The 40,916-nt window shown below is 60.7% G+C and carries 35 protein-coding genes, 1 tRNA gene and 1 pseudogene; 15 read left to right on the top strand and 22 right to left on the bottom strand.

The window, feature by feature from the left end:
- Nucleotides 1-70: 70 nt before the first annotated feature.
- The 7 genes from B2J89_RS12930 to B2J89_RS12900 form a co-directional block, all read right to left on the bottom strand.
- A complete protein-coding gene (locus B2J89_RS12930; protein WP_169168799.1) occupies nt 71-1,336 on the bottom strand; it encodes an IS256 family transposase in 1,266 nt (421 codons plus the stop codon).
- 27 nt (nt 1,337-1,363) lie between these two features.
- On the bottom strand, nt 1,364-2,218 hold the full coding sequence (locus B2J89_RS12925; RefSeq protein ID WP_169169500.1) for a plasmid recombination protein: 855 nt from the start codon (nt 2,216-2,218) through the stop codon (nt 1,364-1,366).
- Entirely contained in the window at nt 2,211-2,531 is a 321-nt protein-coding gene (locus tag B2J89_RS12920; protein ID WP_169169499.1) for a hypothetical protein, read from the bottom strand. The genes B2J89_RS12925 and B2J89_RS12920 overlap by 8 nt, the downstream gene beginning before the upstream one ends.
- Nucleotides 2,528-2,881 (bottom strand): hypothetical protein, encoded by a 354-nt coding sequence (locus B2J89_RS12915; protein WP_169169498.1) that lies wholly within the window; start codon nt 2,879-2,881, stop codon nt 2,528-2,530. The genes B2J89_RS12920 and B2J89_RS12915 overlap by 4 nt, the downstream gene beginning before the upstream one ends.
- 79 nt (nt 2,882-2,960) lie before the next feature.
- Entirely contained in the window at nt 2,961-3,212 is a 252-nt protein-coding gene (locus B2J89_RS12910) for a hypothetical protein (protein WP_169169497.1), read from the bottom strand.
- Nucleotides 3,213-3,322: 110 nt separating this feature from the next.
- The gene (locus B2J89_RS12905; protein ID WP_169169496.1) at nt 3,323-3,979 is read right to left on the bottom strand and encodes a hypothetical protein; all 657 of its coding nucleotides are present in this window, start codon (nt 3,977-3,979) and stop codon (nt 3,323-3,325) included.
- 110 nt (nt 3,980-4,089) lie between these two features.
- Nucleotides 4,090-5,424: an integrase family protein gene (locus B2J89_RS12900; protein ID WP_169169495.1), complete on the bottom strand. Its 1,335-nt coding sequence runs from the start codon at nt 5,422-5,424 to the stop codon at nt 4,090-4,092.
- 490 nt (nt 5,425-5,914) lie between these two features.
- Here B2J89_RS12900 and B2J89_RS12895 point away from each other — a divergent pair.
- Nucleotides 5,915-5,991, top strand: a tRNA-Arg gene (locus B2J89_RS12895).
- Nucleotides 5,992-6,066: 75 nt separating this feature from the next.
- Entirely contained in the window at nt 6,067-6,624 is a 558-nt protein-coding gene (greB, locus tag B2J89_RS12890) for a transcription elongation factor GreB (RefSeq protein ID WP_169169494.1), read from the top strand.
- A 7-nt stretch (nt 6,625-6,631) separates the two neighbouring features.
- On the opposite strand, the gene B2J89_RS12885 is transcribed toward greB, so the two are convergent.
- From B2J89_RS12885 to B2J89_RS12870, 4 genes are all read right to left on the bottom strand, one after another.
- Nucleotides 6,632-8,893: a bifunctional (p)ppGpp synthetase/guanosine-3',5'-bis(diphosphate) 3'-pyrophosphohydrolase gene (locus tag B2J89_RS12885; protein ID WP_169169493.1), complete on the bottom strand. Its 2,262-nt coding sequence runs from the start codon at nt 8,891-8,893 to the stop codon at nt 6,632-6,634.
- A gap of 94 nt (nt 8,894-8,987) precedes the next feature.
- Entirely contained in the window at nt 8,988-9,191 is a 204-nt protein-coding gene (gene rpoZ / locus B2J89_RS12880) for a DNA-directed RNA polymerase subunit omega (RefSeq protein WP_169169492.1), read from the bottom strand.
- 16 nt (nt 9,192-9,207) lie between these two features.
- Nucleotides 9,208-9,828 (bottom strand): guanylate kinase, encoded by a 621-nt coding sequence (gmk, locus tag B2J89_RS12875; RefSeq protein WP_169169491.1) that lies wholly within the window; start codon nt 9,826-9,828, stop codon nt 9,208-9,210.
- Nucleotides 9,829-9,864: 36 nt separating this feature from the next.
- Nucleotides 9,865-10,782 (bottom strand): YicC/YloC family endoribonuclease, encoded by a 918-nt coding sequence (locus B2J89_RS12870; protein ID WP_169169490.1) that lies wholly within the window; start codon nt 10,780-10,782, stop codon nt 9,865-9,867.
- A 74-nt stretch (nt 10,783-10,856) separates the two neighbouring features.
- On the opposite strand from B2J89_RS12870, the gene B2J89_RS12865 reads away from it, so the two are divergent.
- The 5 genes from B2J89_RS12865 (at nt 10,857) to hemW (ending at nt 15,532) form a co-directional block, all read left to right on the top strand.
- Nucleotides 10,857-11,873, top strand: a complete 1,017-nt coding sequence (locus B2J89_RS12865) for a serine/threonine-protein kinase (RefSeq protein WP_169169489.1) — start codon at nt 10,857-10,859, stop codon at nt 11,871-11,873.
- A complete protein-coding gene (locus B2J89_RS12860; RefSeq protein ID WP_169169488.1) occupies nt 11,870-12,769 on the top strand; it encodes a PP2C family serine/threonine-protein phosphatase in 900 nt (299 codons plus the stop codon). Before B2J89_RS12865 ends, B2J89_RS12860 begins: the two co-directional genes overlap by 4 nt.
- Before the next feature lie 146 nt (nt 12,770-12,915).
- Nucleotides 12,916-13,647 carry a ribonuclease PH gene (gene rph / locus B2J89_RS12855; RefSeq protein WP_169169487.1) on the top strand — a complete coding sequence of 244 codons (732 nt, stop codon included), beginning with the start codon at nt 12,916-12,918 and terminating at the stop codon, nt 13,645-13,647.
- A 42-nt stretch (nt 13,648-13,689) separates the two neighbouring features.
- Complete coding sequence (rdgB, locus tag B2J89_RS12850; RefSeq protein WP_169169486.1) at nt 13,690-14,289, top strand: RdgB/HAM1 family non-canonical purine NTP pyrophosphatase; 600 nt, start codon at nt 13,690-13,692, stop codon at nt 14,287-14,289.
- A gap of 1 nt (nt 14,290) precedes the next feature.
- Nucleotides 14,291-15,532, top strand: coding sequence for a radical SAM family heme chaperone HemW (hemW, locus tag B2J89_RS12845; protein ID WP_169169485.1), 1,242 nt, complete (start codon nt 14,291-14,293; stop codon nt 15,530-15,532).
- A gap of 99 nt (nt 15,533-15,631) precedes the next feature.
- Here the strand turns inward: hemW and B2J89_RS12840 are convergent, their stop codons facing one another.
- On the bottom strand, nt 15,632-15,961 hold the full coding sequence (locus tag B2J89_RS12840) for an I78 family peptidase inhibitor (RefSeq protein ID WP_169169484.1): 330 nt from the start codon (nt 15,959-15,961) through the stop codon (nt 15,632-15,634).
- Nucleotides 15,962-16,506: 545 nt separating this feature from the next.
- Between B2J89_RS12840 and hyi the strand changes: the two genes are divergently transcribed.
- The 3 genes from hyi (at nt 16,507) to pyk (ending at nt 20,313) form a co-directional block, all read left to right on the top strand.
- Complete coding sequence (gene hyi / locus B2J89_RS12835; protein WP_169169483.1) at nt 16,507-17,286, top strand: hydroxypyruvate isomerase; 780 nt, start codon at nt 16,507-16,509, stop codon at nt 17,284-17,286.
- Nucleotides 17,287-17,646: 360 nt separating this feature from the next.
- Nucleotides 17,647-18,891, top strand: a complete 1,245-nt coding sequence (locus B2J89_RS12830; protein WP_240965012.1) for a glycerate kinase — start codon at nt 17,647-17,649, stop codon at nt 18,889-18,891.
- 3 nt (nt 18,892-18,894) lie between these two features.
- Complete coding sequence (gene pyk / locus B2J89_RS12825; protein WP_169169481.1) at nt 18,895-20,313, top strand: pyruvate kinase; 1,419 nt, start codon at nt 18,895-18,897, stop codon at nt 20,311-20,313.
- A gap of 34 nt (nt 20,314-20,347) precedes the next feature.
- Here the strand turns inward: pyk and B2J89_RS12820 are convergent, their stop codons facing one another.
- Nucleotides 20,348-20,731 (bottom strand): LysR substrate-binding domain-containing protein, encoded by a 384-nt coding sequence (locus tag B2J89_RS12820; protein ID WP_169169480.1) that lies wholly within the window; start codon nt 20,729-20,731, stop codon nt 20,348-20,350.
- A gap of 438 nt (nt 20,732-21,169) precedes the next feature.
- On the opposite strand from B2J89_RS12820, the gene B2J89_RS12815 reads away from it, so the two are divergent.
- From B2J89_RS12815 to B2J89_RS12805, 3 genes are read left to right on the top strand one after another with little or no spacing between them, the layout of a single operon-like run.
- A complete protein-coding gene (locus tag B2J89_RS12815; RefSeq protein ID WP_169169479.1) occupies nt 21,170-22,360 on the top strand; it encodes a site-specific integrase in 1,191 nt (396 codons plus the stop codon).
- Nucleotides 22,361-22,420: 60 nt separating this feature from the next.
- Complete coding sequence (locus B2J89_RS12810; RefSeq protein WP_169169478.1) at nt 22,421-22,804, top strand: type II toxin-antitoxin system RelE/ParE family toxin; 384 nt, start codon at nt 22,421-22,423, stop codon at nt 22,802-22,804.
- A complete protein-coding gene (locus B2J89_RS12805; protein WP_169169477.1) occupies nt 22,794-23,117 on the top strand; it encodes a DNA-binding transcriptional regulator in 324 nt (107 codons plus the stop codon). The genes B2J89_RS12810 and B2J89_RS12805 overlap by 11 nt, the downstream gene beginning before the upstream one ends.
- A gap of 105 nt (nt 23,118-23,222) precedes the next feature.
- On the opposite strand, the gene B2J89_RS12800 is transcribed toward B2J89_RS12805, so the two are convergent.
- From B2J89_RS12800 to B2J89_RS12780, 5 genes are all read right to left on the bottom strand, one after another.
- Complete coding sequence (locus B2J89_RS12800; protein WP_169169476.1) at nt 23,223-24,131, bottom strand: Kiwa anti-phage protein KwaB-like domain-containing protein; 909 nt, start codon at nt 24,129-24,131, stop codon at nt 23,223-23,225.
- A 22-nt stretch (nt 24,132-24,153) separates the two neighbouring features.
- Nucleotides 24,154-24,681, bottom strand: a complete 528-nt coding sequence (locus B2J89_RS12795; protein WP_169169475.1) for a hypothetical protein — start codon at nt 24,679-24,681, stop codon at nt 24,154-24,156.
- Between the two features lie 41 nt (nt 24,682-24,722).
- Nucleotides 24,723-27,809 (bottom strand): type III restriction-modification system endonuclease, encoded by a 3,087-nt coding sequence (locus B2J89_RS12790; protein WP_169169474.1) that lies wholly within the window; start codon nt 27,807-27,809, stop codon nt 24,723-24,725.
- A gap of 74 nt (nt 27,810-27,883) precedes the next feature.
- Complete coding sequence (locus B2J89_RS12785) at nt 27,884-30,886, bottom strand: ATP-binding domain-containing protein (RefSeq protein ID WP_169169473.1); 3,003 nt, start codon at nt 30,884-30,886, stop codon at nt 27,884-27,886.
- 178 nt (nt 30,887-31,064) lie between these two features.
- On the bottom strand, nt 31,065-31,979 hold the full coding sequence (locus tag B2J89_RS12780; protein WP_169169472.1) for a DNA methyltransferase: 915 nt from the start codon (nt 31,977-31,979) through the stop codon (nt 31,065-31,067).
- Between the two features lie 139 nt (nt 31,980-32,118).
- Between B2J89_RS12780 and B2J89_RS12775 the strand changes: the two genes are divergently transcribed.
- Nucleotides 32,119-33,093: an IS5 family transposase gene (locus tag B2J89_RS12775; protein ID WP_114656349.1), complete on the top strand. Its 975-nt coding sequence runs from the start codon at nt 32,119-32,121 to the stop codon at nt 33,091-33,093.
- A gap of 158 nt (nt 33,094-33,251) precedes the next feature.
- On the opposite strand, the pseudogene B2J89_RS12770 reads toward B2J89_RS12775, so the two are convergent.
- The 4 genes and pseudogenes from B2J89_RS12770 to B2J89_RS12755 all read right to left on the bottom strand — a co-directional run.
- Nucleotides 33,252-34,136: pseudogene (locus B2J89_RS12770) on the bottom strand (site-specific DNA-methyltransferase); the annotation flags it as partial.
- 35 nt (nt 34,137-34,171) lie between these two features.
- Entirely contained in the window at nt 34,172-35,836 is a 1,665-nt protein-coding gene (locus tag B2J89_RS12765; RefSeq protein WP_169169471.1) for a DUF262 domain-containing protein, read from the bottom strand.
- A gap of 11 nt (nt 35,837-35,847) precedes the next feature.
- Nucleotides 35,848-36,684 carry a DUF4391 domain-containing protein gene (locus B2J89_RS12760; protein ID WP_169169470.1) on the bottom strand — a complete coding sequence of 279 codons (837 nt, stop codon included), beginning with the start codon at nt 36,682-36,684 and terminating at the stop codon, nt 35,848-35,850.
- Nucleotides 36,681-39,914 (bottom strand): helicase-related protein, encoded by a 3,234-nt coding sequence (locus tag B2J89_RS12755; protein WP_169169469.1) that lies wholly within the window; start codon nt 39,912-39,914, stop codon nt 36,681-36,683. Before B2J89_RS12755 ends, B2J89_RS12760 begins: the two co-directional genes overlap by 4 nt.
- A gap of 307 nt (nt 39,915-40,221) precedes the next feature.
- On the opposite strand from B2J89_RS12755, the gene B2J89_RS12750 reads away from it, so the two are divergent.
- A partial coding sequence (locus B2J89_RS12750; protein WP_205763818.1) for a hypothetical protein occupies nt 40,222-40,916 on the top strand: 695 nt, incomplete at its 3' end.

Genomic DNA, 40,916 nt, shown 5'->3' with positions numbered 1-40,916 from the left:
GGGCCTGTCCGAATTTCCGTGTGTGAGGCTCATTGAACCTTCACCAGTTTCGTGACGCTGGTTGAAGATATTACGTGCTCGATTTGGTGAACCGGTCTTCGTAGAGGATCGCGAATTGGTTCATCGCTGATTTCCAGTTGTTGGCCGCCCGTCCCCAGTCCTCGGTGATGTTGCGCAGTGCCAGCCAGATCAGCTTGGTGGCCGCGTCGTCGCTGGGGAAGTGTCCTCTGGTCTTGATGATCTTGCGCAGCCGCGCATTCACACTCTCAATCGCGTTGGTCGTGTAGATCACGCGCCGCACCTCGGGCGGGAAGGCGAAGAACGGGATGACCTTGTCCCAGGCCCTGCGCCAGGCGTTGACGACGGTCGGGAATTTCTGGCCCCATGGCCCCTGGGCAAACGCATCCAGTTCAGCCTCGGCCGCCTCGGCGCTCACGGCCGTGTAGATCGGCTTGATGGCTGCGGCCAGGCCCTTGCGGTCCTTCCATGACGCAAAATCCAGGCTGCCCCGGATCAGGTGCACGATGCAGGTCTGCAGCGTCGTGGCCGGGAACACCGCTTGCAGTGCCTCGGGCATGCCCTTGAGGCCATCGGTCACGGCGATCAGGATGTCATGGACTCCGCGGGTCTTCAGATCGTTGAACACCTTCATCCAGAACTTGGCACCTTCGGTGTTCTCGATCCAGATTCCCAGGATGTCACGGCTGCCATCGGGCAGTACGCCCAGAGCCAGGTACACGGCCTTGGAGCGCACGACAGCGTCCTCGCGGATCTTGACCCGCAGCGCGTCGAAGAACACCACCGGGTACATCGACTCCAACGGGCGGCTCTGCCAGGCCGTGACCTCGCTCATCACCGCGTCGGTGACACTGCTGATGAGGTCGGGCGAGACGTCTACCGAGTACATCTCGGCAAGAAAGCCCTGGATCTCGCGCACCGTCATGCCGCGTGCGTACATGGCGATGATTTTGTCGTCAAAGCCCGTAAAGCGGCGCTCATGCTTGCCGATGAGCAGCGGCTCGAAGGTGCCCTCGCGGTCGCGGGGAACGTCAATGCGCAAGGCGCCGACGTCGGTCAGCACGGTCTTGGCGCTCTTGCCGTTGCGGTGATTGGGGGCAGCCCCTTCGGGCTTGGCTTGGCCGGGCGCGTAGCCCAGGTGGTGACTCATCTCGGCGCCCAGCGCGCGTTCAAGAACCGACTTCTTGAACTGCTGGAAGATGCCCTCAAGCTCGGCTGGCGTTACCGGCCCTGGGATGAGCTGCTCCAGCAGCTCGGCTGAGAATTGCGGCTGCGCCGCCTTGTCCGTCGCTGCGGTGGTCTTCGTCTTGCGTGGCATTCATGCTCCTTGTTGACATGCTATGCCTCACACACAAAGTTTCTGACAGGCTCGGGTTCGATGTTTCGCCCCCTCTTTTTGAAACCCTATGGGCGTTGATGCAATCCCTATGGGGTTTGGCGCGGGCTCGTTCTGCGGCGGCTTGTCCGATGGCCGGATGGTGTTCGCATCAATGCTCAATGCCAGCATCGCGGGGGTAGGGTCGCGCGTGATGGCACCCACCATGACCGGCCACAGCGGCCCGTTTGCAGTGGGCAGGCCCAACGCCTCACACCGTTGCAAGACGGCAGCTACTGCCCATTGCTTGACCACGCCGCGCACCTTCGCGCCGGAGCGTTGCAGTCCAGCAGGCCCGGCCACCTTGGCAAAGAAGTCTTCACGCAGGCTCTTGAGTGCTGCGCGGTCGATAGGTGCACTCCCAACGTGGGCGCCATCCTTCAGCGGCAGCAGCAGTACATGCAAATGCATTGCAGACTCGTCGCGGTGAACAACGGCACTCAGCACCGGCAGGGCCGAAGCACCCGCCAGCCACGCAAGGCACTGTGCGAAGTAAGCGGCGCTGTCGGGGATGGCGGCATCTTGCGGCAGGCTGAAAACGGCCTCGATGGCTTGGCAGTGGTCGCGGCGCAGCTTGTCCGCATGAATGCCCACGGCATCCAGCAAAGCCCCGGCTTGGGCTTGCACCTCAGCGGCGGATACAGGCCCATGCAAAATGCTGTTGCAGTGGGTGCGCGTGGGGTCTATGTGACCCGTAGCGCCTTGTTCAGCCTGTATCTCGCGCAGGTTGTGCCGCGCGGCCTCCAGCAACGTGCAAGGCTTGCGGCCATTGACCCGTGACAGCCCGATACTTTTAACGGCGAAGTGGGCGATGCTTTCAGCCATGCAAAGCCCCCTTGGCAGTCTCGTGCGCCGTGCGGTTCCGGTACGTCAAGTCGCCTTTAATGATTGCCAGCAGGTCGTAACGCTGGCGCGGAGTCATGGTCGACAGTTCGGCCAGAAACTCGCGCTGCGCGTCGCGCGTCAGTGCCTTTGCCAGCGTCTCGCAATGCTTCATCGCCAGCAGCCCAGAATGGGCGGCCTTGACTAACTCGAGACAGCCATAGCGGTGCACGGCAGCGGCTTGAAATATGAGGCGGCGCGATACGCCCGCACTGTCGGCAAGTTGCTGCGCGGTCGGGTGCATCGGTGCACTCATGCTCGCCCCGCTTTCATGCGGCGTGCCTTCCACTGGGTCAGCTTGCTCCGGTCGGCATGGGTCAGGAAATACACACCGGGGCGGCAAATGAACCCATCACGGTCAATAAAGTTGATGCGCTTGCATGGCACCTCCAGACCACGGCGGCGAAGCTCTGCCACCAGCTCAGGGCTATTGCTGCAACCCGCTTCGGTGTCAAGGCTCTCGCGCGGCATGGGGCGGCGCTCAAGGGCGGCAAGTGCACGCAGGTGGCGCGGATTGTGGGTGCCGGTAAACTTCGGTGTGTGTTCTTTGGAAAGCCCCTTGTCCGCTGCAACGGTCTGGGGCTTTTTCTTTGGGGCGGCAGTCATGGGCGGCCCCCCTTGCGAAACCAGCGGGACGGGGCAGCGCACCAAAGCGCCAGCAGCACGCGATTAATAGCGGCGGCCATTACGCAACCCCCAGCGCTGCACGGATGCCAGCAACGGGCCAGCACAGGCGGCCATTGATGCGCACTGGGCGCAAACCCTCGGGGAAGGTTTCAGCGCAGGCCCAGCCCCTCAGGGTCTGCGGGCGGCGCAGCAGGTAATGCGCGGCCTGTTCGGTCGGCACCGTGGGACGGTTGACCAGTTCCAGCGGGGGAAATGCCTGGGGCTCGGATACAGCGCGGCGGGTTTCGGCGCCGTGTTGCGTTGCTTGCATGGTTTCTCCAAACACCACCGAATGGCGATGCATGGAGCCCCATTGTTTTCACATGGAGGGCTTTCGCTAGCTTGCGAGTCTTACCGCGCTCTGGTGCGCTTTATCGCGTTCTACAGCGCTTGTTTACTGCTGCGGCGCAGGCGGTCGCGTAGGTTCTTGAGTTTGAAAAACTGCGGTTCGTCGTTGGCGTCTTGCCACTTGATGCCATCGTCTGAAACACCCAACAAAGGACGTTTTCCAGTCTCAGCCATTTGTACCAGCATGGCCCACACGGCGGGCGCATCGTATAGGTTTCCACATGCTTTTTGAGCGGCCTCTATCACGGGGTCCAAAAGGTCACGACGCGCTTTTTTAGGCGCATTGTTGGCGCCGTTCGCCACCACGGGAGCGGGCGGTGTATACGAACTTGCACGCTTCAAACTACCGCTTCGCAATTGCTGGGGCGCAGTACGGCAGGCGATGGACTGCACTTGCGCCGGCGTGGGCGGCAGTGCCTCAACCATCAAAGGACGCTCGGCAGGTTGACGTGCTACCCACTTGTCAATGAACGCAATCATGCGGGCGTGTTCTGCTTCGCGTAGCGCCTCCCTCATGTGGTTTGAAAAGTACGGTCCGCTATACAAACCCAATCCGAGCCCCGGTCCCTCAAGCTCGTAGAGCGTAGCCATTGCTCCATAACCATCGTCCCGAAAGCGCTCAAATGCCCCTGGGCGGTTTGCTAACCGGGCGCGCGCAACCTCAAATAGTAGCTCTCGTGTCTTGGACATTGCATCCTCCCGAATGCCGCTCCTTTGATTGGGTGCCACCAGCAGACCAGCGGGAGACTCTGGCTTTTTGGCCCGGTTTCGAAGCGGGCCTAGCTGGGGCAAAAACTGTTTTACGCGGCTTGCACCACACGCAGCCCACCGGGCGCGGCCTTGGCATCAAACACAATCTTTGCGTGTTCCAGTATCCAGGCCTCTATGCGCTCATGGTGCACGCGCAGCAGGTCTAGCGGGCGCACGCGGTAATGCTTTTCGGCGGTTGCGCTTGGCTTGTGGCCTTGAATCTGCGCCACCACCCCGGCGGGCACTTCCAGCCACTCCGACAAGGTGCCAAAGCTCCGGCGAAGGCCATGCAGGGTCAGGGCATCAATGGCGGCCACCTTGCACGCTTTGTCGTTTGCATGGTTGGGTTCGGTCATTGCGGCGCCTTCCACGCTGGCGCTGGCAAACACAAATTCATTGCGGCGGGGCAGGGCGGCCAGCAGGTGCCACACATAGGGCGTCAGGGGGATAACACGCTCGCCTTCCACTTTGTCCCGTATGGTCAGGCCTCGCCATTGGGTGTTTAAGTCGCTCCAGCGCATCGCCAGCACTTCACCAGGGCGGGCACCAGTCATCAGCAGCGTTTGCAGGTAGGCGGCCACGGTCGAATTGCCAATGCTGCGCACGGCGGCAAACCATGCGGGCAGTTGTTCTTTCAATAGGGCGTCATCTTTGGCGCGCGGCTTGCCCAATGCCTCGCGGGCTTTCTTTGTCTTTGCCGGGTTCACGCTGGGCAGCACTGGCGCATATTCCGGCTGTTCTGCGCACCAGCCTAGAAACGCTTTCAGCAGTCGCCATGCCAGCCGGGCAGCAGTCGGGCGGGTCTGTGCCTCGCGTGCTGCCCATGCCTCGATAACGGGTGCTGTCAGGTCACGCAGCGCCAGCCCCAGCAGCGGATGCAACGGCCCGGCAATGGTCACGCCACGGCCACGGGTGCCACGCTTGGCAGTCTCGCCACCGGCTCGGGTCAGGCGCTCATGGTCTTTCCGGTGAAGGGCGCCCCAATGCGGGGTGCGTTCGGCCACGTAGGCGGCCCAAGCCTCGCCCACGGTCACAGCTTGGGATGCGGCCTCCACAGCGGCGGCAACCAATGCGGCAGCCTGCGCTTTTGTCGCTGCCACGGCTTCGCGCTTCAAGTCGCGGGGGTCTTTGCCTTCATCAATCAGGCGTTGGAGTTCGCGTGCCTTGGCTTGCGCGTCTGGAATGCTCCAGGCGGCAGGGCTTCCAATGGTCAGGCGTATGTCTTTGCCTTGGTACACGCCTTGGAACACGTAGGCAGGTTTCCCGGCTGGCGTTGCCCTCAGCCCCAGCCCTGGCGCGGTCACATCCCACATGAAAGCCTGTTTCTTGTCGGGCGGGCATTTGAACCCCGAAACTCGGCCAGCGGTGAATGCAATCTTTGCCATGTGGTGCTCCTTGCGGTCTTACATCGGCCAGGATGTAAGGGAGGATGTAAGACTATTTTCCGAAAAATGCCGAATTTCAATCAACGCATTCGCTGGGTGTTTGTCCAGTGTTTTGCGTGTAAGCTGTTGATTTTTATTGATTCTATCACCATCAATCAACGCTGTGAAATATGGCATTGATGGGACTCATAATCCTTTGGTCGTTGGTTCAAGTCCAACACGTCCTACCAAGCTCGACAGTCGGTGGCCTTGCAATGCCCCAACCATCCTTGGGGTTGAAGAAGAATCGCCGATGCAGGGATGAAAGTGAGCCACTTGCGTTGGGCCTGCGCAAGATGCAGAAAAATTGCGAAATTTGAAATCAGCGCAGGGATGACTGATATACAATTGCACCCTTGCTCAGGCTTGCCTGTTGTAAGTGCAGAGATGCACGACGGTAAGTACATGAATTTTGAGGCAGCTTAAAATTCATGATATAATTTAAAGCTTAGCGGCTGTAGCTCAGTTGGATAGAGTACTTGGCTACGAACCAAGGGGTCGTGGGTTCAATTCCTGCCAGCCGCACCAATTGAAAAGCCCTGCAATCTTAGGATTGCAGGGCTTTTTCATTTGCATAATTGCGTATTCGTTGGATGATGGGCTATGAGCAAAGCGTTCACCAAAGAAACGAACACGGAAGATGAAGACATCGCGCCGCCTTCTGTGCCTGTCGGTGGAAAAAACTACATCACTCCCCAGGGTTATGCCCGCTTGCACGCGGAATTGCTGACCCTCATTGACAACGAGCGACCTCAAGTGGTCGACATCGTTCACTGGGCCGCCAGCAATGGCGACCGGTCTGAAAACGGAGACTATCTCTATGGCAAGAAACGCCTGCGAGAAATAGACCGTCGTATCCGCTTTTTGACCAAGCGCTTAGAGATTGCAGAAATCGTTGATCCATCGGTGCATGCAGGCAGCGACCAGGTTTTTTTTGGCGCGTCCGTCACGTACGTGGATGATCTGGATGTCCAGAGAACCATCACCATCATAGGCATCGACGAGGCGGATACGACCCAGGCCGAGGTGAGTTGGGTGTCTCCCGTGGCGCGCGCATTGATCAAAGCCCGAGAGGGCGATGAGGTTGCCCTGGCGACGCCGACAGGGACGCGGCTGCTGACGATCCTGAAGGTGCGCTACCCACCTGGTCCACGCGCCTAAGTGTCCTTCACTCAGGCGGCAGTGTGCGCGTGGCACGCAAGACCGCTGGGACGCGGCGCAGGTTGCGCAGGGCGGCATCCAGGTGCATGTGGTCGCGCACCGCGACGACAAACCGCAGGTCTACCGTATCCAGGGCAACTTCATCGTCCATGTCGACATGGGTGATGTCGGCCTCGGAATGGGCCAGTTCCGCAGCGATCCGCGCCAGTACGCCCTTGCCGTTTCGCACCGTGACGATGACACCCGTTTCAAACATGCGCGTGGGCTCGTCTGCCCAGTCCACGGCGATGAAACGTTCGCTGTCTTTGTTCTGCAGTTTTTTGGCGAGCGGGCATTGCGCTGCATGCACCACCAGGCCTTCGCCGCGCCCCAGATAGCCCACGATGGCATCGCCTGGAATGGGCCTGCAGCACGGGGCATATTGGACAGAGGCATTTTCGCTGCCGTCCAGCGTGACGCCGCCCTGGGAAACGGTTTCGTGCGAACTGTAGCGTTCGCGCGTCAGCAGCAGCGCGTCAGGCCTGTGGCCGTGCTCGGCCATCAGCACCATGAGGCGCTTGGCCACGATGCTGGCGATGCGTTTGCCCAGCCCGAGGTCGGTCATGAGTTCGCTGCGCGAGCGGCTGCCGGTGAAGCGCAGCAGTTTGTCCCAGATTGCCTGCGTCTCTTCGACCACCGGGGGCAACTGCTGCAGCCCTTCGGCGCGCAAGGCCTGCGCCAGCAGCTTCTCACCCAAGCCTTCGGATTCGCTGTGGGCCAGTGTTTTGAGGTAGTTGCGGATTTTGGACCGTGCGCGTCCGGTGCGCACAAAGCCGAGCCAAGCAGGGTTTGGAGAAGCGTGGGGCGTGGTGATGATTTCCACCACATCGCCATTCTTGAGCTCGGTGCGCAACGGCACCTGCTCGTTGTTGATTTTGGCGGCGGCCGTGCGGTTGCCGATGTTGCTGTGGATGGCGTAGGCAAAGTCGACGACCGTAGCGCCACGCGGCAGGGCCATGATCTGGCTCTTGGGCGTGAACACATAGACCGCATCGGGAAACAGGTCAACTTTGACATGGTCCCAGAACTCTGCGGCATCGCGTGTTTCGTTCTGGATGTCGAGCAGCGACTGGAGCCATTTGGTGCCCAGGCGCTCTGCCGCCTTGTCCTCCGTGTCCTGGGCTTTGTAGAGCCAGTGTGCGGCAACGCCGGCTTCGGCAATGACGTGCATTTCTTCGGTGCGCATCTGGAACTCGATATTCACGCCCGAAGGGCCGACCAGCGTGGTGTGCAGAGACTGGTAGCCATTGAGCTTGGCAATGGCGATATGGTCCTTGAACTTGCCCGGCACAGGCTTGTACATCTGGTGCAGCACGCCGAGCGCGGTATAGCAGTCGGTCACCGTGGGGACGATGACACGAAAGCCATAAAGGTCGGTGACCTGGGCAAAGCTCAGGTGTTTCAGGACCATCTTCTGGTAGATGGCGTAGAGCGTTTTTTCGCGCCCGGCGAGCCGCGCAGCCATGCCCATGCGCGCAAACACCGCATCCACGTCGGCCTGCACCTTTTGCACCAGGTCGCGGCGGCGGTTGCGCGACTTGCTGACGGCCTTGCTCAAGGTCGTGTAGCGCCAGGGGTGCAGATGCCTGAATGCCAGGTCCTGCAGTTCGCGGTAGGTCTGGTTGAGTCCGAGCCGGTGGGCAATCGGGGCGTAGATCTCGAGGGTTTCAGACGAAATGCGCCCCCATTTGCTGCGCGGCATGTCCGACAGCGTGCGCATGTTGTGTGTGCGGTCAGCCAGCTTGATGAGAATGACCCGCACGTCGCGCGCCATGGCCAGCAGCATTTTGCGAAACGACTCGGCCTGGTTTTCTTCGCGCGTATCGAACTGCAGCTTGTCGAGTTTGGTGAGACCGTCGACCAGTTCGGCCACGGGCGCGCCGAAGCGGTCGATCAGGTCCGCTTTGGTGACACCACAGTCTTCCATGGCGTCGTGCAGCAGCGCTGCCATCAGGGCCTGGGCATCGAGCTTCCAGTTCGCACATTGCGCCGCCACCGCGATCGGGTGAGTGATGTAGGGTTCGCCGCTGTTGCGCAGTTGCCCCAGGTGCGCCGTGTCGGCGTACCGGTAGGCCTGGCGTACCAGCTCCACGCTGGCGGCGTCCAGGTAGTCCAGTCTCTCCATGAGTGCAGCAAAGCTTGCCGCCGCAGCATTGGCCGCCGCCGTGGCGGAGCTTGGAAGCAGGGGAGGGTCAGTGGAAGAAGAGGAAGCGTTCAGCACCGCAGTCATGCCTTAAATGTAGCGCGCCTGCAATGGGAGGGCGTGCGGCATAAAAAAAGCACCGCTGGGCGGTGCTTTTTCCATGCGGCTGTGCAGCTGCGGATCAGCCGGGAACCTTCTTGAGCATCTCGATGCCGACCTTGCCGGCCGCGATCTCGCGCAAGGCGGTCACGGCGGGCTTGTTGCGGCTTTCGATGCGGGGGGCGTGACCCTGGCTGAGCATGCGCGCGCGGTAGGTAGCCGCCAGCACCAGTTGAAAGCGGTTGGGGATCTGCTCCAGGCAGTCTTCGACGGTAATGCGGGCCATGGGTACTCCGGGGAATTCAAGGGATGTTGAGCGACTCGAAGGTCGCGGCACGTGCACGGCGCTGGGCCGCGTATTTGAGCCGCTGGGCGTGTGCAATGGCTTTCAGATCGAAAAGCGCGCGCTCAAACAACTCATTGATTATAACGAAGTCGAATTGGTGGGCCTGGGCCATCTCGGTGGCGGCATTCTTGAGCCGCACCTCGATCACCTCGGCCGAGTCTTCGCCGCGGCGCTCCAGGCGCGAGCGCAGTTCCTCCCAGCTCGGCGGCAGGATGAAGATCAGCACCGCGTTGGCAAAGGTCTGCCTGATCTGCAGTGCCCCCTGGAAGTCGATTTCCAGGATCACGTCGCTGCCCTGTGCAATACGCTCTTCGATGGTCTTCTTGGACGTGCCGTAGCGTTGACCATGGACATGGGCCCACTCGACGAAGGCGTTGGACGCCACCATGGCGTCGAACTCCGATTCCGAGACAAAGAAGTAGTCGCGGCCGTGCTTTTCCTGTCCGCGCGGTGCGCGCGTCGTGTGCGAGACGGACAGGTAGATGTGGGAGTCGAGCTCCAGCAGGGCCTTGACAAGGCTGGACTTGCCAGCACCGCTGGGTGCTGCGACTACGTATAGATTTCCAGGGTAGTCCATAAGGGATATGTGCAGTGCGCTATGAAATGAGGGGTTTTATTCGATGTTCTGCACCTGCTCGCGCATTTGCTCGATCAGCACCTTCATGTCCACGCTGATGCGCGTGAGGTCCAGTGCCGCCGACTTGGAGCCCAGAGTGTTGGCCTCGCGGTGCAGCTCCTGGATGAGGAAGTCCAGGCGCTTGCCGATCTCGCCGCCTTGATCGAGCAGGCGCTCGATCTCGTCGAGGTGCGACTGCAGCCGCGTGACTTCTTCCGCCACGTCGATGCGGATGGCAAATGCGGTGGCCTCGGACAGCGCGCGGTCTTGCGCGGCTTCGGGCGTCGCGCTGCCTTCTGCCAGGCCCATGGCTTCCTTCCAGCGTTCCATGAAGCGCTGGCGCTGTTGTTCGACCAGCCGGGGTACGAGCGGCACGGCCTGCAGGGTCAGGGTGCGAAGCTGGCCCACGCGCTCGTGCAGCATGGTCGCCAGGCGCTCACCTTCTTGCTTGCGCGCGGCCAGCAGGGCCTTGATGGCCTTCTCGGCAAGCGCAGGAACGGCTTCGCTCCAGTCTTCGTGCGTGGTCTGGTTGTTGGCGCACAGGCGAAGGACGTCGGCCACCGTCAGGGCAGCGGCCTGGGGCAGCCACGACTGGACGCCGTCCTGCAGAGTCCCCAGGCGCTGCAGCAGGCGCGGAGCGAGCTCGGGCAGTCCGCCGGCATCGTTGCTGTCGATGGCGGCGCGCACTTCCACCTTGCCGCGCTTGATCTTGCGCGTGACCAGGCTGCGCAGCACGGGTTCCATGGCGCGCAGCTCGTCGGGGAGGCGAAACGACAGGTCGAGAAAACGGCTGTTGACGGAGCGGATTTCCAGCCCGAGCCGGCGTGCCGAGGGGCTGCGCGCGTCGGCCGCTTCGCCCCCGCTGGATGCGCCATGCTGGGCGCTGGCGTATCCGGTCATGCTGTAAACTGGCATTGGACTTTTGATGGTTGCTTGCAATCCGGCGATTATCCGGGTTCTGGTTCACGCTCGAATTCTCCCTGCGAAATATGTCCAAAATCAAACCGGCGCCGTTGCCGCCCGATACCGCCATTGGCGGTTACCGAGTGATCCGCCGGTTGTCCTCCGGTGGCTTTGGCGTGGTGTACCTGGCCGAAGATGGCGAAGGCCAGCAGGTCGCCATCAAGGAATACCTGCCGTCGTCGCTGGCGGCGCGCGCTGCGGGCGAGTTGCTGCCCTGCGTACCGCCCGAAAAGCTCTCGCTCTACCGGCTCGGACTCAAGAGTTTTTTTGAAGAAGGCCGCGCGCTGGCGCAGATCTCGCATGCCTCGGTGGTGAGCGTGCTCAACTTCTTCCGCGAGAACGAGACCGTCTACATGGTGATGAACTACCTGGAGGGCGCGACCCTGCAGGACTTCATCATCACCGCGCGCGACCTCAAGACGCCCAAGGTGTTCCGCGAGTCCACCATCCGCTCGCTGTTCGACGAGGTGCTGCGCGGACTGCGCATCGTGCACCAGCACAAGATGCTGCACCTGGACATCAAGCCCGCCAACATCTTCATCACCGACAGCGACAAGGCCGTGATGATCGACTTTGGCGCCGCACGCGAAGTGCTCTCCAAAGAGGGCAACTTCATCCGTCCGATGTACACGCCCGGGTTTGCCGCGCCCGAGATGTACCGGCGGGACTCGTCGATGGGACCGTGGACCGATATCTACGCGATCGGTGCCTGCATCTACGCCTGCATGCAGGGTTTTCCGCCCAACGAGGCGCCGCAGCGCCACGACAAGGACCGGCTCTCGCTGGCGCTGGCCAAGCTGCGCGGCGTGTATTCGGACAACCTCATCGAAGTGGTTGAGTGGTGCATGGCGCTCGATCCCATGTCGCGCCCGCAGTCGGTGTTTGCGCTGCAGAAGGAACTCGCGCGCGAAGGAGAGCGCCGCTACACCAAGCTCACGGTGGCAGAAAAGATGCGCCTGCAACTCGACACCCTGGTGTCCGACACGCGCAAGAACGTGCACAAGGTCGGCGCTGTCGCCGGCCTGGCCGCCAAATCCAAATGAAGTTCTCCGTCTTTCAGATCAGCCGCTGCGGTGGTCGCGAGCAAAACGAAGACCGCATGGGCTACTGCTACACGCGCGAGGCCAGCCTGTTTGTGCTGGCCGACGGCATGGGCGGCCACCCCGAGGGCGAAGTGGCGGCGCAGATTGCGCTGCAGACCGTCTCGGCCCTGTTCCAGCGCCAGGCCAAGCCCGTGCTCCGGGATGTGCAGGAGTTCCTGTCGTCGGCCCTGCTGGCGGCGCACCACCAGATCCTGCGCTACGCCAGTGACAAAGGCATGCTCGACTCGCCCCGCACCACGCTGGTGGCGGCGGTGCTGCAGGGCGGCAGCGCCACCTGGGTGCACTGTGGCGACTCGCGCCTGTACATGGTGCGCGCGGGCGAGCTGCTCACGCGCACGCGCGACCATTCGTACAGCGAGCTGCGCAGCGTCCCGCCGGGGCTCGAGCGCATCAACCGCAACGTCCTGTTCACCTGCCTGGGCTCGCCCACCAAGCCGATCTACGACCTGGCCGGCCCCGTGCCCCTGGAGCAGGGCGACCGCCTGATGCTGTGCTCGGACGGGCTCTGGGGCACGCTCAGCGACGGCGAGATCGCGCAGCAGATGGCGCGCCTGCCGGTGTCGCAGTCCGTGCCCGAGCTGGTGGAAGAGGCGCTGCGCAAGGCTGGCCGGGGCAGCGACAACGTCACCGTGGTGGCGCTGGAATGGGAGACGCCCGATGCGTTCGAGTCCACGCAAGGGGTGTCGACCGACAGCATCGGTGGCGACGTGTTCGCCTCGACGATCCAGGCCGGCCCGCTCGATGGGCTGGTGGACGACCTGGACGACGAGGCCATCGAGCGCTCGATCGCGGAGATCAACGAAGCCATTCGCCGCTCGGCTGCGCGCAAGGCGTAGCGCGAGCACCGCATGCCCCGGCCCGCTGCCACGCGCCGAAGGCGCACGCAGCGACAGCCGTTTTCTTTCCTCCTTGCCGCTGCACGCCCGCACACTGGCCGCCAGCTGCATGGCCACTTCGACCTGAACGGACCCGCACTTTTTCCATGACCACCCCCATCCGCAGCGGCAACCGCGCCGCAGACCAGTTGCGCCCGGTGCGCATCACCCGCCACTACACGCAACACGCCGAAGGCGCGGTGCTGATCGAGTTCGGCGCCACGCGCGTGCTGTGCACCGCCTCGGTGCAAGAGAAAGTGCCGCCGCACCAGCGCGGCACGGGCCGCGGCTGGGTCACGGCCGAATACGGCATGCTGCCGCGCGCCACGCACCAGCGCAGCGACCGCGAGGCGGCCAAGGGCAAGCAAAGCGGGCGCACGCAGGAGATCCAGCGCCTCATCGGGCGCAGCCTGCGCGCGGTGTTCGACCTGTCGCTGCTCGGCGAGCGCACGCTCGTGCTCGACTGCGACGTGATCCAGGCCGACGGCGGCACGCGCACCGCGGCCATCACCGGCGCCTGGGTCGCGGCCAGCGACGCCGTGGCCACGCTGCTGGCCAGCGGCGCGCTGGCGGCCTCGCCGATCCGCGGGCCCGTGGCCGCCATCTCGGTGGGCCTGGTGCAGGGCCAGCCGGTGCTCGACCTCGACTATGCCGAAGACGCTGGTTGCGACACCGACATGAACGTGGTCATGACCGGCGCGGGACACTTCGTGGAAGTGCAGGGCACGGCCGAGGGCGCCGCCTTCACGCGCGCGCAGATGGACCAGCTGCTCGCGCTGGCCGACAAGGGCATCGCCGAGCTGGTGCAGCTGCAGCAGCAATCACTATCGAATGAATAGCTATCAGCGTAGATCTGGTAAGCGTTACAGGCACTTTTGACCATGAAAATTGTTTTGGCATCGAACAACCGCGGCAAGCTCGCCGAACTGCAGGCCATGCTGGCGCCGCTGGGCGTGGAGCTGGTCCGACAGGCCGACCTGGGCGTCGGCGAGGCCGAGGAGCCGCACCGCACCTTCGTCGAAAACGCCCTGGCCAAGGCGCGCTTTGCCGCCGCCCACACGGGCCTGCCGGCGCTGGCCGACGACGCCGGCCTGTGCGTCGAGGCCTTCGGCGGCCTGCCGGGCGTGGACACGGCCTACTACTGCACCCAGTTCGGCTACGAGAAAAGCGACGACAACAACGTGCGCGCGCTGCTCGAACAACTGCAGGGCCAGGACCACCGCCGCGCCGCCATGGTCAGCACCCTGGTGGCGGTGCGCAGCCCGCAGGACCCCGAGCCCTTGATTGCCGTCGGCCGTGTGGTCGGCGAAATCACGCGCGAGCGGCGCGGCGGCAACGGCTTTGGCTTTGATCCGGTGATGTTCCTGCCCGAATTCGGCAAAACCTTTGCCGAGCTGCCGGTCGAGGTCAAGAACGCCCACAGCCACCGCGGCCGCGCGTCCCAGCAGATGCTGGCGCTGCTGCGCGAGCGTTGGATCTAGCATGGCCATTCCCATCACTCCGGCCGGCGATGCGCCGGCGCCGCTGCGCGACGTCCAGCACTACATGCGCCCCGGCCTGCTGCAGCTTGCCAGCCTGCCGCCGCTGTCGCTGTACGTGCATCTACCCTGGTGCCTGAAGAAATGCCCGTACTGCGACTTCAACTCGCACGAATGGCAGGGCGCAGGCGGCGCGGCCGGCATTCCCGAGCAGCGCTACCTCGACGCCCTGGTGGCCGACCTGGAGGCCGCGCTGCCGCTGGTCTGGGGCCGGCCGGTGCACAGCGTTTTCATCGGCGGCGGCACGCCCAGCCTGTTCTCGCCCCAGGCCATCGACCGGCTGCTGGGCGACATCCGCGCACGCCTGCCGCTGGCGGCCGACTGCGAAATCACGCTCGAAGCCAACCCCGGCACCTTCGAGAAGGACCGCTTTCGCGCGTTCCGTGCGGCCGGCGTGACGCGGCTGTCGGTCGGCGTGCAGAGCTTCAACGACAGGCACCTGCAGGCGCTGGGCCGTGTGCACGACCGCGCGCAGGCGCTGGCCGCGGTCGAAGAGGCCGCGCAGGCCTTCGATACTTTCAACCTCGACATCATGTACGCGCTGCCCGGCCAGACCATGGCCGAGCTCGACGCCGACCTGCACCAGGCGCTGGCCCTGGCGCCGCCGCACATCTCGATCTACCACCTGACGATCGAGCCCAACACCTATTTCGCCAAGTTTCCGCCAGCCATTCCGGCAGACGACGACGCCTACGCCATGCTCGACCGCATCACCGAGCTGACGGGCCAGGCGGGCATGGAGCGCTATGAAATATCGGCCTATGCGCAGCCCGGGCACGCGTGCTTCCACAACACCAACTACTGGCAGTTCGGCGATTACCTGGGCATTGGCGCGGGGGCGCACAGCAAGCTGAGCTTTGCGCACCGCGTGGTGCGCCAGACGCGCTTTCGCGACCCGGTGCGCTACATGGACAACGCGCTCGCCGGCCACGCCGTGGCGCAGGACGACGACGTGCGCCGCGCCGACCTGCCGTTCGAGTACATGCTCAACGCGCTGCGCCTGCGCGGCGGCTTTGCGCTGCAGGACTTTGTCGAGCGCACCGGCCTGCCGGTGACCGCCATTGCCCTTGCGCTCGACGAGGCCGAGCGCAAGGGGCTGATCGAGCGCGACATGGTGCATGTGCGCCCGACCGAGCGCGGCTTCGATTTCCTGAGCGACCTGCAGGCGCTGTTCCTGGCCGACTGAGCGCGGCGCGGTGGGCCCGATTTTCAAGCCAAACAGGCCTCAAACGCTGATGGAATAATCGCTGGAAGCTATCAATACGGTAGTGAATTTGGCGCGCCCTCAGCCGCAGCGCGCGGCCGTGATGCGGCCGCTGCCGTCCACCACCAGGTTCAGCCGCTCGGGGTTGAACTCCCGCGTCACCGGCTGGTTGGGCTGCAGCACGCGCGCCATGGCCGCGCCCGAGGCAACGCGTGCCTGCTCGGTCACCGACGCCGTGCTCTGTCTGCCCAGGACTTTCTGCGCTGGCGCGGCGTCGCAGGTGCCGCCGCGCGGGCCCGGCGTCTGCCACTGGGGCGCCGCCGGCTGGGGGCTGGGCAGACCGGCGCAGCCGGCCAGCAGGGCTGCGCAGAGGGCGGCGGACAGCAGGGACAGGGTGTTGGAAGGGCGCATGTCGGGTTTCCTTGTAAAGTGCAAAAAGGCAGCGCAGGGCGCCGGGCCCGACACCATACCGCGTGGCAAGCGGGCGCTGCGCTGGCGCCTGGCACGCGCGCCCCGGGGCTGCCGCGGCGGCCGTTCCGGGAAGCGCCGGGCGCGCGGGGCGGGCCGCGCACGCCGGCGCATGGCTTGCGCAGGGTGCTATGGAAAAAATAGCTGCTTGCGCTTATTACACTCGGGTTACAGGCCGATCGTGCTCCCCCGAGCTGCCGCGACGTGGCCGCCCGCGGGCCCGGTCGGGCACCAGCCTGCCTGCAGGGCCCCTGCGGGTGGCCCGCTTGGAACGGGTCGCCCCGGCCAGCGCCCAGGCCCGTGCCTGGATGCACGGGCTCCGCGCTCCCGGGGTCATGGAAGTCCTGCGCGAACCCGTCACCCGCATCGCCCTGGGCGTCGCACCGGAATCGCCACGTGGTCGGGTGCGAGACGGGGCGGCCCGCAGGGCCGACATACCCGTTGCCGTGGGTATGCTGGACCGAACGCCCAAGCCGAAGGAAAGAGACATGCCGCAATTTGCCGCCAACCTGACCATGTTGTTCAACGAAGTGCCTTTTCTGGAGCGCTTCGCCGCCGCCGCGCGGGCGGGCTTCCAGGCCGTAGAGTTCCAGTTTCCTTACGCCTTCCCGGCCGCCGCTCTCAGGGCGCGGCTGGACGCCCACCGCCTCATGCCGGTGCTGCACAACCTGCCTGCCGGCGACTGGGAGGGGGGCGAGCGCGGCATCGCCTGCCACCCCGACCGCGTGCAGGACTTCCGCTCCGGCGTGGCCCGGGGCATCGAATACGCCAATGTGCTGGGCGTGCCGCAGCTCAACTGCCTGGCCGGCAAGGCGCCCGCCGGCGTGGACGCGCACGCCGTGCACCAGACGCTGGTCGAGAACCTGCGCTTTGCCGCCGCCGAGCTGAAGGCAGCGGGCCTGCGCCTGCTGATCGAGCCGATCAACACCTTCGACATCCCCGGTTTTGTCCTCAACCGCACGCAGCAGGCGCTGGCGCTGATCGACGAAGTCGGCGCCGACAACCTGTTCGTGCAGTACGACCTCTACCACGCGCAGCGCATGGAGGGCGAGCTGGCGGGCACGCTGCAGAAGAACCTGGCGCGCATCGGCCACATCCAGCTGGCCGACAACCCCGGCCGCCACGAGCCGGGCACGGGCGAGATCAACTACCCGTTCCTGTTCGCGCTGATCGACCGTATTGGCTACACCGGCGCGATCGGCTGCGAGTACCGGCCCGCCACCACCACCGAAGCGGGCCTGGGCTGGCGCCAGCAGCTGGCGGCCTGAGGGCCGCGCGGCGCGGCGCACGCCTTCGCCCTGCGCCAGGCGCTTGCATGGTCCCGCGCAGCTTCGATCTGGGCTTCGCATCCCGCGGCTCAGAGGAACTGCCCCGGCCCTGGCCCGTGCGCGCGAACTCGGCGCAGCAACTGTCCCCTTCCTGCGTGGCGCGCGGCGGGCAGACCTGGGACCCCTCGGGCAAGGGTGCGCGCGCTGAAGACAATGTCCCACTGCGAAATCGGCCAGAAGGTCGAATAAGCTCAGCAACCTCCCACCCGCGACCAGCGAGCCATGCCCATGCCAGACACTCCTCCGAACGCCGTGCCAGTCCACCCCCCTGCCAGTGCCCAGTCGCAGCTGCTGCGGCGCATGTTCGACGCCGCCGTGGCGTCGGCGCAACCCGCGCACTGCGTGCCGCCGCACCTGCCCACGCCGCAAAGCCTGGGGGCCGGGCGCCTGATCGTGATCGGGGCCGGCAAGGCGTCGGCCGCGATGGCGCGCGCGGTCGAAGACGCATGGCCGGGCCCGCTGTCGGGCCTGGTCGTGACGCGCTATGGCTACGGCGTGCCGTGCGAGCGCATCGAGATCGCCGAGGCCGCCCACCCCGTGCCCGACGCGGCCGGCGAAAAGGCCGCGCAGCGCCTGCTGGCCCTGGTCAGCGGCCTGCGCGAGGACGACCTGGTGCTGTGCCTGATCTCGGGCGGTGGCTCCTCGCTGCTGCCGCTGGCCGCGCCCGGCCTCACGCTGCAAGACAAGCAGGCGCTCAACCGCGCGCTGCTCAAGTCGGGCGCCACCATCAGCGAGATGAACTGCGTGCGCCGCCACCTCTCGGCCATCAAGGGCGGGCGGCTGGCCGCGGCGTGCCACCCGGCGCGCGTGCTGACGCTGCTGATCTCCGACGTGCCGGGCGACAACCCGATGGACATTGCCTCGGGCCCGACGGTGCCCGACCCCACGACCTGCGCCGACGCGCTGGCCATCGTGCGCCGCTACGGCATCGACGTGCCCCCAGCGGTGCGTGCGCTGCTCGAAAGCGGAGAGGGCGAGTCGATCAAGCCCGGCGACGCGCGCCTGGCGCGCTGCGAGACGCGCATCGTCGCCACGCCCCAGCAGGCGCTCGAAGCGGCGGCGCAGGTGGCGCGCGAGGCCGGCTACCCGGCCTTCATCCTGGGCGACGCCCTGGAGGGCGAGGCCAGCGACGTGGGCGCCGTGCACGCCGGCATTGCGCGCCAGGTCGCCGAGCGCGGCCAGCCGGTGCCGGCGCCGTGCGTGCTGCTGTCGGGCGGAGAGACCACCGTGACGGTGCGCGGCGAAGGCCGCGGCGGACGCAACGTGGAGTTTCTGCTGGCCCTGGGCGTGGCGCTGCAGGGCCACCCCCGCATCCACGCCCTGGCCGCCGACACCGATGGCGTCGACGGCCAGGAAGAAATCGCTGGTGCGTGCCTTGCGCCCGACACGCTGGCGCGTGCCTGGGCCCTCGGCATCAAGCCGCGCGATGCGCTGGCCAACAACGATGGCCACGGATTTTTCGAGGCGCTGGGCGATGCGGTCGTCACCGGTCCCACCCTCACCAACGTGAACGACTTCCGCGCCATCGTCATCGATCGGACATAGACCATGCGCAGAACCCGAAATGCCAAGATCGTCGCCACGCTGGGCCCTGCCAGCTCCGACCCGGACACCGTGCGCCAGCTTTTTCTGGCCGGTGTCGATGTGTTTCGCCTCAACTTCAGCCACGGCAGCGCCGACGACCACCGCGCCCGCTTTGCCGTGCTGCGCGCGCTCGAAGAGGAAACCGGCCGCCCGATCGGCATCCTGGCCGACCTGCAAGGCCCCAAGCTGCGCGTGGGCACGTTCGCCAACGGCCCGGTGCAGCTGGCCGAAGGCGCGGCGTTTCGCCTCGACCTCGACGCCACGCCGGGCACGGCAGAGCGCGCAAGCCTGCCCCACCCGGAAATCTTTGCCGCTTTGCTGCCGGGCGCCGACCTGCTGCTCGACGACGGCAAGCTGCGCCTGGTCGTCGAGCGCTGCGGCGCCGACTTTGCCGACACCCGCGTGGCCGTCGGCGGGCGCCTGTCCGAGCGCAAAGGCGTCAACGTGCCCGGCGTCGTGCTGCCCATCACGGCCCTCACGGCCAAGGACCGGCGTGACCTGGACCTGGCGCTGGAGCTGGGGGCGGACTGGATTGCGCTGTCGTTCGTGCAGCGCCCCGAAGACGTGTCCGAAGCGCGCGCCCTGATCGGCGACCGCGCGGCCATCGTCTCCAAGCTCGAGAAGCCGTCGGCCATCGAGCAGCTGGACGCCATCGTGGAACTGTCCGACGCCATCATGGTGGCGCGCGGCGACCTGGGCGTCGAGATGCCCGCCGAGCGCGTGCCCGCCATCCAGAAGCGCATCGTGCGCAGCTGCCGCCGCCTGGGCAAGCCCGTGATCGTGGCCACGCAGATGCTCGAATCGATGATCGACAGCCCGGTGCCCACGCGGGCCGAGGCGTCCGACGTCGCCACCGCCATCTACGACGGTGCCGATGCCGTGATGCTGTCGGCCGAGTCGGCCTCGGGCAAGCACCCGATCGAGGCGGTGAAGATGATGAACCGCATCATCGAAGAGGTCGAGGGCGACCCGCTGTACCGCCAGCTGATCGAGGCCTCGCACACGTCGGCCCGCGCCGGGGGCGACGTGGCCGAGGCCGTGTGCTGCGCCATGCGCCGCGTGGTGTCGCTGCTGCACGCCTCTACCATCGTCTGCTACACGGGCTCGGGCCAGACCAGCCTGCGCGCGGCGCGCGAGCGGCCCGAGTCGCCCGTGCTGAGCCTGACGCCGAACCTCGCCACCGCGCGCCGCCTGGCACTGGTGTGGGGCGTGCACTCGGTGCACACCCAGGACGTCTCCAGCGCCGAGGAAATGACCGAGGTGGCACGCCAAACAGCACAGCGCGAGCGCTTTGCCGGGCCCGGACAGTTCATCGTCACCATTGCCGGCATGCCCTTTGGCACGCCGGGCGCCACCAACCTGCTGCGCATCGCCACGGTGTAGGCCGGCGGCTTGGGCGAGGGTTCACGGTCTCCTCTCAGCAGCGATCGATGAGTTGCGCTTTGTGTGCTGCAAATACAAAGTCAAGAAATGCCTTGGCCCGCTCAGGCAAGTGTTTGCGGCTCGGCAGCGCTGCCAATACGCAATAGCGTCCTGTAATCCAACCTGGCAGAACGTGTTCGAGTGCACCTTGGTTCAAGAATGGGCGTGCCGAATCCATGGTGAACGTGGCAATGCCTGCACCGTCCAGAACCATTTGCAGGATGCTGGCAGTCTGGTTGATGGTGATGGCGGCGTGCACTTGAATGTCATGCGCTGGCTGTTCATCCATGTGCTGATCGTTGCGCCACAGCGTAAAACTGTCACGGTGAACGCCGGCGGGGCGGCGCAGCACGCACATGTGCTGCGCCAGGTTCTGCATCGAGCACCAAAGGCCTGCTTTGGCTGCTTCGAAGGCACGAGCTTGTTCCGGTCGGCACCGACACCCGCGGGGAGCACGATTAGGGCGTTGGCATGGGAGTCCGCATGCCCATCGAGAGCAGACGCGCTCTTGGACATCAATTGAGCAAAAGTTGGACGTTGATCGGATGCAACATCGAGCTCGTCTGGTCTAAGAGAAAAATCTCTTTTAAATCAACATCTTAGGACGGTTTGGCGGAGACTGTGGCAGCCGAACTGACGTTTCACATCACATCGTGAAATCTCATTAATCCAGAAAAATACCAATAAAAACAATTGGTTATGCGACTTCGTCGTCTCACATCGTTTCCGACTATATCTCTCAATCTCGCGTTTTTTCCGTATACTTTTCCGTATAACGAGACCAAAATTCGGGTCTCGTCTCCGTCGAACTCTGCCCATGGTCAAAGCCAACAAACTCACTCAGCTACAAGCCACCAAGCTCAAGGAATCAGGAATGCATGGCGACGGCGCAGGCCTGTGGCTCAAGGTCACCGAAGGGGGCTCCAAGTCCTGGATTCTGCGCTACGCATTCAATGGCCGCGAGCGCTGGACGGGCCTGGGGCCATACCCTGATGTCTCGCTTGCCGAAGCACGCGACAAAGCAGCAACGTGGCGTCGCGAGGTGCGCCAGGGCATCGACCCCATGCAGGTCAAGCAACAAGCGGCCGCCGTTGTGCGGGCCGAGCAAGCCAAAACGGTCACGTTCGAGAGTTGTGCCAAGCGGTACATCGAATCACACCGCTCGGGCTGGAAGAGCGCCAAACACGCCGAGCAGTGGACCAGTACCCTTCAAGCCTATGCAGGTCCCATCATCGGTAAGATGGATGTCGCCCTGATTGAAACCGCACATATCATGCGTGTGCTCGACCCCGTATGGCACACCAAGGCAGAAACAGCCTCGCGCCTGCGGGGCCGCGTGGAAGCCATCCTCGATTGGGCTACCGTGCACCGATACCGCACTGGAGACAACCCGGCCCGCTGGAAAGGCCACCTCGAAGCTCTGCTGCCCGCGCGCTCCAAAGTTTCCAAGGCCAAGCATTTCGCTGCACTGCCGTGGCGCGACATGAAGCCATTCATGGCCGAGTTGCGCAAGCAAAACGGCATTGGTGCGCTCGCGTTGCAGTTCACCATACTTACTGCGGCCCGTTCGGGCGAAGTGCGTGGCATGGAATGGTACGAGGTGGATTTTGAGCAACGGCTGTGGACCGTCCCTGGCGAGCGCATGAAAGCCGGGCGGGAGCACCGCGTACCACTGTCAAATGCAGCAGTCGAGCTGCTTGAGCAACTGAAAGCGGTGAAGCTGGCGGACACCGAAACCGTGTTTCCGAGCGTGCGTGACCACAAGCCCCTTTCCGACATGACACTCACCGCCGTGCTGCGGCGCATGCAGCGTGGCGACATCACGGTGCACGGCTTTCGCTCGTCGTTTCGGGACTGGGCGGCTGAAGCGACCGACTTCCCGCAGGAAATGGCCGAAATGGCGCTGGCGCACATTGTGGGCAACAAGGTGGAGGCAGCTTACCGGCGCGGGGACATGCTGGAGAAGCGGCGCGCGATGATGGAGGCGTGGGCAGCTTTTATCTTGTAACGGGGTGGCCGCCACGCCCAAGAAGGATGCAAACTGTATCACTTAGTGGTATAGTTTGGCATGAGCAAGAAGCGCGTTTTCAAAACCAAGCACTTTGCCAAGTTTGCTTCAAAGGCTGGCTTGACGGACACCGCCCTGTGTGATGCCGTCAAAGAGATGGAGCAAGGGTTGATCGACGCCGATCTGGGCGGAGGTGTGGTGAAGAAACGAGTCGCTTTGCCTGGGCAGGGCAAGAGCGGAAGTTCTCGCACCATTGTTGCGCACCGCAAGAAGTCGCACTGGTTTTTTGTGTACGGCTTTGAGAAGAATGACCGCGCCAACATCACGGACCGCGAAAGAGCCGCCCTGCAAAAGATGGCAGCTGACCTGTTCGGCTACTCCGAAGCTGACCTCGATGCCCTTGTGACTGGTAAGAACTTATTGGAGATTTGCAATGACTGCTAAAGCAAAAAAGGCTGCCAGCCCGCTGCTGGCCGCGCTGCACGACACCGCCACGGATCTGCACAAAGCGGGCTTCATGGATCTGAAATCCTTGCGTGAATACGATGCGCTGTGCTTGGACGACGAAGTGTTTGAGGCGAAGGACATTGTCAAGCTGCGCTCCCAGCTGCAGATCAGTCAAGGAGTGCTCGCGGCGTTTGTGAACACCACCACGTCATCGGTGGCGCAATGGGAGGCTGGCGACAAGCGCCCCGGTGGGCCTGCTCGTCGTGTCCTGGGGTTGCTCAAGCGTAAGGGGCTTGAGGCTTTTGCCTGAGGGCAATTACGGCGGTTAGTAGAGATAGGCCAACGCCGTTATATCAGCGCCATCCCGAAGATTCGAAAGTATTGAGGTGCGATGGATGTGTCTCGTTTACTTTGATTACTTTTGGACTCGACTTGCCGCTTCATACTTTTCAGGTTGATTCGGTATCAGAATGGCGGTATAGGCACGACGATCCAAGATGCAGAGGAAGTCGTATTCATGCCCTGTGTCTGGAGTCAGTTGACCATTAGTAGGGTTTAGAACCGAGATTCCGTAGCTTTGACATGCTTGCACAAGCAAATCTCGATCAATTTGATCTAGGTCGTCTCTGCCCTTAATAGCAGCAAGCAGTCGGGCTGATTTTTTGTGCGTACTGGCGTAAGCGGAAATACTGGTTACGTCTAAATAATTGACTGACACGGCGATGCTTTGAGCGTTGGCAGCCGAAGCCTGCAATATTTGCTCCCCAACATTTGTCGTGTACTCAAAACCACTCGGACGCAGGATGTAGACGTCTTGATTTGTAACGATATAATCAAAATCAATGTCCAACCTAAATACTTGACTTGTTAATAACGTCAGCATTCCACCATTGATAAAAGCCAACTTGGACCTGGTTACCCCTTTGAATTGACTTGCTCTCCGAAAGGCATATAAATGTCGATTTTGGTCATCAGTAAAGATCGCGTAGTAGTAATCTAATTCAGAAACTTGAGTCAGCGCATTTGCATCACTAGGCAAATTCCTGAGCGCGACAACTGAGGCAAGGCCCTGAAGATAAGGGGTTGCCAATGAGATTTTTAGTTGCTCTTCGGATCCGTATTTCTCAGCGGGATCGAACGACTGCATATTTGGTTCGATTGCAGGGAGTCCAAGACGCGTGACGGTATCGGTTAGCATTCCTTTCAATTCACCTTGAACTTGAGGATCAACGGGGATTTGAATGTGCCGTGGATTTTGAGAATGATTGTCCTCAAAGTATCCGTAGAGCGTGACGAGCGTAATATTTCCCGTGTTGAAATTCATATTTATCTCGGATAGATGACTACTATTTATCGAAGAGCAAAAAGTCAGTTATCCGAATCGGATTTATGTCTTGGGCGACTGGAATTGTGCTTCTTTTTGTGATTAGAACATGTGAAACTGATAAATTTCCTGAGGCGGAATCTGGTCGAATGGACAGGATGCGGTAGCCAGCCAGTGCAAAGAAGAAGTTCATGTAGTACAGCTCCATATGCCCGAATATGTAGACGACAAAAAGTAGCGCACATAATGTTGCATACAGTTCTTGCTCTGTAGAAACAGATGACTGAAAAAGCGGGAGGAGCATCGCAAAAACATACGTGATTAGCTGCTCTCTGTTGTCCGTCGAATTCATCACGCGAATTCTTTTACGATCATTATTTTTGACGGCAATAATAATTCTGCCCATCAGGATGAGATTTGGTATTAAGGCCAGCCCAATGAATGCAGGGAAATAAAATTCCCACGGCACAAGTCCTACGCCACGAATGGCCATGAGAATGAATAGTGGTGCCATACAAGCGAGCACCAACACCAATCTAATGAAATCCATATTGATGTCTCATGATTTTCCCCTCTTGGCCTTGCGTATGGTCAGTGCTTCTCATACGTTAGCAAACCGTCTACATCTTTGAACCTGTCATAGATGGCAGGGTTTTCGCCGACGACAAGCGCATTAAAGTGCGCTGTGCCGCATTTGATCTTGCCGCCTTCACGGTCGCGCAGGTCTTCGTCGAACAGGCTGCTCTTGGTTTCCACCACGAAGTACATGCGTTCGGATCCATCCCGTTCCACCAGCACGGCCCAGTCAGGGTTGTAGCTCCCCAAGGGCGTCGGCACCTTGAACCAGCTTGGGAGCTTGGCGTAGACCTTGACTGCGTTGTTCTTCTCCAGCTGGTCGGCAAATTCCCATTCCACGGCTGAGTCGATGGCGACGTGCTCGTAGACAGACTTTTCTGCATTCATCCGCGCGTTGTGCTCGTTCAGGTAGCCCATCAGCACGTTCTTGGGGTCCTCGAACAGCTCCTGCGCCCAATAGGCCTCGTCGCCCAGCCGCTGGTACTTGATGCCATCCACCAGGGCGAGGCGCTTGCAGCGGTTGATGGATTCGGCCGTCAGCTCAATGAACTGCTGTGGGTTGCGTTTGAATTCGTTCAGGCGCGTGCTCTCGGTCAGGATGCGCGCAATCGTTTTGCGCGTGAGCTGGGTGCGGTCTTGCAATTCTGTGAGCAAGTCCGGTAGTTCGATGTCGTTTTCGTTCAGCGTGACCGTGTCCGCACCAGCCTTCTCGGTGGCATCCACGCCAGACTTCCCAATCGCAATGCCGGCCTTGCGCCATTGCAGCCGGGTCTTGGCGATTTGCGGCATGTCGTTCAGGGCGTCGATGCATTTCTCGATCAACTTCTCATTGTCAAAGTGCACGCGGTACGTGGTCTTGTGCTTGATGCGATCCCACAAGGCCCGGAACTCTGCGCTGACCAGCACCGACTTGCGCACCGCAATCTGTTTGCGCTCGTCGGCGTTCTTCACTTCCAGCTTGCCGGAGAGCTTTTTCAGCACCCCTGCGATTTGGGCGCGCTGGGCTTCAAAGTCAGCGGGTAGCAACAGCGTGCTGTCCTTCAATGCGGTCTTCAGCGCGTCTTGTACCTTGCCCTTGTCCGTGATGTAGCCCTGTGCCTTCAGGTGCGCCCACAAAGCCTTTGATGCCTCAAAGCCCAGTGCGGCAAGCTCCCCGTTTTCTTGCTCCACAGAGATCGCAGAGAAGGCATGCGGCTTGACGACGCCGAAGTCGATCCCGGCATCCTCGTAGTCCTTTTGCAGCTTTTCCGCGAACTGCTCGTAGCTCTCCGTGGCAATCACCGTCAAGGTGTTGATCTCGAAGCCACGCAGGCGCTCGCCTTGTTGGTTTACACACAGCCGAAGGCCTCGGCCAATCGTCTGCCTGCGCCAGCGCTCCGTCTCGCGGGTGGAGAAGTTGCAAATCTGGAAGACGTTGGGGTTGTCCCATCCTTCCTTCAAGGCAGAGTGCGAGAAGATGAATTTCAGCGGCGACTCGAAGCTCAGCAGCTTTTCCTTGTCGCGCATGATGAGGCTGTAGGTGTCGTCATCGGCCGCAGTGCTGCCGCTGGTGTCCTTCACCATTTCCACCGTCTTGCCGCCCACCTTCTTCTTGTCGATGGAGAAGTAGCCGTTGTGCACCTCTTCTACGGCTGAGGTCAGGTCAATCTCGTTGAACAGGCTTTGGTAGTCGGGGTGTCTGGCCCACCGCTTGTATTCCTCTTCAAACATCAAGGCGTATTCGGCCTTCACCGCGTTGCCTTGGTCATCGTACTGGCGGTACTTCGCCACCTCGTCAATGAAGAACAGGCTCAGCACCTTCACACCCAGCGGGCGAAGGCGCTTTTCTTTGTCGAGGTGTTCCTTGATCGTGCGGCGGATCATTTCACGGTGCACGGCGCTGGCATCCACATCGCCCCATGCATCCCCAACGCGCAAATAGACCTCGCTGCCAGGCACCTTCAGCTCGATGAACTGCTCACCCTTGGCAGTGCGGATTTCACCGATGCGGATGTTGGCGTAGAGCGGGCGCTTGGTTTCTTGCTCAAGATCGAAGCCATCCTGCACAGTGATGGTTTCCCGGCGCACAGCACCCGCAGCGTTCTCTTTGTCTAGCTCGATGCTGGCCGTGATGAGCCCCTTCTTATTGCTCACCGCCAGCAGCTTCACGTAGGGCTTGTTGTTGCCGCCCTGCACAGTGGCTGCAGCCACTTCGATCTGCTTGACCAGCTTTTGCTCGTAGGCGTCTACGGCATCCAATTGGTAGACCATGTTGTGCTTGTCCACGTGTGTGGCGGAGTAGCGCAACGCACACAGCGGGTTCATGTGGGCCAAGGCCTTCTTGCCTTTACCGTCTATGCCGCCGTCCACACTTTGGGGTTCATCCACGATCAGGATCGGGCTGGTGTTGCGAATCAAGTCGATGGGGCGTTCACCACCAGTCTTCTCGCTGGCCCGGTACATCTTGTTCTTCGACTTCTCACGCCGCTTTGCTTCGTCAGACTCTTCGGCCGCCGCTGCGGCTTCGTCGCCGAATTTGTTGATCGCTCCCACGGTGATGACCATCACCTGAATGTTCGGGCTGGTTGCGAAGTTGCGCACCTGGCCCAGCTTCTCCGAGTCGTACTGGAAAAACTCGTAGCCCTTGGCACCTGGGTACAGACCCTCGAAGTGCTCGCGGGTGATCTCCAGCGTTTTGTTGACACCTTCCTTGATGGCCACGGAAGGCACCACCACCACGAACTTGGTGAAGCCATAACGCTGGTTCAGTTCAAACACCGTGCGCAGGTACACATAGGTCTTGCCTGTGCCTGTTTCCATTTCCACGGTGAAGTCCAACGCTTGCTTAGGACTCAACGGGTCAGAGGGCTGCAGGCCATTGCGCAACTGCACCTTTTGCAAGTTCTCGCTCAGCTCTTCGTCCACGATCAACTGCAACGCGTTGCCTATGCCGCCTTCGGCCGTGAATTGCTTGCCCTCAAAGCTCTGCTGGCCAGAATCGGCCAAGGCTTGCGCGGTGACGGTGAACACCGAGCGGCAGACTTCTTGCCCACGGAACAGGTCGCACACCGCCTCGATGGCAGCGGCTTGGTAGGGCAGGTCAGATTCAAAGTGCAGTTTCATGCTTCATACCTTGTTCTGGTCATTGGGCGCAATGCATGCCAGATTCAAATTCTTCTTGTCGTCGAGCGGCAAGGTCATGGCTGCCCCGCCAAGTCTTGGTAGAGAGTACGCACTTCAGCCAACTGCGGAGCCAGGGCTTTGGTGCCCGATAGCAGCACGAGGCTTTGCCGCGCGCGCGTGATCCCCACGTACAAACGATTGATTTGCGACGCATTACCGAGGTCGTAGCGGTCAACTCCAGCCAGCAGCACCACGTCGAACTCCAAGCCTTTGGAATTTGCCACGTCCGCGAAATGCCGAACATGGCGCCGGGCCAGATTGACCTTTTCTGAAAGTTCAGCCTCAACCATGCGTTCTCGCAACTCCACCTCAAGGCGCTTGTAGGTCTTTGCAGCTGTGGCGGAGTCAGGGAACAGCACGGCCACGGTTTGATGGCGCTGGGCCGAGGCCAAGGCCTCAACAATGCGTGCGTCCATAGCGTCATCTGTTTCACACACTTGAAAGCGTGGCCTCACCAAGCTTGCGCCTTCTTTTTGGGCCGTCTCCGCCAAAGCGGTGGAGGGCTTTTCTCCCCCTTGCAAAACAGAACGGAAACTTGCGCTGAACAAAGCCAATCCCGGCGTATCGGCTTGACGGAGGTTTTCGGTCAGTAGCACGTGAGGTACTGATTGCCCGGGGAAGCAGGCTTTCAGGTCGATGCTGGTGCCATGGTGCAGCTTTTGTGCAATGTCCCCCACCACGGTTACGGCTCGATATTTGGGGTTCGACTGCTCTACCATCAAAAACACCTGCTGTTCGGTGAAGTCTTGAACTTCATCGACAAACACAGCTTGATAGAACGTCGGCTCCTGCAGTTGCCGCAAGCCGCCTTGCTTTAGGCCGCGCCCCATCAAGTGGCTCAGACACAGAAGAAGGTCGATGTCCTCGTCAGCCAACTTGAACTTGTTCAACTGCGCATGCAGACGCTTTGCCAGTGCTGCATCCGGGAACTGACCGGCAGACTCTTGCAACGCAGTCAGGTACTGGTCGGCCACGCTGGTAAGGGGCTGCAATAGCTTACGGCGGAGCACGCGGCGGAAGATGGCATCCGGCGTGCTGTTGCGAGGTTGGCCCGGCGTTGGTGTCTCGACCGTTGCGTCCATTTCGTCATCAGCCAGTTCTTCGTCGCTTTTTCCATCGTCCGTAGGCAACAGAGGAAGCTTGGCGCGACCCCAACCGAACATGCGAGGCAAGCGACGCAACGAGCCTTCGCCTGGCGCGTAGATCAATTCGGTTGCCTCAGGCAAGAGCCGCATGAAAAGGTGGTTCACATCAGAGGCCACGGCGTAGACATTTTTACCCGATGGTTCGCGTGCAATGACCTTGCCAGAGATCATCAACGCCCGCGTCTCTTCGGACCATGCCAAGGGTTCGCCGGTGGTGGTGAGCAACTGCAAAGTTGGGTCTATGGGGCCATTCTCATCGAGGAAAACCAGTCGCTGGCCAGAGGCGAAGTACAACGCCGCCTTGCGCTCCACCAGTTTGCGTGCCAAGGCGTTTTCATCGTTTGCAAACAAGACTTGGTCATCAACGCGAGTCCAAATCACCTTAGCACCCATCACGCGCTTGCGAACATCTTCCACTTTGTTCAGTAGTCGTAGTGCAAGCCGGTCTAACGCAAACGTGCCCGAGCGCGGGGACTGGGCCAGCTCGGTAGAGATTTCTTGCATCTCGTGTTGCAAGTTTTCAAGCGCAACATTGGCAACTCGCACGACCTTCGCACGTGCATCGGGTTCAAACGGTTCGGCCAGCTCTGATGCGCTGGGCAGGGCGTCAATCAGCCGGGCCGCAATTTGCTTGGCAATTGCCTGGTCTGCCGAATGCAACCATTGCATGGTTGACGCTGCATGAGCCTCCCGAGCCTCAGTGAACCCAACCCACCGGCGGCCCGGCACTGGACTACTGGTCAGACGGCGGTGCTCCCGAAGTCGGGTTTGCAGTTCTTTGTATTCATGCACCGGAAGGTTGGGCAAGTCGATGCGGCGGCAAGTTTCCTGCAGATACTGAATCAGCTCGCCAGTGCGCACAAAGCCAACGCAACTTTCTTGTGAAAACTGCCCGGCAAAATCCGCAGACCAGTAATCTTGGTCTTGCCCCGCCACGTCGCGGAACAACTGTTCATCGGTCACGCTCGCTGCATTGAAAGTGGTCAGCATCTTCGTGCGGCCCAACGCAGCCGAAGTTTTGCCAGAGCCTGCAATGCCTTCCACAAACATCGCGCCTACAGGAGAGCGGGCAATGATCTGGTTCTGTTCAACGGTTTGATGCGTGAAGAAGCGTTCGCTCAGGCCGAAATACTCCTCCTGCTTCACTGGCGGCTCATCAGGGTTCCAGTCCTCCTCGCCATCAATTTCCAGCTCAGTGTCGGAATCATCAGAGTCATCCACCACGACGAACTCTGCAATCTGCACCTCGGCAGGTGGCAGTTCAACTGGCGTAGCTAGCACAACTGGCGCGCTAGGCACAATGGCCTGTGGCGAAGCTTCTTCAGCTGGCATCGTTGGCTTGGCTGCTACTCGCTTTTTGCCAATGAAAGCACGCAGATCTGAAACAACGTCTTTGTCTCCGTTGTCATCTGAGATGCGCATGTGAAGGAAGTTGCGCACATTGGGCTCGAAATCTGGGCCTCCGTAGCGATCAAACGAGCGCATCTCGATGATGCGGTAGTCGCCCCAGCGTTTGCTATGGCCTTCATAGCCCGGCTGGAAGAAAGTGGCGACTCGGCCCACCGCTGAGTGGGGCGTGCAGTAACCCGATGCCTCGTTTGGATACACGGCCTCGGTGGAGCTCAAACGAAACTCTAAGCGGCCCTTCAACTCCGTGTCGATGACCACCGTTTTGGCATAAGCATTTCGGCGAAGTTGCTTGTATAAGGACGCGCTGGAATGCGACACGTACCCGCTTGTGTCAGCGAAACCACCTAAGGCATCGAGGTTCTGATCCTCGTAGATCATCCGGTCGGCGTAGTCGATCACGCCCTCCAGAATGGCAACCTCGTCAGCGCTGTATTCACGCTTAGTCAAATTGGTCAGAGCCATGCGTCCCCCTTGGTCTTGCTCTTAGGTGCAGTGTGGTCAGGTTTCTATCGCGCTTGGTAGCAACGGTGCACAGGCGTTGCCGTCCCCGGTCGGGCCTTTGCTGCCGCTGCGACTCTTGGAGCGTGAGTTATCAACCGACGGTTGACAACTGAATCCGCGCTCATGGCGTGCTTGGTCATCACAAGCTCCGCACCTGCTTGATGCCGTGCTGTTCGAGGATGGCAGCCAGATTGCTCTTGGCCACATCGTTCTCAAACGCGCTGTCGCGGAACACGGCGGTGGTAGCCCCGGCGGTGGCTTGTTCTTCACGCCATGCCGCAATGCCCAAGGCCAAAGGCTCCGCGTCGGTCACTGAAATGTGTTCATGCAGGCATGCCATGAGCGTGCCACCGCCAATGCTGTGAACGGGCTTGCCTGCGATCTCTCGCAAGTCGGCAGGGACGCACAGATCGAGCCCCAACTTGATGAGTATTTCGTACAGCACATCGCTTTCGGACCGGCCGTCCTCGATATGTTCCAAGTTGGCTAGCAAAGAGCCTGCGAGGTCTGATACGTTCGGATTCCAGGCCCGAATGTTGGACGTGTCGAGCTTGAAGGTACGAAAGCCAACGTCTCCCGAAAACATAGGGTCTGCGGCTCGATGCCGCTTTCCAGCACCAACAAGTCGTGCCCTTGTGATGTCGGCAATAGAGGTCCAGCCTGCTACTTCACCGCCCGCTAAGGGCTCTGGCAGTTGGACAAGAATGCAGCGCCGTTTGCCCCCATCCTCGGCATTCTGTTGATACACAGCATCCATCGTGCTGCCCGTACCTGCGAAGAAGTCCAACACCAGATCATTTCCATCAGGACTTGTTGCCAGCTGCAAGATGCGACGAAGCAAACGAGTCGGCTTGGGCGTGTCGAACACCACATCCGAGTTGGGAAAATTGACAGTTGCAATCAGCTCCTTCTTCGCTTCTTGCGTATGCCCCACTTCGTCGTATGTCCAAAGGGTCTGAGGAACGCGACCAGCTTTCACATCCGAAAGGAACCGCTTCAAGCGAGGCATGTTTCCGCCGTCAGCACCCCACCAAATTCGACCGTCGCGGTCCATCTCATCAAACTTCGGCTTAGAAACACGCCAGTAGGTTCCAGGCGGAGGGCCGTCAATCACACGCCCAGATGGGCAGGTGACCGGATAAGGCAATGCTGATCAAGGTCCACCGTTGTCGCTTCTCAAACGTTATCCGCAGATGAAGCAGCAGACCCTGGCAATGGCCGCAGATCAAAACAACGGATTCGAGCAGTCGCGCAAGCCCACCCGACGTGAAGAGTTCTTGCGGACCATGGAGACAATAGTGCCTTGGGCCGCCCTGTGCCAGGTGATAGAGCCGCACTACCCCAAGGCCGGCAACGGCCGTCCGCCCATTGGGTTGGAGCGCATGCTGCGCATCCATTTTCTTCAGCACTGGTTCAACCTGGCCGATCTGGCGTGCGAGGAGGCTCTGTATGACAGTGCCAGTCTGCGCCGCTTTGTGGGGATTGACCTGGGCCGCGAACGCGTGCCCGACGCCACCACGCTGCTGAAGTTTCGCAAACTGCTCAATGAGCAAAAACTGGGTGAAGCCCTGTTTGCCAAGGTAGGCCAGCAATTGCAGGAGCGCGGCTTCAAGGTCAACACCGGCACCATCGTGGATGCCACGATCATCGCAGCGCCCAGCTCCACCAAGAACGCCGACAAGGCGCGCGACCCCGATATGCACCAGACACGCAAAGGCCAGCAATGGTATTTCGGCATGAAGCTGCACATTGGCGTGGACAGCCAAAGCGGGCTGGCGCACAGCGCCGTGGTGACGGCGGCCAACGTGCATGACAAACACCCTCTGCCCAATCTGCTGCATGGCAATGAGCGGCGCGTGTACGGCGACTCGGCCTATGCCAGCCAGAAAGCACTGATAGCGAGCAAGGCCCCCAAGGCCAAGGACTTCACCAACCAGCGCACCCGCCGTGCAGGCGAGGTGGACGAAGTTCAGCGGGCCAAGAACCGCAACAAATCGCGGGTGCGTGCCCGGGTCGAGCATGTCTTTGCGGTGGTCAAGCGCCTGTGGGGATTCACCAAGGTGCGCTACCGCGGGCTTCAGAAGAACGCCACGCGGGCGTTCACGGCCTTGGCGCTGGCCAACATTTACCTGTGCCGCAGTCATCTGTTGGGACAGGTGCGCCCGTAAGGGCGGAAATCGGGCCTCAGCGCCCCGCGAACTGCCCAAATGGGCCGCGCGAGAGGCATAAAAGTCCAAAAAACTGCGTCATCCAGGTTTGCGCGGAAATTTTCGACGGCTTGTTCAGCGTAGCCATAAGTGCCTTCACCGTAGAAATTTCGGGCTGACAAGTCTCCGGAAGTCCAAGGACCTCGTTGGTCTTCATCAGGGTTCGCATAGCGGGCTTCCATTTCCTCTGTTCGCGGCAGGAGCCGTGGCGTCCACGTCTCCGCGTTCTTTGCGTACACCACGATGTAGTCGTGATCCTCTGAAAAATGTCGTGCTGAATTTTTTGGCGAAAAAACCTTCTGCCAGATGACAGTTGCAATGAAATTTTCTTCACCGAACACCTCGTTCATCGCAGCCCGCAAGTTGTGAATCTCGTGGTCTGCAATGCTGACGAAGATCACACCGTCACTTTGCAGCAGACTATGTGCCAGCTTCAAGCGCGGGTAGATCATGTTCAGCCAGTCGGTGTGGAAACGCCCGCTGGCATCGGTGTTGCTGCTGATCTTTCGACCGCTCTCTGTTTGCCCAGTTAGCTCCAGGTAGTTCTTGATGTTGTCCTGAAAGTTGTCCGGATACACGAAGTCCTTGCCCGTGTTGTACGGCGGGTCGATGTAGATCAGCTTGACTTTGCCCGCGTAGCTCTTTTGCAGCAGCTTGAGCACTTCGAGGTTGTCGCCCTCGATCATCAAGTTCTGCGTGGTATCCCATTCCACGCTCTGCTCGGGGCAAGGGCGCAAGGTGCCTGTGCTTGGGGTCAAAGCGATCTGACGTGCACGGCGCTTGCCATGCCAGTTCAGCCCGTACTTTTCCTCAGACTCCACAGCAGTGGCGTCGCCAATCAGGTTCTTCAACACCTCCACGTTGAGGGTCGCAGTCGTCTTGCCGCTCTGAGTGGTTTCGGTCACAAGCTCCGGGAACATGGACTTGAGCTTGGCAATGTTGTCGGCCACGAGATCTGCGCTTTGCGCTTCAGGTAAATGCGCTTCAATCTTTCGAATGGTCATGGGATGTTTCGTAATGTGTGCTGGTACATCGTGGGTCAAGCAATCAGCCAAGAAAATTTGGTCGCAATCAAGCTTTTGCGTTCAGCGATGAAGTCTTCATACCTGTCCATGGCCCACAGCGCTTTGTCCTTGGGGATGAGATGGAGGTCTAGGTAGTTGGCGTCTTTGTCTTTGAACCAGTCGGCTGGCGACATATCACTTTTTCCCCCACCGCCGTTCTCCGCCCGAGTCAGCAGCATGCAGTTCGCCAAGTGGTTGCGCGCATCGTCGCGGTATTTCATTACCGACCGACCAGTGTCGGGGCTGGTCACCTTCACAGCTTTCAATCGACTCTGCGGAAACACGTGATCCACTTGCGGCAAGTTGTTGTCATAAGCCGGTGTATGGGTGAACGCGGGGTACCACAGGTTCAAGATCAAGTGGATGGTTTTGGAGCCATAGCCCATCTCGAAGAATCGGTCTTTGGAGATTTCCAGGTTGCGGTTTTGAGAGCGAATGACCGCAAAACCTTCTTCTGCATCAAAGCGTTCTATCTCCTTAAAACGCTTCACCAGCGCATCAATGATTCGGTCAGATTGCCCGCCGAAGGCCCCTGCGAGCAAGGTGCGCACTAAGAAGGTGTCGATCTGCTTCGCCCCAGTCCATGCGGTGGGGTAGTGGTGGCGGACATAAATGAGAGGGATTAAGGCCAAATAAGAAGGTAAGGCCTTGTCGCACTGAATGTAGGTCTTGCTGCGCACGAAGTCCGCAATCGCTTTGATGGAGGCGCTCAGCTCGTCCCACTTCTCCTCAATGTCCTCGCGCACCCCAGGTTTGCGGAACTTCGACACTTCGTACTGCGCGCCTTGGTTCAGCAGCACCAAGCATGTCTTGAGAACGAAGTCGCGATCAAACTCAAATCCGTGCCGGTTCAGGTCATCTAGCAGTTCTTCCATGCGGTTGTCTGCTACATCCCACGTTGCATTGAGCAAGGAAAAAAGTAAGTCTGATTTTTCAAGTTTAGTGCCACCGGAGTTGGCACGAATGAACACTTCCACGACATCGTCTTCTGTGTAGAGATCGGGGTTGTCGATGCTGTCGAGTTCTTGGTATGTGATGGACTCGTCCATCTTGAACGTGCGGTCAACCAAATCTAGATTGCCTTCAATTTTGTCTTTTTCTTCGTTGGTGAAGCTGCGGCCTGCCTTTGCCTCCATGTCCTGAATCAGCTCGCGCTTCTTTCGCGAAGTGAATACCAAGTCCTTAAATTTCACCCAAGGGAAGGCGGTTGTGGCTGTGGTTCGGAACTCGAACCTGTACTTGATGTCGTCTGGCAGCGCGGCGGTACCGCTCAGGACATCAAAGTGCAACTCTCGACCAGAAAAGCTACCGCATAGGCCGATGTAGAGACTTTGAAGGCGTTGCTGGCCGTCGAGCACCAAGCATTTCTTTTTGAAGTCCTCAGGGACGTAGAAGGTGCTCAACTTGAGAGAAGAAGACCAGTTGTCGATGAACTTGCGACGGCGGATGCCACTGGTGGTTTTCCAGACGAGGAGAGTGCTAATTGGGTACTCGCGCAAGATCGAGTCGAATAGGCGGCAAATCTGCTCCTCGCCCCAGACGAAGGGTCGCTGTATGTTGGGCAGCCAAAAACCGCCGTCTTCATCCGCGTTGTTCAGGAAGCCGACAATTTTTCGAATAGTTTGCTTTTGATTTTTCATGTAGTGTTTTCCTAGAGGCTGTTCACGGCCTGCTGGCGTTCTGCCATCAGCGCCTTTATTTCGAGATTGGCCGCCACTTGGCTGGCCATTTGTTTTTCTTTGCTGGCAGCCGCACGCAGGCTGCTGATTTGCACGTCCAGCTCATGGCAACGGCGCAGGGCTGCACGACGCGCCGTGGCTTGCTGCGGGCTGACGCACTCAAAGCGGCCGGTCACGGCTGCGGCTTGCCATGCGGACAGCGTGTCCATCCAGCCCTGGTAGAGCGTCAGCAGGTCAGTGCGCGGCTGCTTGCTCAGGTCCATGGCGTTGATGAACGCATTCACGGTGCCTGCGTCCATCACAGATGCGGCGGCAGGCCCGTTGCGCACAAAAACGCCTTGAATTAAATCGCCGTCGAGCACGAATTTTTCGGCCTCTTTCTGCGCCCAACGGATGTGCACCAGCGATAGGTAAAGGCGTGCCCCGCCATCCAAGACCAGCAGTACGGGGTAGGGTATGGAACGGTGCACCAGCTCAGCAAGCCGCGCCACGCTTGGTGAAGTTTTGGCAGGATTCGCATCGAGCTGGCCACCTTGCCGCAGGCGCACACTCAGGACCGCCAGCTCGAGGTAGCTGCGCACTTCGTCTTGGTACTCCGGGATGCCCGCATTGGTGGGCTTGAGGGCCGCAACCCAAGTGATCTCGTCGATCTGTTCTTGCAAAAGCTTGCGATCGGCACTTGTGGCCGTGCCGCGAGATGTCAGATTTTCGGCCAGCATCTTCTTAGGTACGCGTTGACCGACGGTGGCCTCAGCGGGCAAGCGCAGTGCTGAAATCAACTGTTCTGATGACAGATCACCCCCGGTCATGCAGCTTGTTCCTCGCCCGCACTGGGCAGGATCACCATGTAGGCCAGCACCTCAAAATCGTTGGAGCCAGCGAATTCGCCCTTCATGGCGTGCGTGCCGCCCGGTGAAAACAGACTGGCTAAAGCACGTTCTTCTGACTTACCAACGATGGATGCCACGCTGGCCGCAAGCAGCTTTTGGGCGTGCCGCATGTCCTCTCCATGCTTGGTGGCGCGGTCAAAGCGGGCGCATGCTGAGGCATCGGGGAAGTCACGGCCCAAGGCCATGCGCTTGAGCCGGTCGAGCGTGGTCTTGGCTTGGGTGTAGGGCAGAAGCACAGTACCGTCTTCGCTGGCGTGCACCAAGTAGTGCGGTGCCAAGGGGTAGCCGGGGTCGATGGCTTTTTCGGCGGCGGCGTCTTCGGCGCGCAGGCAGAAGATCACGCCAGGCGGAATGTCCACATCGTTGCTGGAGGCGACGGCAAACGCGCCTAGCGGAAGGCCGTCGAGCTTGCCGGGATGCAGCTTGTTGAACTCGGCCAAGTCAATGCGGAAGTCGGTCAGCGTCAAATCGGTGATGGCAACGCCGCTGGACAAGTCTTCCAGGTCGATGACGCTGTCTTGCATCTTCAGCAATTGGTTGCGGCGGTATTCCAGATCGTTCATCTGGTCGCCAGATTGCTGCTCGATGATGTTCTCTTCGCCGGTGGCGGAAATGTCCAGTAGCACCATGCGGCCGCTGACGCGTTGCTCCAGGTTGATGTATTCCTCAAGCTCCATGTTGGGCCAGAAGTTCACCAGTTGAATGCAGGTGTTGCGCGAGCCGATGCGATCAATCCGCCCGAACCGCTGGATGATGCGAACCGGGTTCCAGTGAATGTCGTAGTTGACCAGCCAGTCGCAGTCTTGAAGGTTCTGCCCTTCGCTGATGCAGTCGGTGGCGATCAACAGGTCCAACTCGCCCTCAATCGCAAGTTCTTCGGGGCGCTCTTTGGAACGCGGCGAGAACGCTGTCAGGATGCTGCTGAGGTCGCGGCGCAGGGGCAGGGTGGATTGGTTGCGGCCCGAGCCCGTGACCAAGGCGCTTTCAATGCCCAAATCGGCCTTGGCCCAGCCCGCTAACTGCTCATAAAGATAGTTGGCCGTGTCTGCAAACGCAGTGAAGATGATGACCTTGCGGTTGCCCGCATTGATCGGGTTCTTGGATTTTTTGGCGATGAGATCGCGCAAACGGAGCAGCTTGTCATCGCGTGCGGCGCTGACCTGTTCTGCCGCCGCATACAGCGTGGCGAGCCGGTTGCGGTCTTCGGTGAGGTCTTGCTTCCACCGCACCAAGTCCACATCGCCCAGCAGCACTTTGACTTTGCGGCCCACCAGCAAGGATTCAAACGCGGGGTCGTCAATGTCCACGTAGGCAATGTCGAGTTCTTCAATCTCATTGGCGTGTGCGTCAATCTGCGCCAACGTTGCCTCCACGTCTTTGAGCTGGCGATGCACAGTGAGCGCGAAGGAGGAGACGGCACTTTCCATGCGCTTGAGCACGTTAACTCGTAAAAGGTGAATCAAGCTCTCTTCACGGTCCACTTGCCGGAAGAAGCTTTCGCCGCCGCGAATTTGGGTGCTGTACTTCAGGTCGTAGGCCTCTTGCTTATGCGGCAACACGTAGCGCAGCGGCGCATATGCAGCCAAGTTAAGGCGGCGAATCTCAAGGTTGACATCGCGGATGGAGCGGAATTCGCCTGCACGGTCTACGTCCGCCTTGATGTTGATCGGTGGCAGGCGACCAGGAAAGCGGCCTGTTTCGGCAGTACCGTAATACTTCTCGATGTGCCTGCGTGAGCGGGCAATGGTCAGGTGGTCGAGCAGGGAAAAGTAGTCGAAGCCCAGCATTTCGATCAGCAGCGCGGGGGTCTTTTCTTCGTTGGGCAGTTCGAGCCAGCGGTTGAACGCCTTTTGTGCACGGCGGGTGGTGCTGTCAATGCTGGCGATGCCGTGGTCAAACAATGCGGTATCGTCGCCTTCTGTGACGAATGCAATCTGGTTCTTGAGGTCAGCCAGACGGTTGTTGACCGGGGTGGCCGACAACATCAGCACGCGGGTCTTGACCCCTTCGCGGATGATCTTGCGCATCAGGCGGTCGTACCGCGTTTCGTTTCCCTGGCGCGGGGACTTCTTGTTGCGGAAGTTGTGTGATTCGTCGATGACCACCAGGTCGTAGTTGCCCCAGTTCACGTGAGATAGGTCGATGTCACCGGACAGGCCACCGTCTCGCGACAGGTCCGTGTGGTTCAAAACGTCGTAGTTGAAGCGATCAGATGCCAAGACGTTGCGTTTGTCGTTGGCCTTGTAGAGCGTCCAGTTGTCGCGCAAGCGTTTGGGGCAGAGCACCAGCACGCGGTCATTGCGCAGCTCGCTGTACTTGATGATGGCCAAGGCCTCAAAGGTTTTGCCAAGGCCCACGCTGTCCGCAATGATGCACCCGCCAAAGCGTTCCAGCTTGTCGAGGGCGCCCACTACGCCGTCACGTTGGAACTTGTAGAGTTTCTTCCACACCACGGTGTTGCGAATGCCGGTAGCGGATTTGACGATGCGTTCCTCGTCCATGCCCTCGCCATTGGAGGCGAACAAGTGTTGAAGCATCAGCGTGTAGACGCTCGTGGCGTCGCGGTGCGTGCTCACCTCTTTGACCGAGGCGATCAATGCCGCCTTGGCTTCAGGCTGATCTTTGAGCGCACCCCATTGCATGTCGAACCACTGGCTCAGCATGTGAGCTTCTGCCGTGTTCTCAGATGTTTGAATGAGGCTGAGTGGGTTGCCGGGGGTGATGCCAAGGCCTTCCGTGCTGAAAGCGAAGGAGCCCAGCACCGCTTGTTGCGCCGTGCCGTGGTCATCGCGCAGGACCATGGTTCCCTGTGGAATGGAACCCGAGGCGTGGCGAACTTGCGCCTTGGCATCAAGCCAAGCTGAGAACTTGCGTGCCAGCCACGGCGCTTGCAGCGTGTTGCGTGCGGCGCGGTCAGCCTTGGTGCCCAGTAAGCCCAATTGCTCATGAACGCTGACAGGGGCGTCTTTGGGGGGGAGGGGAGGCACAACCAGGCGTGCGTTGAAAAGGCGGGGCGCGTCGGCCAGGATTTCAGCGAATGCAAATAGAGAGAAGGACGGTGACACCACGTCTAACTGGTGGTTGGGCCTCAGCCACGGGCGCACCAAGTCCACGACACGATCTGTGCCCGCGTTGCTGACGAACTTCATTGCAAGTGACCCCTTCCTCTTGAGCTCTGCCCCACATTATGGTGGCGCGAAATTTGGATCGAGAGGGAACAGATGGCTTTCCGGAAATTGGGTCGAAGGCGGGGGCGCGCGCCCCCGTCAGCATGAGATCCGGATCAGGCACCGTCTTTTAATTGCAATCCGATTCCATGGAGAATTACCAGTTTCAACATGGGAGGATTCCAGTATGGGTAGGGTGTCCGTGGGCCTTAGCAAAAGATCAAGTGCAGTCAAGTCAAAGCGTCCTCTCACGCGCAAATGGTCTGAGCCGGATTGGCAAGCAGAAGTAGTGCGCGACACAAGTGCACTATGGCGAATCGTCGTGATGGCGGGGAACCTCGCTCCATATAAGCGTACCCGTGATCTCCGCATAAGCGCTGACGGAGCTTGGGCGCATGGCTATCTGAAGCTGCTGAACGTCATGAAAGATGCGCTGACTTCCGACCCTACAAATACCGACCGGATCTACTACAACCTAGATAACGCTGGGAATGCTGAGCGGGTAAAGAATCACGGCAAATTGTCCGAGGTGCGCGTGGATACGCTCAGCGCATTGAAGTTCATCGCTCGGTGTTACGGCATGGAGAGCATGCCCGCCGGGATGTCACAGCTTTTAGCGATCAAGCAGTCCCGTTTGCCCCAGTCCTCTAGCCCCGAATCAGTCAAGGCAAAAAAAGATGGCAGCGCGGCGTTGGAGCCTAAGAAGAGAACACAAGATAACGCCAATGAAACGAAAGCCAGCACTCGGTTGAAAGCACTTCTTTTTGCTACTCTGCTTTGGCAAGAAAACAAAAGCGCGTTCCAAGGGCGCGATCCAAAGGTTCAAACCAAAGTCCTCAAGTCATTGCAAGAAGTTATTGATGAATATGGTTTTTACCGAGCTCAAGGGTTTGGTGAAGACGGGTTCAAGACGCTGACTAAAGACTGGTGTGAGGCCTTCTATCAGATGTTGGCTTCGCGCAAACCGGAAAAAGCGGACCCATC

Source organism: Acidovorax sp. SRB_24 (genome assembly GCF_012931925.1).
Note: the sequence above shows the minus strand (reverse complement) of the source record. Positions and strands in the feature narration are given on the sequence as shown.

Bases quoted from the DNA above. Each gene is read 5' to 3' on its own strand.
- B2J89_RS12900 (WP_169169495.1), bottom strand. From the start codon at position 5,424: ATGGCAAAGATTGCATTCACCGCTGGCCGAGTTTCGGGGTTCAAATGC.
- B2J89_RS12920 (WP_169169499.1), bottom strand. From the start codon at position 2,531: ATGAGTGCACCGATGCACCCGACCGCGCAGCAACTTGCCGACAGTGCG.
- B2J89_RS12800 (WP_169169476.1), bottom strand. From the start codon at position 24,131: ATGAATTTCAACACGGGAAATATTACGCTCGTCACGCTCTACGGATAC.
- B2J89_RS12930 (WP_169168799.1), bottom strand. From the start codon at position 1,336: ATGCCACGCAAGACGAAGACCACCGCAGCGACGGACAAGGCGGCGCAG.
- B2J89_RS12760 (WP_169169470.1), bottom strand. From the start codon at position 36,684: ATGACCGGGGGTGATCTGTCATCAGAACAGTTGATTTCAGCACTGCGC.
- B2J89_RS12925 (WP_169169500.1), bottom strand. From the start codon at position 2,218: ATGGCTGAAAGCATCGCCCACTTCGCCGTTAAAAGTATCGGGCTGTCA.
- B2J89_RS12915 (WP_169169498.1), bottom strand. From the start codon at position 2,881: ATGACTGCCGCCCCAAAGAAAAAGCCCCAGACCGTTGCAGCGGACAAG.
- B2J89_RS12885 (WP_169169493.1), bottom strand. From the start codon at position 8,893: ATGACTGCGGTGCTGAACGCTTCCTCTTCTTCCACTGACCCTCCCCTG.
- hemW (WP_169169485.1), top strand. From the start codon at position 14,291: ATGGCCATTCCCATCACTCCGGCCGGCGATGCGCCGGCGCCGCTGCGC.
- greB (WP_169169494.1), top strand. From the start codon at position 6,067: ATGAGCAAAGCGTTCACCAAAGAAACGAACACGGAAGATGAAGACATC.
- B2J89_RS12840 (WP_169169484.1), bottom strand. From the start codon at position 15,961: ATGCGCCCTTCCAACACCCTGTCCCTGCTGTCCGCCGCCCTCTGCGCA.
- rpoZ (WP_169169492.1), bottom strand. From the start codon at position 9,191: ATGGCCCGCATTACCGTCGAAGACTGCCTGGAGCAGATCCCCAACCGC.
- B2J89_RS12780 (WP_169169472.1), bottom strand. From the start codon at position 31,979: ATGGACCGCGACGGTCGAATTTGGTGGGGTGCTGACGGCGGAAACATG.
- B2J89_RS12905 (WP_169169496.1), bottom strand. From the start codon at position 3,979: ATGTCCAAGACACGAGAGCTACTATTTGAGGTTGCGCGCGCCCGGTTA.
- hyi (WP_169169483.1), top strand. From the start codon at position 16,507: ATGCCGCAATTTGCCGCCAACCTGACCATGTTGTTCAACGAAGTGCCT.
- B2J89_RS12790 (WP_169169474.1), bottom strand. From the start codon at position 27,809: ATGAAACTGCACTTTGAATCTGACCTGCCCTACCAAGCCGCTGCCATC.
- gmk (WP_169169491.1), bottom strand. From the start codon at position 9,828: ATGGACTACCCTGGAAATCTATACGTAGTCGCAGCACCCAGCGGTGCT.
- B2J89_RS12785 (WP_169169473.1), bottom strand. From the start codon at position 30,886: ATGGCTCTGACCAATTTGACTAAGCGTGAATACAGCGCTGACGAGGTT.
- B2J89_RS12765 (WP_169169471.1), bottom strand. From the start codon at position 35,836: ATGAAAAATCAAAAGCAAACTATTCGAAAAATTGTCGGCTTCCTGAAC.
- B2J89_RS12810 (WP_169169478.1), top strand. From the start codon at position 22,421: ATGAGCAAGAAGCGCGTTTTCAAAACCAAGCACTTTGCCAAGTTTGCT.
- B2J89_RS12795 (WP_169169475.1), bottom strand. From the start codon at position 24,681: ATGGATTTCATTAGATTGGTGTTGGTGCTCGCTTGTATGGCACCACTA.
- B2J89_RS12830 (WP_240965012.1), top strand. From the start codon at position 17,647: ATGTTCGACGCCGCCGTGGCGTCGGCGCAACCCGCGCACTGCGTGCCG.
- rdgB (WP_169169486.1), top strand. From the start codon at position 13,690: ATGAAAATTGTTTTGGCATCGAACAACCGCGGCAAGCTCGCCGAACTG.
- rph (WP_169169487.1), top strand. From the start codon at position 12,916: ATGACCACCCCCATCCGCAGCGGCAACCGCGCCGCAGACCAGTTGCGC.
- B2J89_RS12820 (WP_169169480.1), bottom strand. From the start codon at position 20,731: ATGCAGAACCTGGCGCAGCACATGTGCGTGCTGCGCCGCCCCGCCGGC.
- B2J89_RS12865 (WP_169169489.1), top strand. From the start codon at position 10,857: ATGTCCAAAATCAAACCGGCGCCGTTGCCGCCCGATACCGCCATTGGC.
- B2J89_RS12910 (WP_169169497.1), bottom strand. From the start codon at position 3,212: ATGCAAGCAACGCAACACGGCGCCGAAACCCGCCGCGCTGTATCCGAG.
- B2J89_RS12775 (WP_114656349.1), top strand. From the start codon at position 32,119: ATGAAGCAGCAGACCCTGGCAATGGCCGCAGATCAAAACAACGGATTC.
- B2J89_RS12815 (WP_169169479.1), top strand. From the start codon at position 21,170: ATGGTCAAAGCCAACAAACTCACTCAGCTACAAGCCACCAAGCTCAAG.
- B2J89_RS12860 (WP_169169488.1), top strand. From the start codon at position 11,870: ATGAAGTTCTCCGTCTTTCAGATCAGCCGCTGCGGTGGTCGCGAGCAA.
- B2J89_RS12805 (WP_169169477.1), top strand. From the start codon at position 22,794: ATGACTGCTAAAGCAAAAAAGGCTGCCAGCCCGCTGCTGGCCGCGCTG.
- pyk (WP_169169481.1), top strand. From the start codon at position 18,895: ATGCGCAGAACCCGAAATGCCAAGATCGTCGCCACGCTGGGCCCTGCC.
- B2J89_RS12755 (WP_169169469.1), bottom strand. From the start codon at position 39,914: ATGAAGTTCGTCAGCAACGCGGGCACAGATCGTGTCGTGGACTTGGTG.
- B2J89_RS12870 (WP_169169490.1), bottom strand. From the start codon at position 10,782: ATGCCAGTTTACAGCATGACCGGATACGCCAGCGCCCAGCATGGCGCA.